At 70.9% G+C, this 54,679-nt stretch carries 58 protein-coding genes (1 of these 58 cut by a window edge); 21 read left to right on the top strand and 37 right to left on the bottom strand.

The features are described 5' to 3' along the window. Positions 1–227: the 3' end of a hypothetical protein gene (locus tag ACFXG1_RS06625; protein WP_384707085.1), read on the top strand. It extends 427 nt beyond the left edge of the window; 227 of the gene's 654 nt are visible here — the last part of the coding sequence; the start codon falls outside the window, past its left edge; it ends in the stop codon at positions 225–227. Between the two features lie 9 nt (positions 228–236). Here the strand turns inward: ACFXG1_RS06625 and ACFXG1_RS06620 are convergent, their stop codons facing one another. The 4 genes from ACFXG1_RS06620 to ACFXG1_RS06605 are packed head-to-tail and all read right to left on the bottom strand — an operon-like array spanning position 237 to position 2,203. After that, positions 237–422 carry a DUF397 domain-containing protein gene (locus ACFXG1_RS06620; protein ID WP_384707082.1) on the bottom strand — a complete coding sequence of 62 codons (186 nt, stop codon included), beginning with the start codon at positions 420–422 and terminating at the stop codon, positions 237–239. A gap of 24 nt (positions 423–446) precedes the next feature. Further along, positions 447–1,292, bottom strand: coding sequence for a helix-turn-helix domain-containing protein (locus ACFXG1_RS06615; RefSeq protein WP_384707079.1), 846 nt, complete (start codon positions 1,290–1,292; stop codon positions 447–449). A 7-nt stretch (positions 1,293–1,299) separates the two neighbouring features. Beyond that, complete coding sequence (locus ACFXG1_RS06610) at positions 1,300–1,824, bottom strand: DUF6879 family protein (protein ID WP_384707075.1); 525 nt, start codon at positions 1,822–1,824, stop codon at positions 1,300–1,302. Continuing rightward, positions 1,796–2,203 (bottom strand): hypothetical protein, encoded by a 408-nt coding sequence (locus tag ACFXG1_RS06605; RefSeq protein ID WP_384707072.1) that lies wholly within the window; start codon positions 2,201–2,203, stop codon positions 1,796–1,798. The genes ACFXG1_RS06610 and ACFXG1_RS06605 overlap by 29 nt, the downstream gene beginning before the upstream one ends. A gap of 276 nt (positions 2,204–2,479) precedes the next feature. On the opposite strand from ACFXG1_RS06605, the gene ACFXG1_RS06600 reads away from it, so the two are divergent. The 3 genes from ACFXG1_RS06600 (at position 2,480) to ACFXG1_RS06590 (ending at position 4,215) form a co-directional block, all read left to right on the top strand. Continuing rightward, on the top strand, positions 2,480–2,716 hold the full coding sequence (locus ACFXG1_RS06600; RefSeq protein WP_384707069.1) for a DUF397 domain-containing protein: 237 nt from the start codon (positions 2,480–2,482) through the stop codon (positions 2,714–2,716). 219 nt (positions 2,717–2,935) lie between these two features. Further along, positions 2,936–3,301, top strand: a complete 366-nt coding sequence (locus ACFXG1_RS06595) for a hypothetical protein (protein WP_384707066.1) — start codon at positions 2,936–2,938, stop codon at positions 3,299–3,301. Positions 3,302–3,312: 11 nt separating this feature from the next. Then, positions 3,313–4,215 carry a JmjC domain-containing protein gene (locus tag ACFXG1_RS06590; protein ID WP_384707063.1) on the top strand — a complete coding sequence of 301 codons (903 nt, stop codon included), beginning with the start codon at positions 3,313–3,315 and terminating at the stop codon, positions 4,213–4,215. 138 nt (positions 4,216–4,353) lie between these two features. Here the strand turns inward: ACFXG1_RS06590 and ACFXG1_RS06585 are convergent, their stop codons facing one another. From ACFXG1_RS06585 to ACFXG1_RS06575, 3 genes are all read right to left on the bottom strand, one after another. Continuing rightward, the gene (locus tag ACFXG1_RS06585) at positions 4,354–4,551 is read right to left on the bottom strand and encodes a DUF397 domain-containing protein (RefSeq protein ID WP_384707060.1); all 198 of its coding nucleotides are present in this window, start codon (positions 4,549–4,551) and stop codon (positions 4,354–4,356) included. 198 nt (positions 4,552–4,749) lie between these two features. After that, on the bottom strand, positions 4,750–4,950 hold the full coding sequence (locus ACFXG1_RS06580) for a DUF397 domain-containing protein (RefSeq protein WP_384707057.1): 201 nt from the start codon (positions 4,948–4,950) through the stop codon (positions 4,750–4,752). Beyond that, complete coding sequence (locus ACFXG1_RS06575; protein WP_384707054.1) at positions 4,947–5,792, bottom strand: helix-turn-helix domain-containing protein; 846 nt, start codon at positions 5,790–5,792, stop codon at positions 4,947–4,949. Before ACFXG1_RS06575 ends, ACFXG1_RS06580 begins: the two co-directional genes overlap by 4 nt. 246 nt (positions 5,793–6,038) lie before the next feature. Between ACFXG1_RS06575 and ACFXG1_RS06570 the strand changes: the two genes are divergently transcribed. Continuing rightward, positions 6,039–6,695 carry a hypothetical protein gene (locus tag ACFXG1_RS06570; RefSeq protein ID WP_384707051.1) on the top strand — a complete coding sequence of 219 codons (657 nt, stop codon included), beginning with the start codon at positions 6,039–6,041 and terminating at the stop codon, positions 6,693–6,695. A gap of 16 nt (positions 6,696–6,711) precedes the next feature. Further along, positions 6,712–6,966, top strand: coding sequence for a hypothetical protein (locus tag ACFXG1_RS06565; RefSeq protein ID WP_384707048.1), 255 nt, complete (start codon positions 6,712–6,714; stop codon positions 6,964–6,966). Positions 6,967–7,200: 234 nt separating this feature from the next. On the opposite strand, the gene ACFXG1_RS06560 is transcribed toward ACFXG1_RS06565, so the two are convergent. From ACFXG1_RS06560 to ACFXG1_RS06545, 4 genes are all read right to left on the bottom strand, one after another. Further along, positions 7,201–8,073, bottom strand: coding sequence for a GNAT family N-acetyltransferase (locus tag ACFXG1_RS06560; protein WP_384707045.1), 873 nt, complete (start codon positions 8,071–8,073; stop codon positions 7,201–7,203). A 59-nt stretch (positions 8,074–8,132) separates the two neighbouring features. Next, the gene (locus ACFXG1_RS06555) at positions 8,133–9,380 is read right to left on the bottom strand and encodes a helix-turn-helix transcriptional regulator (protein WP_384707183.1); all 1,248 of its coding nucleotides are present in this window, start codon (positions 9,378–9,380) and stop codon (positions 8,133–8,135) included. 361 nt (positions 9,381–9,741) lie between these two features. Next, positions 9,742–9,867 (bottom strand): hypothetical protein, encoded by a 126-nt coding sequence (locus ACFXG1_RS06550; RefSeq protein ID WP_384707042.1) that lies wholly within the window; start codon positions 9,865–9,867, stop codon positions 9,742–9,744. Between the two features lie 392 nt (positions 9,868–10,259). Continuing rightward, positions 10,260–10,997: a class I SAM-dependent methyltransferase gene (locus ACFXG1_RS06545; RefSeq protein ID WP_384741417.1), complete on the bottom strand. Its 738-nt coding sequence runs from the start codon at positions 10,995–10,997 to the stop codon at positions 10,260–10,262. A 128-nt stretch (positions 10,998–11,125) separates the two neighbouring features. On the opposite strand from ACFXG1_RS06545, the gene ACFXG1_RS06540 reads away from it, so the two are divergent. Further along, positions 11,126–11,737 carry a hypothetical protein gene (locus ACFXG1_RS06540; RefSeq protein ID WP_384707039.1) on the top strand — a complete coding sequence of 204 codons (612 nt, stop codon included), beginning with the start codon at positions 11,126–11,128 and terminating at the stop codon, positions 11,735–11,737. Between the two features lie 4 nt (positions 11,738–11,741). On the opposite strand, the gene ACFXG1_RS06535 is transcribed toward ACFXG1_RS06540, so the two are convergent. Together ACFXG1_RS06535 and ACFXG1_RS06530 are read right to left on the bottom strand one after the other, a co-directional pair. Beyond that, positions 11,742–12,416, bottom strand: coding sequence for a response regulator (locus ACFXG1_RS06535; RefSeq protein WP_384707036.1), 675 nt, complete (start codon positions 12,414–12,416; stop codon positions 11,742–11,744). 47 nt (positions 12,417–12,463) lie between these two features. Next, positions 12,464–13,816 (bottom strand): sensor histidine kinase, encoded by a 1,353-nt coding sequence (locus tag ACFXG1_RS06530; protein WP_384707034.1) that lies wholly within the window; start codon positions 13,814–13,816, stop codon positions 12,464–12,466. Positions 13,817–14,038: 222 nt separating this feature from the next. Here ACFXG1_RS06530 and ACFXG1_RS06525 point away from each other — a divergent pair, with 222 nt between their 5' ends. Then, a complete protein-coding gene (locus tag ACFXG1_RS06525; RefSeq protein ID WP_384707031.1) occupies positions 14,039–16,225 on the top strand; it encodes an MMPL family transporter in 2,187 nt (728 codons plus the stop codon). Between the two features lie 64 nt (positions 16,226–16,289). Here ACFXG1_RS06525 and ACFXG1_RS06520 read toward each other — a convergent pair whose 3' ends face one another. From ACFXG1_RS06520 to ACFXG1_RS06495, 6 genes are all read right to left on the bottom strand, one after another. Next, positions 16,290–17,855 carry a DUF6056 family protein gene (locus tag ACFXG1_RS06520; RefSeq protein ID WP_384707028.1) on the bottom strand — a complete coding sequence of 522 codons (1,566 nt, stop codon included), beginning with the start codon at positions 17,853–17,855 and terminating at the stop codon, positions 16,290–16,292. 15 nt (positions 17,856–17,870) lie between these two features. Then, on the bottom strand, positions 17,871–19,343 hold the full coding sequence (locus tag ACFXG1_RS06515) for a glycosyltransferase (protein WP_384707025.1): 1,473 nt from the start codon (positions 19,341–19,343) through the stop codon (positions 17,871–17,873). 183 nt (positions 19,344–19,526) lie between these two features. Continuing rightward, positions 19,527–21,173, bottom strand: coding sequence for an APC family permease (locus tag ACFXG1_RS06510; protein ID WP_384707022.1), 1,647 nt, complete (start codon positions 21,171–21,173; stop codon positions 19,527–19,529). Between the two features lie 213 nt (positions 21,174–21,386). Continuing rightward, positions 21,387–22,124 carry a hypothetical protein gene (locus ACFXG1_RS06505; RefSeq protein WP_384707019.1) on the bottom strand — a complete coding sequence of 246 codons (738 nt, stop codon included), beginning with the start codon at positions 22,122–22,124 and terminating at the stop codon, positions 21,387–21,389. After that, entirely contained in the window at positions 22,121–23,890 is a 1,770-nt protein-coding gene (locus tag ACFXG1_RS06500) for a phosphatidylglycerol lysyltransferase domain-containing protein (protein WP_384707015.1), read from the bottom strand. Before ACFXG1_RS06500 ends, ACFXG1_RS06505 begins: the two co-directional genes overlap by 4 nt. A gap of 100 nt (positions 23,891–23,990) precedes the next feature. Beyond that, entirely contained in the window at positions 23,991–24,998 is a 1,008-nt protein-coding gene (locus ACFXG1_RS06495; protein WP_384707011.1) for a GlxA family transcriptional regulator, read from the bottom strand. Between the two features lie 200 nt (positions 24,999–25,198). Between ACFXG1_RS06495 and ACFXG1_RS06490 the strand changes: the two genes are divergently transcribed. Then, positions 25,199–26,140: an amidohydrolase family protein gene (locus ACFXG1_RS06490; protein WP_384707008.1), complete on the top strand. Its 942-nt coding sequence runs from the start codon at positions 25,199–25,201 to the stop codon at positions 26,138–26,140. A 54-nt stretch (positions 26,141–26,194) separates the two neighbouring features. Here ACFXG1_RS06490 and ACFXG1_RS06485 read toward each other — a convergent pair whose 3' ends face one another. Together ACFXG1_RS06485 and rutA are read right to left on the bottom strand one after the other, a co-directional pair. Beyond that, positions 26,195–26,755: an RICIN domain-containing protein gene (locus ACFXG1_RS06485; RefSeq protein WP_384707005.1), complete on the bottom strand. Its 561-nt coding sequence runs from the start codon at positions 26,753–26,755 to the stop codon at positions 26,195–26,197. 181 nt (positions 26,756–26,936) lie between these two features. Beyond that, complete coding sequence (gene rutA / locus ACFXG1_RS06480) at positions 26,937–28,019, bottom strand: pyrimidine utilization protein A (protein WP_384707002.1); 1,083 nt, start codon at positions 28,017–28,019, stop codon at positions 26,937–26,939. 406 nt (positions 28,020–28,425) lie between these two features. Here rutA and ACFXG1_RS06475 point away from each other — a divergent pair, with 406 nt between their 5' ends. Further along, on the top strand, positions 28,426–29,844 hold the full coding sequence (locus ACFXG1_RS06475) for a hypothetical protein (protein WP_384741412.1): 1,419 nt from the start codon (positions 28,426–28,428) through the stop codon (positions 29,842–29,844). Positions 29,845–29,953: 109 nt separating this feature from the next. Here ACFXG1_RS06475 and ACFXG1_RS06470 read toward each other — a convergent pair whose 3' ends face one another. Continuing rightward, positions 29,954–31,372, bottom strand: a complete 1,419-nt coding sequence (locus tag ACFXG1_RS06470; protein ID WP_384710746.1) for an MFS transporter — start codon at positions 31,370–31,372, stop codon at positions 29,954–29,956. A gap of 151 nt (positions 31,373–31,523) precedes the next feature. Continuing rightward, a complete protein-coding gene (gene lhgO / locus ACFXG1_RS06465) occupies positions 31,524–32,771 on the bottom strand; it encodes an L-2-hydroxyglutarate oxidase (protein WP_384710743.1) in 1,248 nt (415 codons plus the stop codon). Between the two features lie 138 nt (positions 32,772–32,909). Here lhgO and ACFXG1_RS06460 point away from each other — a divergent pair, with 138 nt between their 5' ends. From ACFXG1_RS06460 to ACFXG1_RS06450, 3 genes are all read left to right on the top strand, one after another. Next, entirely contained in the window at positions 32,910–33,569 is a 660-nt protein-coding gene (locus tag ACFXG1_RS06460; protein WP_384710740.1) for a GntR family transcriptional regulator, read from the top strand. A 188-nt stretch (positions 33,570–33,757) separates the two neighbouring features. Continuing rightward, positions 33,758–35,188: an amino acid permease gene (locus ACFXG1_RS06455; protein ID WP_384710737.1), complete on the top strand. Its 1,431-nt coding sequence runs from the start codon at positions 33,758–33,760 to the stop codon at positions 35,186–35,188. Positions 35,189–35,296: 108 nt separating this feature from the next. Next, positions 35,297–36,295, top strand: a complete 999-nt coding sequence (locus ACFXG1_RS06450; protein WP_384710734.1) for a UbiA family prenyltransferase — start codon at positions 35,297–35,299, stop codon at positions 36,293–36,295. 10 nt (positions 36,296–36,305) lie between these two features. Here ACFXG1_RS06450 and ACFXG1_RS06445 read toward each other — a convergent pair whose 3' ends face one another. Both ACFXG1_RS06445 and ACFXG1_RS06440 read right to left on the bottom strand, forming a co-directional pair. Further along, positions 36,306–38,603 (bottom strand): tetratricopeptide repeat protein, encoded by a 2,298-nt coding sequence (locus ACFXG1_RS06445; protein WP_384741409.1) that lies wholly within the window; start codon positions 38,601–38,603, stop codon positions 36,306–36,308. A gap of 11 nt (positions 38,604–38,614) precedes the next feature. Beyond that, the gene (locus tag ACFXG1_RS06440) at positions 38,615–38,950 is read right to left on the bottom strand and encodes a hypothetical protein (protein WP_384710728.1); all 336 of its coding nucleotides are present in this window, start codon (positions 38,948–38,950) and stop codon (positions 38,615–38,617) included. Between the two features lie 166 nt (positions 38,951–39,116). On the opposite strand from ACFXG1_RS06440, the gene ACFXG1_RS06435 reads away from it, so the two are divergent. After that, the gene (locus tag ACFXG1_RS06435; RefSeq protein WP_384710725.1) at positions 39,117–39,731 is read left to right on the top strand and encodes a dihydrofolate reductase family protein; all 615 of its coding nucleotides are present in this window, start codon (positions 39,117–39,119) and stop codon (positions 39,729–39,731) included. Between the two features lie 52 nt (positions 39,732–39,783). On the opposite strand, the gene ACFXG1_RS06430 is transcribed toward ACFXG1_RS06435, so the two are convergent. From ACFXG1_RS06430 to ACFXG1_RS06410, 5 genes are all read right to left on the bottom strand, one after another. Further along, positions 39,784–39,999, bottom strand: coding sequence for a DUF397 domain-containing protein (locus ACFXG1_RS06430; RefSeq protein ID WP_384710722.1), 216 nt, complete (start codon positions 39,997–39,999; stop codon positions 39,784–39,786). A 99-nt stretch (positions 40,000–40,098) separates the two neighbouring features. Further along, a complete protein-coding gene (locus tag ACFXG1_RS06425) occupies positions 40,099–40,317 on the bottom strand; it encodes a DUF397 domain-containing protein (protein ID WP_384710719.1) in 219 nt (72 codons plus the stop codon). Positions 40,318–40,374: 57 nt separating this feature from the next. Continuing rightward, the gene (locus ACFXG1_RS06420; RefSeq protein ID WP_384710716.1) at positions 40,375–40,563 is read right to left on the bottom strand and encodes a DUF397 domain-containing protein; all 189 of its coding nucleotides are present in this window, start codon (positions 40,561–40,563) and stop codon (positions 40,375–40,377) included. A gap of 59 nt (positions 40,564–40,622) precedes the next feature. Then, positions 40,623–40,838 carry a DUF397 domain-containing protein gene (locus tag ACFXG1_RS06415; RefSeq protein ID WP_384710713.1) on the bottom strand — a complete coding sequence of 72 codons (216 nt, stop codon included), beginning with the start codon at positions 40,836–40,838 and terminating at the stop codon, positions 40,623–40,625. After that, positions 40,835–41,674, bottom strand: a complete 840-nt coding sequence (locus ACFXG1_RS06410) for a helix-turn-helix domain-containing protein (RefSeq protein WP_384710710.1) — start codon at positions 41,672–41,674, stop codon at positions 40,835–40,837. Before ACFXG1_RS06410 ends, ACFXG1_RS06415 begins: the two co-directional genes overlap by 4 nt. 391 nt (positions 41,675–42,065) lie before the next feature. Between ACFXG1_RS06410 and ACFXG1_RS06405 the strand changes: the two genes are divergently transcribed. From ACFXG1_RS06405 to ACFXG1_RS06390, 4 genes are all read left to right on the top strand, one after another. Continuing rightward, positions 42,066–42,224: a hypothetical protein gene (locus ACFXG1_RS06405; RefSeq protein ID WP_384710707.1), complete on the top strand. Its 159-nt coding sequence runs from the start codon at positions 42,066–42,068 to the stop codon at positions 42,222–42,224. Positions 42,225–42,304: 80 nt separating this feature from the next. Beyond that, a complete protein-coding gene (locus ACFXG1_RS06400; protein WP_384710704.1) occupies positions 42,305–42,583 on the top strand; it encodes a hypothetical protein in 279 nt (92 codons plus the stop codon). After that, positions 42,580–42,759: a hypothetical protein gene (locus ACFXG1_RS06395; RefSeq protein ID WP_384710701.1), complete on the top strand. Its 180-nt coding sequence runs from the start codon at positions 42,580–42,582 to the stop codon at positions 42,757–42,759. The genes ACFXG1_RS06400 and ACFXG1_RS06395 overlap by 4 nt, the downstream gene beginning before the upstream one ends. Before the next feature lie 155 nt (positions 42,760–42,914). After that, complete coding sequence (locus ACFXG1_RS06390) at positions 42,915–43,748, top strand: aminoglycoside phosphotransferase (RefSeq protein WP_384710698.1); 834 nt, start codon at positions 42,915–42,917, stop codon at positions 43,746–43,748. Positions 43,749–43,864: 116 nt separating this feature from the next. Here ACFXG1_RS06390 and ACFXG1_RS06385 read toward each other — a convergent pair whose 3' ends face one another. The 3 genes from ACFXG1_RS06385 to ACFXG1_RS06375 are packed head-to-tail and all read right to left on the bottom strand — an operon-like array spanning position 43,865 to position 48,161. After that, positions 43,865–44,467, bottom strand: a complete 603-nt coding sequence (locus ACFXG1_RS06385) for a GNAT family N-acetyltransferase (protein WP_384722971.1) — start codon at positions 44,465–44,467, stop codon at positions 43,865–43,867. After that, a complete protein-coding gene (locus tag ACFXG1_RS06380; protein WP_384741404.1) occupies positions 44,464–46,248 on the bottom strand; it encodes an IucA/IucC family protein in 1,785 nt (594 codons plus the stop codon). The genes ACFXG1_RS06385 and ACFXG1_RS06380 overlap by 4 nt, the downstream gene beginning before the upstream one ends. Further along, entirely contained in the window at positions 46,245–48,161 is a 1,917-nt protein-coding gene (locus ACFXG1_RS06375) for an IucA/IucC family protein (protein WP_384714624.1), read from the bottom strand. The genes ACFXG1_RS06380 and ACFXG1_RS06375 overlap by 4 nt, the downstream gene beginning before the upstream one ends. Positions 48,162–48,412: 251 nt before the next feature. Between ACFXG1_RS06375 and ACFXG1_RS06370 the strand changes: the two genes are divergently transcribed. Together ACFXG1_RS06370 and ACFXG1_RS06365 are read left to right on the top strand one after the other, a co-directional pair. Next, positions 48,413–50,002, top strand: a complete 1,590-nt coding sequence (locus tag ACFXG1_RS06370) for an MFS transporter (RefSeq protein ID WP_384714627.1) — start codon at positions 48,413–48,415, stop codon at positions 50,000–50,002. A gap of 123 nt (positions 50,003–50,125) precedes the next feature. Beyond that, the gene (locus ACFXG1_RS06365; RefSeq protein ID WP_384714630.1) at positions 50,126–51,724 is read left to right on the top strand and encodes an SMI1/KNR4 family protein; all 1,599 of its coding nucleotides are present in this window, start codon (positions 50,126–50,128) and stop codon (positions 51,722–51,724) included. A gap of 4 nt (positions 51,725–51,728) precedes the next feature. On the opposite strand, the gene ACFXG1_RS06360 is transcribed toward ACFXG1_RS06365, so the two are convergent. The 4 genes from ACFXG1_RS06360 to ACFXG1_RS06345 all read right to left on the bottom strand — a co-directional run bounded on the left by ACFXG1_RS06360 (position 51,729) and on the right by ACFXG1_RS06345 (position 53,670). Further along, positions 51,729–52,391 carry a hypothetical protein gene (locus ACFXG1_RS06360; protein ID WP_384714633.1) on the bottom strand — a complete coding sequence of 221 codons (663 nt, stop codon included), beginning with the start codon at positions 52,389–52,391 and terminating at the stop codon, positions 51,729–51,731. Between the two features lie 2 nt (positions 52,392–52,393). Next, positions 52,394–52,663 carry a hypothetical protein gene (locus tag ACFXG1_RS06355; RefSeq protein WP_384714635.1) on the bottom strand — a complete coding sequence of 90 codons (270 nt, stop codon included), beginning with the start codon at positions 52,661–52,663 and terminating at the stop codon, positions 52,394–52,396. Between the two features lie 188 nt (positions 52,664–52,851). After that, positions 52,852–53,448 (bottom strand): DUF4291 domain-containing protein, encoded by a 597-nt coding sequence (locus ACFXG1_RS06350; protein ID WP_384714638.1) that lies wholly within the window; start codon positions 53,446–53,448, stop codon positions 52,852–52,854. A gap of 111 nt (positions 53,449–53,559) precedes the next feature. Then, on the bottom strand, positions 53,560–53,670 hold the full coding sequence (locus ACFXG1_RS06345; RefSeq protein ID WP_384714640.1) for a lasso RiPP family leader peptide-containing protein: 111 nt from the start codon (positions 53,668–53,670) through the stop codon (positions 53,560–53,562). 399 nt (positions 53,671–54,069) lie between these two features. Between ACFXG1_RS06345 and ACFXG1_RS06340 the strand changes: the two genes are divergently transcribed. Beyond that, positions 54,070–54,639: a hypothetical protein gene (locus ACFXG1_RS06340; RefSeq protein WP_384741400.1), complete on the top strand. Its 570-nt coding sequence runs from the start codon at positions 54,070–54,072 to the stop codon at positions 54,637–54,639. Positions 54,640–54,679 lie beyond the last annotated feature (40 nt).

Genomic DNA, 54,679 nt, shown 5'->3' with positions numbered 1-54,679 from the left:
GAATCGTGGAGACCCTGGTCCACACCCACGACCTGGCCTCCGGCCTCGACCTCGACTGGACCCCACCGGCCGACCTGTGTACCCGGGTACTCACCCGCCTGTTCCCCGACGCACCGACGACCACGCCTCCGTGGCCCACCCTGCTCTGGGCCACGGGCCGCGCCGAACTGCCCGGCCATCCGCGTCTGACGAAGTGGCGCTGGTACGGGGCGCCTCGGGCGTCGTAGCCGGAAGTCTTACGGGCCTTCTTCCCGGGCGAGGGCGACGAGCCCGGCCCATGCCTGGGGGGTGAGCATGATGACGGGGCCGTGGGGGCGTTTGCTGTCGCGGACTCTGATGACGCCGGGGTCGTTGTCAGCGACTTCGACGCAGCTCTCGGTTCCTGTGTAGGAGCTTTTGTGCCAATTTGCTGTGTCCGCCATGCGTCGTGCCTCCCTGGTTGGTTGCTAACGCCGGTCGTGATGCCGCATTGCCTGGGTGATGAGCGCCCTGGCCCTGGCGCCGTGGACGGCCGACCTCTGCAGGAGCTTGAATGCCTTCGCGTACAGGGCGATCTCTCGCGGCTGCGTCACCGAGAGCTCGGCGGAGTAGGTCTCGACCAGAACGAGCTTGTCGTCGAACATGGAGAAGGAGTTGCCGGGCCAGATGTGCATCGGTGCCGACTTCGGGATCAGGCCGAGACTCATTCTTGGTAGACCCATGATCGCCTGGAGGCGGTCCAGCTGCCCGATCATCACATCCGGCCCGCCGAAGTTGCTGTAGAGGGCTTGCTCGGCGAGCAGCACATTGAAGATCCGGTTGCCCTGGTGGAGGTACTTCTGTCGCTCCAGTCGCTTGGCGACCGCCATTTCCATGTCGTCCGGGATGCCGTAGTACTCGATCACCTGCTTGAAGGTCTCCGCCGCGTACTCCGCCGTTTGGAGTGACCCCCAGATCAATGTCGGGTGCCAGATCCGGAACAACGTCGTCTTGGAGTAGACCGGCAACGCCTTCTGCTGCCTCGGCGCGGCTCCGTTGGCCAGCTGTCGGCGCCACTCGAGCCACAGTTCCTCGATATGCCGGGCCGTGGCGATGAGATCGCCGACGTGCTCCTGGGTGTCGGTCAGGGCACACCACAGGCGGATGTCACCCTCTCCGGCGTTCTGCCGGCCGTTCTCGATCCGGGAGACTTTGGACTCGGCCCATCCCGTCGCCCGCGCGAATGCCCGCCCACTTGAGAACCCCGCGTCCTTGCGGAACCCTCGCAGCCGGGCACCCAGCGCTTGTCGTTGCGACTGTGCTTCTGCGCTCACTGATCGATCAGGGCTTGTACTCGCGGTGGGGAGTGGCCATGGTCCAGAGGAGGTCTCGCACGCGGATGCATTCCGCGACGGTCTCCGGATTCTCGATCAGTTCGGATCCGAGGACACGGCCGTCCTGGTCGAAGTGGCCCACGGCGAGGAGGCGGTCGTCGAAGAGCCACCAGTCGTTGCCCGCCACCGGGAAGGCGATGGTTTCCGGCAACCGGTGTCGTGGCAACCACCGGATGTCCTCGCCGGCATCCTGGTTGAGCCGCGTCAAGGAATGCTCCCACCCCACGTACCGGGAGTGCGGCTCCGTGACGACGCGGATCCGGCGCACCGATTTACCTTCGCCGGTGACGCGCTTCATGAGCGCCATCCACGGATCCAGCCACACGTAGTCATCGGGCTCGCCCCTCTGCCACCGGGCATAGGGCGTGTCCTCGACGGGCGAGCCGTAGTCGTCCCGCAGCTCCAGGTGGAAGGCGTCTTGCCGGAACGTGTGGAACAGCTCGTCACGCTGGGCGCTGGTGATCAGGTCCACTGTTCTCCTTCAGCAGGGCCGTGATCGAGGACTTCGACACCTCGACGCAGGTCTCATAATCGGGCATGCGCATCTGACTCAGGGCTTCGGCGTCGTGCATCTGCGGGCCTTGGACGATGCACGTTCCCTGCTCGGTGAGAAACATGATCGGGGCCGCGAAGACCTTGATTTCTCCGGACGGCAGGCCGTCCTTCGTCAGGTGCTCGAAGAGCTCGGTGGGCACCTCGACGACCGTGTGTCCCTCGGGCACCTCAAGCCGCATCAGCAAGTCGTTCGCGTAGACCTTCCAGCCCTGGACGACGTAGCTGTCCTGGTCGCTGGCGTACAGGGTGGGGCTGTCTCCCGGGGTGGAGTTCTTACCAAGGAACCGTAGCTTCATGGCTGTTCTCCGTCCGCTGCCTTGCATGGGTTTGCGCGACATTTCGATGCTCGGCGAGGTGTTCGACCTAGTCAACGAACGTGCCGCAAACTCGCGCAAATTCCTTGGGAGTTGGCTGATCCCCGTCCTACGTTGTCGTGGACGTCGCACGGCGGAATCGGGAGGCACCACGGCGGTCGGCGTCGGCACGCGCGGGACGGGGCTTCAGGGTTCCTGCAGGCTCGGGCACCCGCACAGAACGATTCTCCGTACACCCGACACCAGGAGGACCATCCCATGAGTTCCCTCTACGACCTCCCTCTCCAGGGGGCGGAGTTCCACAGCTTCTGCGGCGGCAACCTCGGAGGCGAGCACGAATCGTGCGTCGAGATCGGCGTGATCCCCGGCGCGGTGTCCGCCTTCGTCCTCCGTGACAACAAACCCGAGGGTGCCGGAGTCGAGTTGCGCTTCACCGCGAAGGAGCTGAACGACTTCGTCCGCGGTTACGCCAGGATGCAGGGGCTGACGCTCTAACCTGAGCCCTCCCCACCATGCACCGCTCGGGCCGCCAGCTCGCAAGGGGCGGCTCGACACCCTCCCAGAAGGGCATAAATGAGCTGGTCAGGGCACTGGCACGGGTACGGGCCATGGATCGGCCCATCTGCTGTATACGGCAAGGAGGGGGGCCGCAGGCCCCCGCATACCAACGGTCCGCCGTCGGTACTGGATCCCGAGGACAAGAAGCAACGGGCGGTGCTCGACCGGTACCGCGAGGCTGCCGCCGAGTTCCAGACGAGTGATATGCCGCCCACCATGACCGGCCATTGGCTGATGAAGCGGAACCAGGCCGCTGCTGACCGAACCTGGGCCGACATGGGTATCGCACTGGCTTGGCTGACAAAGCAGTACGAGGCAAACCCACCGTTCGAACCTGTGGATGGATCCCAGACGTACCACGGCCTGGACATCAAGCTGGACTACACCACCGATGTACTGCCCCGTGGCGTCGATGTGAGCTGGGTGTACTACACACCGTCGAAGAACCTGATCTCGTTCTCCGTCGTGTGCTGTCCGAACCGCTTCCACCCGGAGATCCCCTGCCCGCTCCCGCCGTCGTAAGGAGTCGCCGCATGTCGCTGCGTGTCCTACTGCCCGAGGATGGTGTCACCGAACTGCTGACGTCGTGGCCGGATGAGCCCCGTGTTTACGTCCGTGACAGGGAGGCCCTCGATGAGAACGTCACTGCGGAGACCATCCGCGACTACGTCCGTACCGGGTGTGTCCCGGCCGGAGAGATCGCGGTCGTCAAGGCCCCCAACCCGTCGCTGAACCAGAACGCGTACATGACGAACGGCCGGACGGACCGCACCAAGCTTGCCCGGCTGTACGAGCAGGGTCACACCATCCGGCTCGGCAACCTTCAACGGGTCGTGCCGGCACTGTCGCGGATCTCCGCAGCGATTCAGTCGGAGACCGGATACTCGAACTACATCCATGCCTTTCTGACTCCCCCCGGCGGGCAGGGGCTCCGCCATCACTGGGATCAGCAGATGGCCTTGATCGTCCAGATCTCGGGCACGAAGCGATGGCAGCTTTGGCAGCCGCAGGTCTCGGCTCCCATGCGGGAGTACAACGAGAGCTTCCGGGTGTGGAAGGACCACTTCATCCCGGCATGGGAGGCGGCTGGGGCGGACATGGAGATCGACCTCAGGGCCGGCGAGTCACTCCTGCTCCCACGGGGCTGGGTCCATAACCCCCACGTCGTCGACTCCGACGAGGACAGTGTCCACCTGACCTTCGCCCTTCGGGAACGCACATCCGTGTGGCTGGCTGAGAAGCTGATCGCGGGAGCCATCGGGCACGAGGAGTTCCGTGGCGTAGTCCTGCCGGGTGCCCTCGGCGGTGCCGGGCTCGTCGGCAGGTTGGAAGAGACTCGTACGGCGCTTGTGAACTACCTGAACGGCCTCGATCTGGAGGAACTGGCTCTCGCCGTACGTGAGGCCGCAGTGACTGAGCTCGAGTACACATCCTGAACATCACCGCCCCGCCGGGATGTCTCTGAGATCGTCTACGAGGTCCCGGTTGCTGGGCGGCCGTATGGCCGGGCGTCGTCGGTGCGAGGGGCGTCCCGCTCAGCGGGAACCACGTGCGACGCCCGGCTCGTCGGCTGTCTACAGGTCGGCTTCCCGGGCGAGGGTGACGAGCCCGGCCCATGCCTGGGGGGTGAGCATGATGATGGGGCCTTGGGGGCGTTGGCTGTCGCGGAGGGGGACGACGCCCGGGAGCCCCTTACCAAATTCGATGCAATTGCCACCGTTTGTGCTGTGGGTGGATTTGTGCCAGGAGACGTGTAACTTGCTCGGATTCATCTCGCCTGCTCCAAGTGGCCTAGCACGTGGCTGAGTTACAGGGGCCCTGATGGCCGCGAAGGCGTCACCAGGCTAGATCGTCTACGAGATCACGGTTACTGGGCGGCTGTAGGGCCGGGCGTCGTCGGTGCGAGGGTATCCCGTTCGGCGGGAGCGACCTGTGACGCCCGGCCCGTGTTCCGTTCGCCGACCCTTCCGCTACAGGTCGGTTCCCCGGGCGAGGGCGACGAGCCCGGCCCATGCCTTCGGGGTGAGCATGATGACGGGGCCGTCGGGGCGCTTGCTGTCCCGGAGGGGGACGATGCCGGGGATTCCCTTGCCTACCTCAAGGCACTGCCCACCATTCGGGCTGCTATAGCTGGACTTGTGCCAGGAAATGCACAACTTGCTTGGATTCATCTCATCTTCTCCAAGTGTGCACTGACGCGTTCAGCCGATGCCTCCGGCGACAGCGCGTAGCTGATGAGCAGATCATATGCACGCGTCGCCGCTGTCACCTCTTCTCTTTCCAGTGCTGTCCTACCCTGGGAGAAGCCGTCCACGTAGAGGACATCATGAGGAGGCTTCCCGCTCCCCTGCTCTCGGCTTTGATCGAAGGACAAGAGTGTGAAGGGGCCCGCCAAGCCAGGGTGCGCGGCTACTTCTTCCGGAACGATCTGGATGACGATCCTGGGTTCACGGCCGAGCACCAGAAGGCGCTCAAGCTGTGCGGCCATGACGTCGAGTCCGCCGATGTTTCGCCTCAACGCTTGCTCATCGATGATGAACCAGCAGTACGGCGGATCATCTCGTTCGAAGAGCGTCTGTCGCGTCATACGTGCGGCCAGCAGGTCGTCCGGGCTATCGGGGCGCATGGCCGCCAGAGTCGCGCGGGCATAGCTTTCGGTCTGTAGCAGCCCGGGAACGACTTGGCTGTCGAACATTCGGATCCCGATCGCTTGTTCCTCCAGCTTTACATATGGCAGAAACCAGGAGGGATACGCGTACCGAACCACCAGCGGGTAGAACTCTGCGAAGAACTCGGTTCCGAACGCCCGATCGAGGTCTTGGGCCAAGTCCGCCGACGGTACGCGCTTGGCGTGTTCCACGTAGCTGATCATCGCGCCCGTGGTGTGGGCCTTCGTCGCTAATTCGTTCTGGGACCAGCCATGTTCGATTCGCAGCTTCAGCAGGCGGGAGCCGAAGAAGGCCAGCAGGCTGGACGTCGGCTCGGGCCGGCCGTGATCGTTCTCCATCGCCATGGAGCCCCCTAAGGCTCAAACCGCCTTAACTCTTTGCTTGTTAAGGCTCAGGACCTGTTGAGCGTACGCGCGGAGCGCGACCCTTGCCTTACTGATGGTGATGTTTCATCTGAATCGCCTGCGAAGGTAAGAGGTACCTACGTGTCTGCGTCCCCGATCCGTCCCGCCCCCGAAATCGCTCCGTCCCGACGGGTTCCGGAGTTCGAAGATGTGCGTCGTCTACTGGACGCTTTGGGGTGTTGGCGGTTGAAGGAGTGGCCGGTCGTCGCCGAGCTGGCGGGGGAGGTGGGGCCGCTGGTGCGGGGCGCCCTGGTCTCGTCCGGGGTGTGGGAGGGGCTTCCCGGGCATATCCGGGCGGCTGCCGACTGGTGTGCGGCGGACTCGCGGGAGATCGGCCGGGCCTGGCCCTTGGAGGTGTGCGTGGAGGCGTACGGGCCCAGGATTACGGCCCTGTGCATGGACGCCGCCCACTTCGCCGCCCTCTACGACCCACGCGGCGCCGGGCGGTGGCCCGAGGCCGACCCCGACCGCGCGCAGAACGCCCTGCTGGCCGTGGAGACGGCCCGCCAATGGGGCAACCTCCCAGCCGCCTGGCGAGCAGCCGTGCTCCGGGACCTCCACCACGGTGCCCGCACCCGCCACCCCGAACGCCCCACCCTCACCGAAACCCTCGCGGCGGCGACCACGTACGCCGAAAAGGGCGAACCACCACCCCCGCCCGACTACATCCACCTGCGCACCATCGACGCACCCGAACTCGCCCACCGCATCCGCCGACTCCCCCACCACTGGCAAGCCGAAGCCTTCCGCCGCATCGCCACCGGAACCGACCCGATGCCGGTCGAGACCGAGGCCCGAGCCGCGCTCCAACGGTCCCGCCGGGACTCGTCCTTCAGCTCGTAGAGGGAGCTGAACGACCATGCGCGACCTTATCGTCCGCCTGCTCGAACGCGCCCTGCGGTTTCTGGCGCCGCCTCGGACCGAGCCCGGACGCCACACCGCCGAACACCTCACCCGCCCCGACCCCTGGCGCACACCCTGGACCAGCCCCACCAAAGAACAGGCCCAGGCCATCCTCCACGCCCGCGAACAAGCCACCCGATCCCGCCGCAAGCTCTACGTCCTGCCCCCGGGCACCTACCTGCCCCTCCCACCCGGACTGCTCCGCCGATGAACCGCGACAGCCTGATCCAGGCAGTGCCACCCCCGACCAGCGCCCCCTGCATCGTCTGCGGACGGAAATCTCCGGCCGCTGTCGAGATCGACTCCCACGCCGGAGCCGTCCGATACGCCTGCCCACAGCACGCCGGTGCGGCATTCCCGGGTCCCGTGCCCGACGAGCTGAGCTATCTCGGGGTGGCTGCGGACGGCCGCGTATGACATCGCCCGCGACCTCGGCAGCCCCCTGTCACACGGGCCGGTAGTGGTCCCGGATCTCGGGGCGTTCCCGGTAGCCGGCCGACTTGTAGGTGGCGACCGCCGCGACGTTCGCGGTCGGGGTGCAGACCAGGGCGCTCGACGCGCCCAGGTCGCGGAGTGCCGCCGCCGCCGCGACGCTGATCGCCTCGCCGTAACCCCGGCGGCGGTGGGCGTGGTGGACTCCCATCGGTTCGAGCAGGCCGGGGCGGGACGGGCCCGCCGACCAGACCGTCACCACGGCGACCGGCTCGTCCCCGGTGTCGTACGCGAGGAGGCAGCGGGCCTCGGTGAACGGGGAGCCCGTCGCCATCGCGTGCCAGCGGTCGGTGGTGAACGGCGAGCCCCGGAAGGCCGCGCGGTGGGTGGTGGTGAACGCCTCCGCCAGGTCGGGGCCGACGGTCACGATCCGTAGCTCCGGGTCCGGGGCCGGGACCGGGGGTGTGAGGTCGCGGATCAGGGGGGTCCACGGGTCGTCCAGGGGCCAGCCCGCCTCGGACAGCGACTCGCGGACCAGCGTGCCCTCGGGGGTCTCGACGTTCACCCGGCCCGGGGGGAGTACTCCGCGCGCCGGGGTGGTGATGTCGTCCACCAAGCGGCGGGCCAGCTCCCCGTCCTGGTACGCGTCCGGGGCCGTCGTCAGGCGGAACAGGTCGGGGCCGTCCAGGAGACCGATGGCGAGGACGCGGCCGGAGCTGGTCCAGATTCTGACCGCCGCGGCCGTGGCCTCCGTGCCCGTACGCCAGTACCAGCCCAGGTCGCCGGGGTGGAGTTGGGTCGGGGACTCGTCGTGCTGCCACTCCCGGAGGGTGGTCACGGCACGGTGCAGGGCGTCGGGCGTCGGGGTGGTGAGCGTGATCGTCATGGTGGTGGTGTTCCCCGGGGTGGTCGGCGTGCGGTGACTCTACCGGCGCGGCCCGGTCGTCAATCGGGAGTTTCGGCGGCGTGGAGGTCGTCGCTGCCGAGGGACGACAGGGAGCGCTTGCCCACCATGAGGACGTAACGGTTGCTCAGGGGCACGGAGATGACTCCTTTGGTGCTCGTCGCCACCGCGCGGGCCGTCTCCAGCGCCGGCTGGGGTACGGCGAGACGTTCGGGGCGGCCGGGGAGGGTGAAGGTGTCCGGGCCGGGGACGGGGAGCTGGGCGGTGGAGCGGACTCCGGACCGCGACGGGCGGCGGACCCCCGGATAGAGGGCCGCGTACAGCCCGGCGAAGGCGCCCACGTGGTTCGCGCCCGACGACGACAACCGGCAGACGGGGATGTCGTCCACGGTGGACTGTTCGACGAGATGCGGCGGCAGTACCCGGGGATCCCGGTGCAGCAGCCCGGTGACGGCCCAGACGCCGGTCTCGGAGCGGACCGTGGCATCGGTGTTGACGAGGTCGACCAGGAGCTGCCAGACGTCCGACGGCTGGGCGGAGCGGTGGAACCGTTCGAGACGGCCCGGGATGCGGTACAGGCTGCGGTTGTACATCTCGTTCCACCGGTCGAGGGCGAGCTGGGCCCCGGCCTGGCGCTTCCGGTCCGTGTCGTAGTCGGCTATGACCCGCTCCCGCTGGGCGCGCACCAGTTTCTGCCGCAGCTCGCCCAACTCGTAGGTGAGGACGCGGCGTATGCGCTGCGGCGGCCGGCCGTAGGCGGTCGCCAGCTCGATCAGGTTGGGGTCCGTGAGGGCGGGGCCGCGCCACTGTCCCGGCAGGGGTACGTAGCGTTCCGCCATGGCGACGACCAGCTCGAAGGCCCGTGTCCGGCGGAGCTGTACGGCCGGTGTCCGGTCCATGGCGCGCTCGACCGCCCGCCGGGGCATCCCCATGGCGGTGGCGACGTCGTCCACGAACCGGGGGCGGCGGCTGGGCACGATGCCCTCCGTCTCGAACCTGCGGTAGTTCTTGGGCGACACCTCCAGGATGCCGACGACGTCCCGGGCGCGCAGTCCGGCGGCGCGGCGCAGATCGGCGAGGGTCCAGGCGTCCCTCGACCCGAAGTTCATCAACTGCCACGGATGGACCCGCAGGGCTTGGGCGAGCGCCCGCACCCGGGGCGGATCAGGCACTCGGTGCCCGTTCTCGTAGGCGAGGATCTGCGGTTTCGTCGCCCCGACCGCCCGGGCGAGCGCCTCCGCCGTCATCGGTCCACGCGCCGAATCCCGGTACAGGTTCGTTCGGTACATACGCAGTGCCGCCGGATTGAAATCGCTGAGGCCCCGTGCCATTTACCTGCTCTTTCTCGTCAGCAGGACCGTTTTAGGGGTACCATTCCGAGCAGGCGGGCCCGACTTCGGCGCATTTACCGGGAGCATGACCTGGTCTGTCGCTTCTTTTAGTGGCAGAACTGGTGGATGCGCTCGTTGAAACACGCGATGTTAGGAGCCGCCGACCGCACGGTTCAGGACTTACGGTCCACGTGTACAGGTGAAGAAAGAGGCCCTGCACCTCCACGGTTCGCGATTCCGTTGGCGGGGGCACAGGGCCTGCGTGTGGGAGTGACCTCCCGGAAAGGGCCCTCTGCGTCAACAGGGGGCCTTTTGCGCGTCAGAGATGGTTGTCGAAGAGCTGACGCCGCAGCCAGGCACCGAGTGCCTGAAGCGTCAGCCAGACGGCGACCTTCTTGACGAACTTCCGGTTGGTACGTTCTCCGCCCTTCGGCGGATCGCCCATAACGCAGCACCTTCCTCTCGGCCAGGGAGCCCGATCGGCCCCGATCGAGTGCGTCGACCGGCCTGTTGGCCTTGAAGAAGATGTTGGGAAGAGCTTACCGGCTTCCGAATCCGGAACCCGACCCCGAGCGGCGTCGGCGAACGCAAAGCGGGACGTCAATCCTTGGCCGGTTCGGCATTTGACGTGGGGTTAATTCCGGTGAATCCCGGACTTGACTGTTCTGAGCTGCGAACATGCTGTCGAGCAATGCGGGCAACTGGTCCATACCATACGGCGGGTCAGTAGACGGTATACGTCATTTGCGGCACACGGTGAGAGGCGAAGTCGGCAAGCGCTTCCGCGTTCTGTGGGCTATGTCACCCCGGACGTCGCTCCGGGCGTCACCCCGGGCGTCACCTCGGGCGCTCCGCGACCACGACGAACTCACGGCCCGGCCGGTCCGGGGCGTCCCGGATCTCGTGGCCGGGGAAGCCCGCCGCCGCGAGGTCCGCGGCCAGTTCGTCGCGCGAGCGGAAGCGGAGGGTGGAGTCCGAGGTCAGTACGTCGCCCGAGGCGCGGAAGATCAGGGTCTGACGGAACGTCACCAGCGGTTCGGTGACGTCCAGGACGTCGTACCAGCTCTCGATCTCCCCGACCCCGGGTACCGATACGACCTCGTACGACTCCGTACGGTTCCACGCCTCCCAGGCCCGGCGCGCCGGGTCGCGGGTCTCGAAGACGAAACGGCCGCCCGGGCGCAGGGCGGCTCGGGCGGCGCGGAGGGTGGCGGCCCAGCCGGGGTCGTCGGTGATCTGCTGGGCCGCGTTCGCCGTCATCGTCGCCAGGTCGAACCCCGGCGGCGGCGACACGGGGACGGCGGTCGCGTCGCCGTGGATCCAGCGCACCCGGTCCCCGCCCGGCTTCCCGCGCGCCACATCGATCGACGCGCCTGCCGGGTCGACCCCGGTGACGTCGATCCCGCGGTCCGCGAGCAGCAGGGCGAACACCCCCGTACCGCAGCCGATGTCCAGTACCCGGCGCGCCCCGAACTCGGCCACCATGGCGAGATAGGCGTCCAGGTCGTCCCGGTCGGAGTGGAGCGGGTCGTAGAGGGAGGCCAGTCGCGGGTCCTCGAAGATCTCGTCAGCCATGCGCCCGACCGTATAGAGGGGGCGGTGAGGGACGCGCCCCGTTTTTCAGGGGCGGGGCGTCATACGGACGGGGGAATCCCGGGTGTTACGGGCCCGCACGCCCGGCCTGCGGGCCCAGGATGCGGTCCATGATCAGTATCCGTAACCGACGTCATCGGCGTTCTCGCGGGCTCGCGCGGGGTGTCGCCGTCGCCGCCCTCCTCGCCGCGCAGGCCGTCCTCCTCCCCGGCGCGGGGGCCGCCCACGCCGCCGTCTGCGCGCCCTCCACCGGGGCCTGCGGGTCGGTCGTCGTCGCGCCCGTGTCGCAGGAGCCGCCGAGCACCGGGCCCTGCGACAGCCCGGAGCCGGTGGTCTGTCAGATCCGGGCGAAGACCCCGGAGGAGCGCGAGAAGTCCCGCGATATCCGGAGGGCGTACCACGGGCTGCTGATGGCGATGGACCGCGAGGAGTGCGAGCTGCGGGCCGCCGGGGCGTCGGAGGAGGAGATCGCCCGGCGGATGGTGCAGCTCCGCAACGACGCCAAGGAGATCACCCGGGCCGGGATGAGCCCCGAGGAGGTCCGGCGGCTGGAGGAGCGGAACATCGCGAAGTACGGCAACCCGCTGGGCCCGACCGCCGATCAGCTGTACGCCAAGTACGGCTCCTGGGAGGCGGTGACGGCCGCCGCGACCCGGACCAGCGTTCCCGTCGACCGGGAGCTGGGGCTCGAGTACCGCGAGTGCCCCTGCGCCGCCGTCTGACGATTCAGGGGGTGTGACGGGCCCGGACCAGGCCGGACTCGTAGGCCGCGATGACGGCCTGCGCCCGGTCCCGTACCCCCAGTTTGGCGAAGACGTTCGTAATGTGGTTCTTCACCGTCTGGACGCCGATCGCCAGGGACGCCGCGATCTCCGCGTTGTCGAGGCCCGACGCGATCAGCCGGAGGATCTCCAGCTCGCGCGGGGTGAGGCCGGTCAGGTCCGCCGTCAGGGGCGGGGCGGTGACGAAGGCGCCGATCAGCCGGGTGAGGAGGCGGGGCGCGACCACCGCGTCACCGGTGTGGACGGTACGCAGGGCGGCGGCCAGCTCCTCCGGTGAGACGTCCTTGGGGAGGAAGCCGGACGCCCCGGCGCGCAGGGCGCGGATCACGTACTCGTCCATGTCGAAGGTGCTCAGCGCCAGCACCCGGCAGCCCGGCACCTCGGCGACGACGCGTTCCGTGGCGCCGACGCCGTCGAGTACGGGCATCCGGATGTCCATCAGGACCACGTCCGGGCCCAGGCGGCGGGCCTCGGCGACGGCCTCCTCGCCGTTCCCGGCCTCCCCGATCACCTCGATGCCCGCCGCCGCCCGCAGGATCAGCGCCAGACCGGTACGTACCAGCGGCTGGTCGTCGGCGATCAGGACGGTCAGGGGGGCCAAGGGAGGCAGGGGGGTCATCGGGGAGTCGCTCCTCGGTAGGTGGGGGGCAGGGGCGGCGGGCCCGGTCACGACGGCGGCAGCGGTACCGTCGCCGCCACTCGGAAGCCGCCGGCCCGCCGCGCGCCCGCCTCGAAGGTCCCGCCGTGCACGGCGACGCGCTCCCGCATTCCCAGCAGACCGTACCCGCCGCCGGCCAGGGGCGACGCCGTCCGCCGGGGGCGCGGACCCCGGCCGTCGTCGGTGATCTCCACCGCCACCTCCCCGGGCCGGTACGCCAGCCTGACCTCGGCCCGCGCGCCGTCCCCCGCGTGCTTGCGCGCGTTGGTCAGCGCCTCCTGCACGATCCGGTACAGCGTCAGACCCGTCGTCGCCGGTACGGGGGCGGGCGGCGGGCCGCCGGTGACGGAGAGCCGGGCGGGGAGCCCGGCCGCCGCCGAGCCCGCGACGAGACCGGCGATGTCGGCGGCCCCCGGCTGCGGCTCCGACGGCGCGGCGCCACCCGGCTCGTCGGGGCCTTCGTCGCTGCGGAGCACGCCCAGCAGCTCCCGCATCTCCCCGAGCGCCGAACGCGCCGACGACTCCAGCGTCAGCAGCGCCTCCCGGGACGCCGCCACATCGTGGTCGAGCATCGTCCGCGCCCCGCCGGACAGCAGATAGACGGTGGTGATGTGGTGGGCCACCACATCGTGCAGCTCCCGCGCGATCCTGCGCCGCTCGTCGGCGACGGCGCGTTCGGCGAGCAGTCTGCGGGTGAGTTCGGTCTGCCGCCGCCAGCGCCGGACCCAGCCGGCCACGAGCACGACGAACGCGATGGCGACCACGTCGGAGAGGACGAGCTCGGCGGGCGAGTCGGAGGCGAGGGCGCGCAGCGCGTTCGTGCTCAGGGCGAGGGCGCAGGCCCAGACCAGGGTCGCCCGGTCCACGGTCCTGGCGACGCCGTAGAGCGCCAGCATCATGGCGGCGCCCAGGCCGTGGTACGTCGGGACGAAGAGGCCCGCCGCGGTCTGGGCGACGGCCAGGGCCGTGAAGGTGCGGAGCGGTGAGCCGCGGCGGGGGAGGAGCAGCAGGACCGTGAGGACGACGAGGGCGGCGCCGCCCGGGAGCATCCGGCGTCCCTCGTGCTCGGCGGATGCGAGGTAGTCGGTCAGGTCGAGCGCCGCGACGGCGAGGAGCAGGACGTCGTTGCGGAGCCAGGAGAGGGTGTCGGACGCCAGGCCCCGGCGGGCGCCGTGGCGGGCGTACCAGCTCCGCAGCCGGGACGCGCGGCCGGTCGTCCGCGTACTGGGGTCCCCGCCACCGGTCGTCCGCGTACCGGGGTCTGCGTCCCCGCGGCCGGTCGTCCGCGTACCCGGGTAACCGTTCCCGCCGCCGGTCCTACGCGTACCGGCGCCCGTGTTCCCGCCGCCGTCACCGGCCATCACCGCACCTCCCGCGCGTCCCCACCATCCGATCACGGCCGCCGTACGCGCCTCTCACCACCCCGGCGGATTCCCGGCCGGTACTCCGGTACTGCCCGCGCCCCGCCCCGTACCCCGGTCCCGAACGGTGTCCCTTCCCGCGCACGATGCCCGGCCGGGGCCCGGATTGATGTGCTGGAGACGTTCCCCCACCCCCGTCTCCGGAAGAGGCCGCAGAAGACCATGATCCGTAGTGTCACTTCATTCGCCACGCGTCACCGCTGGCTGACGATCGGCGTCTGGGTGCTCCTCGGCCTCGTCCTGAGCGTCGTCGGCCAGTCCCTGATGTACAAGGCCACCGACTCGCAGGCCGGTGACTTCCTGCCCAAGGGGTACGACTCCGCCGCGGCGCTGCGCGTCGCCGAGGAGGAGTTCGGCGCCAAGCCGGACGGCAACGCGGCGACCGTGCTCGTCTCCCGTACCGACGACAAGAAGCTGACCGCCGCCGACCGGGAGCGGATCGCCGAGGTCGTCCGGGTCGTCGCCGACCGGCGGATCGAGGCGGCGAAGCCCGAGATGCCGCTGATGGAGGACCACTCGCAGAAGCCGCGGCTGGCGGTCGGGACCACCGCGCCCGACGGGACGTTCCAGCTGCTGAGCCTCTCCCTCACCGGCAATATGAACGACCCCGGGCTCCAGGACGTCTACAAGGACCTTCGCGACGACACCCGCGCCGAGTTCGCCGAGGCGGGGATGCGGGCCGGGTTCACCGGCGGGATCGCCTCGTCCGTCGACTCCCTCGAAGCCGGCGCGGACCGCGAGAAGATCATCCACACGGCGACGATCGGTCTGATCGTGCTGCTGAACGTGCTCGTCTTCCGCAGTCCGCTCGCCGCCCTGCTGCCGCTGATCGCGTGCGTCCTCGTCGGCGGGGTCGCGTCGGGCGCGGTCGCCGGGTTCGCGGAGCTGTTCGACATCCGGCTCGACGCGTCCGTACCGTCCCTGATCACCGTCGTCCTGCTCGGTATCGGGATCGACTACTTCCTGTTCCTGCTGTTCCGGTTCCGGGAGGAGCTGCGGGCCCGGCCCGGGGTGAGCGCCCGGGAGGCGGCCGCGGCGACGGCGGCGAAGGTGGGCAGCGCCATCACATCGGCCGGGCTGACGATCGTCGCCGCGTTCGCGACGCTCGGTATCGCCAGCTTCGGACAGTTCCGGGTGCTGGGCCCGGCGATCGCGGTCTCCGTGCTGGTGATGCTGCTGGCCAGCCTGACGCTGATGCCCGCGATCCTCGCCGTCACCGGCCGGGCCATGTTCTGGCCGTCGCGGGCGTGGAAGCGGGAGCGGCGCGGCGGGTTCGCCGCCCGGCTCGGGGACGCGGTCGCGAACCGGCCCGTACGGTACGTCTTCGGGAGCCTGGCGCTGCTGGGGCTGCTCTCGGCGGGCGCGCTGGGTGTGAAGATGAGCTACGACCTGCCGGAGCAGGACCGTACCGACGCGGTCGCGGTGGCCGAGGAGATCGCGCGGAGCATGCCCGCAGGGGCGGTCGACCCGCACACCGTGTACGTACGCGGCGACAAGCTCCTCGACGAGCGGGCGGTGGTCGCGCTCGGCGACGCGCTGAAGCGGACCGATGGCGTGGGGCAGGTGCTGCCCGCGCGGTTCGACGCGGACCGCGACGCGGCGAGCATCGGAGTCGTACTGAAGGTGGGTTCGGACACCCCGGAGGCGCGTGAGCTGGTGTCGGGGCCGGTACGGGCCGCGATCGCCGAGCACCGGCCGGACGGTACGGACGCGCACATCACCGGCACGGCCGCGGTGTACGCCGATATCTCGAAGGCCGTGGAGAAGGATCTGCGGCTGGTGTTCCCGATCGCGGCCGGGCTGATCGCGCTGATCCTGCTGGTGCTGCTGCGGTCCGTGGTCGCGCCGATCGTGCTGCTGGTCGCGGTCGGGCTCGGGTTCGCGGCCACGCTGGGCGCGGCGACCCTGCTCTTCCAGAACGTGCTGGACCGGCCGGGGGTGATGTTCACCCTGCCGCTGGTGCTGTTCCTGTTCGTGGTGGCGCTCGGCACGGACTACAACATCCTGATCGGTGACCGGATCCGGGAGGAGATGGCGAAGCCGGTGCCGGTGCGCCGGGCCGTCGCGGACGCCGTACGCCACACCGCGCCCGCGATCACCACGGCGGGCCTGGTCCTCGCGGGCTCCTTCGGCAGCCTGGCGGCCAGCCCGGCGACGCAGGAGGTCGGGTTCTCCACGGCGTTCGGGATCCTGCTCTCCGCGCTCGTCCTGGCGCTCGTCCTCGTCCCGGCGCTGGCGGTGCTGCTGGGGCGCGCGATGTGGTGGCCCACGGGTCGCCGTCCGGCGCGGGTCGCCCCGGAGTACGCCCCGGAGCCCCCGGTCCCCGCGGGGAGCGGCTACCGGGGGTGACGGTGGGCCCTCGGGGCCCGGCTCCCCGGGGCCCGGACCGTTCGAGGTCCGGGCCCCGGGGTGGTTACTGCCAGGGGTACTTGTGGGCCTGGGTCACCCGGTCCACTCGGTAGTAGTCCGCGACGCAGACACTCGGCCAGGGCCGCCGCCCGCCGCCGCCGAAGGGCTCCGTCATCTTGCTGATGTACATGGGGCGGTAGGGCAGTACGCGGGCGCCGTTCTGTGCCTCGGTGCGGAGCCACCGGTCCTGCCGGTCCCAGTTCCCGGCCCTTACCTGCATGGTGTCTTCGAGCCGGCCGAGGGGGAGGGCGAGGGCGAGGCACACCAGGCCGCAGACGGCCGTACCGGCCACCAGGGTCGGCGCGGTGCGCCGTGTACGCCGTCGCAGCCGGTGTCCGACGAGTACGCCGGCGCCGAGGAGCAGCACGATGTAGAGGAAGAGGAAGTCGTTCCACAGCCGGGTGGAGAGGACCACGCCGGGGCCGAAGACGGGATAGGCGGCGAGCACGCAGAGGTAGCCGGCGGTGAGGAACGTCAGGACGCCGGCGCCCAGCAGGGATAGGTGTCCCGTCAGGGGCGCGGTGCGTCCGCCCGCCCCTGTGCCGCCCGCCGTCGTGCCGCCCGCCCCTGTGCCGCCCGCCGTCGTGGCGCCTGCCCTCGTGGCGAGCGCGCCCAGCAGGATTCCGGCCGCGACGGCTCCCGCGTAGGGCCAGGTGGTGAGGAGGGTCCCGAGGATCCGGGTGAAGCCCTTCGCGGCGCCGATCAGGGAATCCGGGGCGAACATGGACGCCAGTCCCGTGTCGCGGCTCTCCCGCCGGTTGCGTGAGCCCGGGGACGTGACGAGGACCAGGGTGCCGATCACCGTTCCGGCGATTCCCAGGAGGCACCAGAGCCTTACGTGGCCCCATCGCGATCCGGTGACGATCCGGCGGCCGAGCAGCAGTACGGCGGCCAGGACGACCAGGACGACGACGGAGGTCTCCTCCGAGAGGGTGCCGATGAAGACGCCGGTCAGGAAGGCGGTGACCAGGGCGGCGGTCTTCGCCGCCCGGGACCGCGCCCGGAGCAGCGGGATCACCGCCGCGGCGGCCAGCACGGGTGCCAGGGTGTGCGAGACGGAGGCCGCGGGCCAGTAGAACGTCTTGTACGTATTGGGGGAGGCGAAGAGGAAGAGGACCGTCACCATGGAGGCCACCAGGAGCGGCACGCCCCGTGGCACGGTCACCCCGGCCGCGCGTACCGCCGCCGCGGTCACGGCCCAGCAGGCGGTCAGGATCACCAGGCCGCTGACCAGCCCGAACCACTGGTGCCCCGGTACACCGAACGTCGCGTAGGACCAGACGAGCAGGGCGTTGGCGACCCGGCCGTTGTCCTGGACGTAGAACTGTTCGAGCATTCCGGTGAGGCCGCCGTCGCGGACCACGGGCAGAAAGCACCAGTCGTCGCCGCCGGGGCGGACCCAGCGCCCGAACCACATGGCCGCGGCGAGCAGACCGAGGGGCACCGATGAACAGATCAGGGCCCAGTGGTCCGTCCACGGCCGGCCGGAGCGCGCGAGGCGTTGTCGCGGTGGCTTCCCGGCCCGGTCCGTCCGCCGATGACCGGCTGTTCCGGAACTGTCGACGACCATGCGTGGTGCTGCCTTTCAACGATTCGCCGTGGCCCCGGAGGTGATGGCCCACCGGGCGACCAGGAAGGACAACGGGGTGACGAGGACTCCCGCGGCCAGGGCGGCGATGTCCTCCTCCATGCCCACATGGTCGACGGCGAGGTAGAGGAGTCCGCCCGCGGCCACGAGACCGACGGCGCCCGACAGGGGGTAGCGGACGAACGCGCGCCAGGTCGGTCTGGTCCGCAGGGTGATGTACGAGTTGAGGAGGAACGACCCCGACAGGCTCACCGCGTACCCCAGCACATGCGCCGCCAGATAGGGGATCCACCGGTTCAGTGACGTATACACGGCCAGATAGACGGCTGTGTTGACGAAGCCGATCGCGATGAAGAGGAGGAATTGGCGGGCCAGCCGCCGGGTGCGTTCCGAAATCCGGGGAACCCGGAGGATCCCGAGAGCCGGTTCGAGAGCCGGTCCGGGAGCCGGTTCGGGAAGCGGCCCGGGTGCTGGTTCGGATGCCGGTCCCGGTGTCCGTCCCGGTGTATCCGGTGGGTGCTTCTCGGGGGATGCCGTCCCCCGGAGGTCGTCCGTCTCGCGGATCACATAATGCGGACGGCTCTTTGTCTCGTGGTAGATACGCCCCACGTATTCGCCGATGATGCCGAGCGTCACCAGCTGGATGCCGCCGAGCGCGATGACGGCGGTCAGCAGTGTCGCGTAGCCGGGGACCGAGGCTCCGTACAGGGCGACTTTTCCCAGGGTCCACAGTGCGTAGACGACGGCGGAGAGGACGACCCAGAGACCGGTGTAGATGGCGAGGCGCAGCGGACGGCTGTTGAAGGAGATGAGTCCGTCGATGCCGTAGTTCAGCAGTCGTCTGCTGCCCCATTTCGACGCCCCGGCGGCCCGCCGGCAATTCCGGTAGGTGAAGCTGACGGTGTCGAAACCGATCCAGGAGAAGATCCCCTTGGAGAAACGGTTGCTCTCGGGCAGCGCCAGCACGCTCTCCACCGCCCGGCGCGACAGCAGCCTGAAGTCGCCTGCCCCGTCGACCACTTCGACGTCCATGCAGTGGCGTACGAGCCGGTAGTAGGCGCGGCTGAGGGCGGACCGGACGACGCCCTCACCAGCCCGGTCGCGCTGGGCGACCACCTGGTCGAAGCCCTGCCGGTGCAGTTCGAACATCCGGGGGAGGAGCGCCGGCGGATGCTGGAGGTCGGCGTCCATCATGACGACGGCGCTCCCCCGGGCCATCCGCAGACCGGCGAGCAGGGCGGCTTCCTTGCCGAAATTACGGCTGAAGGCGGTATAGCGGATACGCGGGTCGACGTCGGAGAGACCTCTGAGCAGGGAGCGGGTGCCGTCGCTGCTGCCGTCGTCCACGTAGCACACCTCGAACGTCTGCTGGGTGACCTCGATGGCGGAGAGCAGCGCGGCGTGAAAGGCTTCGATGACCTCGGATTCGTTGTAGCAGGGCACCACGACGGAGATGTGCAGAGTAGTCACCGGACACGATTCCTCTGGAGTAACCGATCGGCCGTCGATCATCAGGAAATTCCTTGCGACTGGTGCGCCGGATTCCCTTATGCGCGTGTATGCCTATCCGATACATATCACTCCGCGGTGCGTATGGCCGGGTCATCGGCGCGCATGGGTGAGTGACGGTGCGCGATACCGGCCGGTCCCGGGTCAGGAGCCGGTCGGTACGTCGACGTCGACCGAGCCGATGTATTCCCTGGCCTCCTCGGCGGGGAGGCGGACGGACTGCGCCCAGAAATAGACGAGCAGACTGAATGCGGCGATGACGGCCATGTCCCACCACAGGGGCAGGGCTCCGGTGGCGCCGCACGGCACCGACGAGGCGGGCCCGCCGCTGCAGTAGCCGCCCTGCCAGGAGATCAGGCCCATTCCGCCCAGATAGACCGGCAGCCACTGCGCGGACCGCCAGTCGGGGCGCAGGGCGTGCGGGTTCAGCCGGAGCAGCGCCGACGCGCCCAGCAGCAGATAGCCGAGCACGATCGCCAGACCGAGCCGCCACAGGGTGTCCCAGCCCGCCCAGTAGATGATCAGGTTGGAGACGACGAAGGCGACGGGGGCCCAGAACAGTCCGGCCGGGAGCCGGTACGGGCGGTGCCGCTCCGGGTCCTGTCTGCGCAGGCAGCCGAGCGCGAGCGGCGCGCCCGCGTACATCAGCACACTGGCGGAGGTGACGAAGCCGACCAGCTTCTGCCAGGTGGGGAACGGCAGGAAGAGGATCAGCCCGACCACGAAGGCGAAGAGCAGCCCGAACCAGGGGACCCCGCGCCGGGTGGTCCGTTCGAAGACCGCGGGGACGTAGCCGTTGCGGGAGAGGCCGTACGACACCCTGGACGCGGCGGTCGTGTAGATCAGTCCCGTGCCGGTCGGGGAGACGACCGCGTCGATGTAGATCAACGCGGCGAGCCAGCCGAGTCCGGCGGAGAGGGCGAGCCCGGCGAACGGCCCCGCCTTGTCGGTGAAGGACAGATCGGCCCAGCCGTGGGCGAAGGAGCCGGGTGGCAGGGCCCCGATGAAGACGACCTGGAGCGCCAGATAGAGGAGGGAGCCGCCGACGATCGAGCCGATCACCGCCCGGGGGATGTCCCGTGCCGGGTTGCGGCTCTCCCCCGCCAGCTGATCCGCCTGTTCGAAGCCGAGGAGCGCGAAGATGATTCCGCCGGTGCTGATGGCGGAGAGCACGCCCTCGACGCCGAACGGGGCGAAGCCCTGGTGGCCGAAGTTGTCTCCGTGGAACGTGGTCGCCGCCAGTACGGCGACGGTGAGTACGGGGATGGCGATCTTCCACCAGGTGGCCAGGCTGTTGGTGTGGGCCAGCCAGCGGATACCGAAGAAGTTCACGAGGACGAAAAAGGCCATGAAGGCGACGGCCAGCCCGTATCCGGCGGCGGTCAGCCGGTTCTCGCCGGTCTGTACCCAGTCGGCGTGGACACTGAGGTAGTTCAGCGACGCCATGACCTCGATCGGGGCCGTGGCGGCGGCCTGGAGCCAGGAGAACCAGCCGAAGGAGGCCCCGGCCACGGTACCGAAGGCGTAGTGCGGGAAACGCGCGGTGCCGCCCGCGACCGGATACATGGCGCCAAGCTCCGCGTGGACGAACGCCAGCACGGTGATCGCCAGGGCCCCGATCACCCAGGAGACGAGGGCTGCGGTCCCCGCGACCTGCGCGGCGAAGAGCGCTCCGAACAGCCAGCCGGAGCCGATGATGGATCCTACGGAGGTCCAGGTCAGGCCGATCAGGCCGATGTCCCGCCGAAGACCCGGCTTCGGCGGCGCCCCGGGTGCGGACGGCGTCGGCATGCGTACACACCCTTGCTCCGGTGGGATCAGGACGTGCCGTCACTCCACGGCGTCCCGCTGACTCCCCTCTCCCTCCTCTCCCTTTCCCGGTCCCCGCCCGGGGCACCCCGGCACTGCGGGAACTTGCTCCGAACGGGGCCCGGGCGGACTCCGGGCGGGTCCGAACAGGGTCCGGGCGGGGACCCGGCCCGTGGCCCCCGGCCCGGACGGGATTCAGTTCCCCGCCGGAGTCACTCCGGACCGGTCCGCACCACCGCCCCCGTCCCCATCCCCGCCCCCATCCCCGTCACCACCGGCGGACGGGCGTCGGCGCCACAGGGCCGCGAGCGCGCAGAGCGCCGCCGCCGTCACGATCGCCACGAGATGCTCCTTGCCCGCCAGATTGGCCTTGACGATCACTTCGGCGACGACCGCCGCCACCAGCAGCACCGCGGTGAACCACGCCCTCCGGCTCACACAGACACACAGCGCGAGCCCCACGACCGACGCCGAGGGACCGGTGTCGACGATCTGCTGGTACGAGGCCGGCAGCCCGAGCGCGCCACCGGGGCCGATGGCGATGCCGAGCCGCGCGTACAGCGTCCCCGCGAGGGTGCAGACATAGGCGGCGAGCACGGTGCGCGGCCTGCCCAGCACGATCTCCGCGACCCCGAACACCAGCAGCACCTGGGCCACCGAACCCCATGCCGGCAGGCTGAGCGCGGGCACGAAGAGGGACGCCGGGGTGCGGACCAGGGCGAGCCACAGCGGGTCCTCGGCCCGGACGAACCCGATGTCCTGGACGAAGCCCCGGCCCCAGCTCCGACTGTGGAGGGTCTGGAAGAGCACGATCAGGCCCGTCGAGACGAGCGTCAGCGGGATCGCCCGCCACCCCCGGGCCACGAGGGCGGCCCGTACGGGCCCGTACAGCGATGCCCACTCCCGCCGGACGACCGCGACCGCCCGGTTCAACGGGGGGTGTCCGGATATCCGCGGTGGAGCCGCCCACGCAGTCGGGGCGCCTCCAGGAAGCCTTCGGCGCGGGCGCTCGCCACGCCGATCCGCAGCAGGTCGGTGCTCTGGTCGTACAACAGGAAACGCGGTTCCCAGATGGGCCGGTACTTGGCGTTGGCGCGGTACAGCGACTCGATCTGCCACCAGCGGGAGCAGAAGGTCAGCAGGGCCCGCCACAGCCGCAGGACCGGCCCGGCGCCGAGCCGGGAGCCGCGTTCGAAGACCGCGCGGAACATCGCGAAGTTCAGCGACAGCCGGCGGATACCGAGGTCTCCGGCGCGCCCGATCAGCTCCAGCACCATGAACTCGAAGAGGCCGTTGTCGGCGTCACGGTCCCGCCGCATCAGATCCAGGGAGAGCCCGTCCGTGCCCCAGGGGACGAAGCTCAGCAGCGCGCGCGGCCGGCCGGCGGCGTCATGGCAGACCAGCATCGCGCAACGGCCGTCCGCGGGATCGCCGACCCGGCCGAGCGCCATGGAGAAGCCGCGTTCGGTGGTCTCGCCGCGCCAGTCGTCGGCCAGGTCGGTCAGCCGGGCGATCTCGTCCGGCGACAGATCCTCGTGACGGGTGACGTCGACGGTGTACCCGGCGCGTTCGACCCGGTGGTGTGCCTGGCGGACACTCCGTATGGCGCGCCCCTCAAGGGTGAACTCGCCGATGTCGACGATCGCCTCGTCGCCCAGTTCCAGGGCGTTGAGCCCGTGCCGGGCGTAGACGGTGCCGCCCTCCTCACTCGCCCCGATCACGGAGGGGATCCAGCCGTGCTCGCGCGCCTGGGCCAGCCAGCGGTCGATCGCCCCCGGCCAGGCCTCCGGGTCCCCGATCGGATCGCCGGACGCCAGGGACACCCCGCCGACCACGCGATAGGTGACGGCGGACTTCTCCGTCGGCGACCAGACGACGCTCTTGTCGCGGCGCAGCGCGAAGTAGCCGAGGGAGTCCCGTTGGCCGTGCCGCTCCAGCAGGCCGCGCAGCCGCTCCTCGTCGTCCTCGGTGAGCGGGTCGACGGCCCGGCGGGACCGGAACGCCGCGTACAGGACCAGCAGGATCAGCGCCGTACTCATCAGATTGATGAGCACCCCGGCCCAGCCCGGGGTGGCGATGCCCTCGAAGTGGATGTCGTCGTAGGCCAGCGACAGCATGCGGAGCGTTCCGTAGTGCCAGCGCTCCAGGAAGTCGGAGCGTCCGGCGTCGGGGTCGGTGTTGGTCGCCGTGACCATGGCGGCGGCGAGCAGCGATCCCACCACGAGCCCGCCCACGCCGATGGCCGCCGCCAGCCTCGGGTTGGCCCGGTCGCCCTTGGCGTAGAACTCGCGCCGTCCGATGAGCAGGGCCGCGACGAAGAGCGCCGTCACCAGGGCGGCCACCCAGGTCCTGGGGTGCTGGCGGTACGCGGGCACGGCCAGGGCCACGGCGCTCAGTACCAGCGCCAGGCCGCTCAGCGCGAGATTGAGCAGCCACGCGGCCCTTTTGCGCCGCCGCATGGTGACCGCGAGAAAGAGGGCGAACGCGCCGGTGAAGAACCCGGGGGTCACCAGATAGGGCGTGAAGAGTTCATCGTCGCCGTGGCGTCTGATGTCGTTCCCGAGGGAGATCCATACGGCGCTGAGGAGGTCGAGGAACGCGACGATACGGAGGTACCAGACCGCGAACACGTACGAACGCCGTCGCCACCGGCTGAGATCCGCCCCGGTTCGACGCGGACCCGGACGGACGCGCTCCATATCGGGCGAGCCTAGAAGCCGGGGGGCCCGGGGACGCGCTGCGGCGGCATGGTGAACGGGTGGAGTGCCGCAAGGCCCCGGGTCGGCGCCCCGGCCGCTGCTACTCCGCGCTCTTGGCCAGCGTCGCCGTCAGGACGCGGGACGCCGCGCGGTAGGCGCGCGGGCCGGTGCCCGTGAGGCGCAGGAAGTGGTGGCGGAGGTTGGCGCCGGAGCCGAAGCCCGTGCGGTGGGCGATGCTCTCGATCGGGGTCGCGGTGCTCTCCAGCAGGAGCCGGGCCTCGTGGAGCCGGGCCCGTAGCAGGTACTGGAGCGGGGAGAGACCCGTCTGGGCCCGGAAACGGCGGTTGAGGGTGCTGGGGCTGACCCGGGCGTGGGCGGCGATATCGGCGAGGGTCAGCGGGTGGTGGAGCCGGCCGGTCAGCCACTCCAGGGTGGGCGCGAGCGTCGTCGCCGCCGCGTGCTCGCGGTCGGGGTCGGCCGCGTCCGCCGTCGTCCGGTCGGCCGTCTCGTCGGTCGTCTGGTCGTACAACGGCATCACGATCCGCCGGGCGACGGCCGCCGCGACCCGCTCCCCGTGGTCCCGTTCCACCAGGTCGACGGCGAGGTCGACACCGCCGAAGATCCCGGCCGCCGTGTGGAAGGGGCCGTCGACGGTCGCCGGGTCGCCGGATGCCACGACGGTCACCCGCGGGTGGCGGCGGATGAGTTCACGGGTGTGCGGCCAGGACGTGGTGGCGCGGCGGCCGTCGAGCAGACCGAGGGCGGCGAGCGTGAACGTCCCCGTACCGATCGCGGCCATCCGGCAGCCGCGTTCGGTACAGCCGCGCAGCGCTTCGGCGGCGGCGGACGGCGGCGGCTCGCGGTAGCCGTCGTGGCCGGCGAGGAAGACGGTGTCGGCGGGCCCGAGGCCGTCGAGCGCGTCGAGCCGCCACGGTGTGGACAGGGCGAGCGCCGGATCGCCGGTGGTGACGGAACCGTCGGCCGACGCGATCCGTACCTCGTACGCCGCGGTGCGGACGGTGCGCCCGGCCGTGGTGAAGACCATCGGCGCCACCCCCAGGTGATGGCCCGGGACACCGTCCGCGAAGAGGAACGCGATCACTGCCATGCCGTCGAACGTACCGAGCGGGGACGTAAGAAGGCCGTTCGGCCGTTCATATGACAGGCGTTCGTAAGGCCCGTGTACGTCCGGGGGCGACCGGCGCCACCGTCACCCCGGGCCATCGTTCACCCGTTCGGACTAATGGGGCGGGTGGCGGGGCCGGGCCGCTCCCACACTGGGAGGCCGGGGAGCGTGAGGAGTCCGCGATGAGGATCGACGTACACGCGCATGTCTGGACCGACGAGTATCTCGATCTGCTCGACGGCTACGGGAAGACCGACACCGCGACCCAGCGCGGCACCGGCGCCGGGCTCGCCGACCACGAGATCGAGGCGCGGTTCGCGCTGATGGACTCCGCCGGGGTCGGCGCGCAGGTGCTCTCCGCCCCGCCCCAGTCGCCGCACTTCGCCGATCCGGAGCGGGCGCTGTACGCGGCGCGGTACGTCAACGACCAGTACGCGGAGGCGGTACGGCGGTGGCCCGACCGCTTTCTCGCCTTCGCGTCCCTGCCCCTGCCCCATACCGATCTCGCGCTCGCCGAACTCGCCCGCGCGCTGGATGAACTGGGCATGGTGGGTGCCTGCGTCACCACATCCGTACTCGGACAGCCGCTCACCGACCCCGCCTTCGCGCCGGTACTCGCCGAACTCGACCGCCGGGGAACGGTCCTCTACATCCACCCGGCGGGCCTCGGCGCCGGTACCCCGCTCATCTCCGAACACCGGCTGACCTGGTCGATCGGGGCGCCGATCGAGGACACCACGGCGATCATGCAGCTGATCCTGGCGGGCGTCCCGAGCCGCTACCCCCGGCTGCGGATCCTCGCGTCCCACCTGGGCGGCGCGCTGCCGATGCTGCTCCAGCGCGCCGACAACCAGGTCGGCTGGGAGTCGCCCGACACCCCCGAGAAGCCGTCCGCCGCCGCGCGCAGGCTCTGGTACGACAGTGTCGGGCACGGTCACGTACCGGCGCTGCGGGCGGCCGTGGAGTCGTTCGGCGCGGACCGGATCGTGCTGGGGACGGACTTCCCGTACGAGGCCGGTGACGTCTTCCGTACGGCGGTGGCGTACATCGAGCACGCCGGGCTGCCGCCCGACCAGTCGGCGGCGATCCTGGAGGGGAACGCGCGGACGCTGCTGGAGCTGTGACCGGCCGACGGATCAGAGCCGACGGATCAGAGCCGATGGATCAGAGGCGACGGCTCAGACGGTGGCCGGCTCCCAGGCCGGCAGCCAGAGGTCGTTGTCCCAGCCCTGGCTCGAACAGGGCCACTGGACCAGGCGGTTGCCCTCGCCCACACCGCTGCCGACATTGAGACACTTGCCGCTGTGCCGGGCCACCAGCTGATAGCCGATGCCCTTGGCGACGAACCGCCACTGCTGGTGGTTGCCGGTGTCACAGGTCCACTGGTCGACCTCGGCGTCGTCCGCGGTGTCCCCGAACTTCACCTCCAGGCACTTGCCGCTGTTCACATTGGCGAAGCGGACATAGCCGCCGCCCATGTCCTCGGCCGTCCAGCGGGCGCTGCCGCTGAAGGAGGCGGCCGCCTGGACGATCCCGGCACCGTTGTCGACGGATGCCCCCTGCACCTCGGCGAGCTGGCCGGCGTTGTGGGCCAGCCGGAGGGAGAGCTGGCGAAGCTGCGGGGGTGCCGCCTGCTCGCTCATCGCGGCCCCGGCGGGCGACGCGGCCGGAACGGCCACCAGGGCGGCCACCGCCGCGGACATTCCGAAACCGGCCAGCCAGGTGTTACGAACGGACATATCTGACTCCTCAAGGGTGAAAGAGCGCGTACGGCGTCGAGTTCTCACCGGCGAGTGGGACCCTAGGCCGACCCTTACGCCATCGGGATCCCCCGGCCGAGGGACCCGGTGCACGCACTGTTGACGCCCCCTGAAGGGCTCGTGTTCGGGTGATGGTCGCGCGCTACCTGTTGCTCGCCCGCTACCGGTTGCCCGTCACCGGGGCGCGGGACTTCATCAGGGGCTGGATGCGGGTGCCGAAGTTCTCGATGCCCTCGATGAACTCGTCGAATACCAGGATGATCCCCTTGACCCCGTCGACCTCGTCGAGTTGGTCGAGCAGTCCCGCCACGGTCTCGTAGGAGCCGACGAGCGTGCCCATATTGAAGTTCACGGCCCCTTCGGGCAGCACCACCGTCTTCGCGGTCGAGGTCGCGTCGGCGTCCTTGTCCCGCGCCGTCTGGTCCGTCAGATAGCCGAGGGCGGAGAGGTCGGCGTGGTCGTGGTAGTCCTGCCACTTGGCCCGCGCGGCGGCGTCGGTCTCGTCCGCGATGACCATGAAGAGGGCGTACGCGCCGACGTCGCGGCCGGCCGTCCGCGCCTCGTCGGCGAGCACGGTGGTGGATTCGGCGAGCGCGAGCGGGGTGTTGACCCCGCTGCCCAGGACGAAGTTCCCGTCGGCGTACTCGGCGGCGAATCTCATTCCCGTACGGCTCTGTCCCGCGGCGAGGACGTCGATATGCCCGTTCGCGGGGCGGGGCGACAGGACGCAGCCGTCCATGCGGTAGAAGTCGCCCTCGAAGTCGCTGACGCCGTCTTTCCACAACTGCCGTAGCACGGTGACGTATTCGGCGGACCGCCCGTAGCGGTTCGCGAAGTGCTCGTCCCCGGGCCACAAGCCCATCTGGGCGTATTCGGCGGGCGCCCAGCCGCTGACGATATTGACCCCCGCCCGGCCGGGGGCGATCGCGTCGACGGTCACCGCCATCCGGGCGGCGATCGCCGGGGGCAGCGCGAGGACGGGCACGGAGGCGTACAGCTTGATCCGTTCCGTGACGGCGGCCAGCGCCGCCGTCAGGGTGAACGATTCGAGGCAGTGGTCCCAGAACTCCGTCTCGCCGCCGAAGCCCTTGAGTTTGATCATCGACAGCGCGAAGTCCAGGCCGTGCTCCTCGGCCCGCCGGACGACGGTCCTGTTCAGTTCGAAGGTCGGCATGTACTGCGGAGAGCTCTTCGAGATGAGCCAGCCGTTGTTGCCGATGGGGAGGAACACTCCGATGTCCATACCGCTCCTCGGTCATCGGGGCGTGCGGCCCGCAGACCGTGCCCCGCCCGTACCGCCGTCCCTGTGGGGAGGATTCTGCCCGGGGGCGGGCGGAGGGGGGAACCGCCGTGCGGCTCAACGGGCGCGGGCGCGGCCCGGGTCGGGGTCCCTTTCGAGGTCCCTTTCGGGGTCACTTTCGGGGTGGGGCTTCGGGGTGGATCGTTTCCGGTCACCAGGTCTTATTTCTTGCCGTACGGATCCGATCACGCGGCGTCATGTCTCGTACGCGCTCTTTGTCCTGCGGTGATATCCGGGCGGTGATAGCTTCCCGGCGATCGCACGGGGATGGCGATATGTCGACCTTCAACAGGCCGTGGCCGTCGGCGGCCACGGCTTCCCCGTGCGCAGCGACGAGCCGGAGGCTTCCTTGAGACAGCAGGTTCAGCCGCAGGACAGCACCGCCACCGCCCCTTCCCGCGCGCTGCCGGCCCGGCGCCGGTGGACCGCCCGCGCCGGTCTCGTCGGGGCCGTCCTCGCCCCCACCCTCCTCGTCGGAGGACCGGCTTCCGCCGGGGTCACCGGACCCTGGTCGACGCCGGTCAGCCTCTCGGCGACCGCGACCGACGTCGTCAGCGTCGTGGACGTCCGGACCACCGGGACCGGTGACGTCGTCGCGGTCACCTACCGCGAGACCCCCGGGACGAACCGGATGGACCTCCAGGTCGCGATCCGGCCCGCGGGCAGCGCCGCCTGGGGCGCGCCGACGGTCGTCGACAACCTGCCGACCGGTCTGGAGAGTGTCGAGCTGGTGCCGGGTCCCGACGGGTCCCTCACTCTCACCTGGGTCAACCGGGCCGCGCTGAACACGATCCGTACGGCCACGCTCGCCCCCGGCGGGACGGCGTTCTCGGCGCCCGTCGACATCGCGTCCGGGGTGAACCACATCGACGCGTCGACGGCCGTGGGCGCGGGCGGCAGGGCCCTCACGGCCTGGTCCCGCTACGAGGACCGCGCCACCTATATCTACGTCGTCGAGCGCGCGAGCACCGGCGCCGCCTGGTCGGCGCCGACCAGGCTCGACAACACGCCCGCTGAGCTTCTGGAAGGCGGCCCGGAGGCGCTGCTCGCGCCCGACGGCACCGCCACGGTCGTCTGGGGGGAGAACCGGGCCGACGGCGCGTCGGCGATCGCGGTGGACCGTACCGCCGGGGCCGCTGCCTGGACCGCGCCGCGTGCCCTGTCCGCCCCGACGGTGGACGCCTGGGGTCCGGAGGCGACCCTCGCGCCCGACGGCTCGGCCGTCGTCTCCTGGAAGAGCAACCCCACGGGCACCTGGACGAACGACTCCCTGGACATCGCGATCCGTCCCGCGGGCAGCACCCAGTGGGGCGCGGCGGAGCAGGCGGTGGGTGTCGAGTACGCGGGCCTCAGCAAGCCGCTCGTCGGCCCGAACGGCGAGATCACCCTGGTCTGGCACGGCTACCGGGACAACGCCTTCGGCCTCCACACCGTGACCCGTTCCCCCGTCACCGGTGCCTGGTCGGCGCCGTACACCCTGTCCACCGGCTATCCCCGCGAGGAGTACGACGCGGAGATCGGCCCCGACGGCACCGCGCATGTGCTGTGGACGCAGCAGGCGCCGAACGGCTCCCCGCAGACCGTCCACTACGCCGGGCGGGCCCAGGGCGCGTGGACCACACCGTTCACCCTGACCCCGCAGCCCGCCGGGGTGGCTCAGGGCCATGTCGTCGGCGGGCCCGAGGGCCGGACGACCGCCGTCTGGCAGGAGACGGCGGGCAGCGGTGTCGGCCGGCTGTGGAGCGCGGGCACGGGCCTCACGCCCTGACCGAGTACGTATCGAGCCGTACGTATCGAGCCGTACGCAGCGGGCCCGCGTCCCCCTCGGGGGGCGCGGGCCCGTGCCGTTCAGCGGCTGCCTCTCCTCGGCCGGAGTGTCACCGGGCCCCGCCCACGGGGGCGTCCTCCCGGTCCGGCGCCTGGTCCGTTCCCGGTTCCTGTTCCGGTTCCTGTTCCTGTTGTACGGAGGGTGCGGCGGCGGCCGGGTGGGCGGCCCGGTCGAAGAAGGCGCCGACGACGACCACGACGCCCGCGGCGACGAGGATGAGGGAGACGCCCCAGGTGGCGTTGGTCGCGCTGGCGCCGACGATGGCCAGGGCCGCCAGCGGGGCGAGACCGCCCGAGAGGGCGGCGCCGATCTCCCGTCCCGTACCGACTCCGCTGACCCGGACGTCCGCCGGGAACTGGCGGGAGAGGAACGAGCCCTGCGGGGCGAACATGGCCGGGGCCAGGACACCCGTCGCGATGATCAGGCACAGCCAGATCACCAGGGAGTTCCCCGTGTCGAGCAGAAGGAAGAAGGGGAAGGCGAAGAGCGCCGACGCGATACCGCCCGCGGCGAGCACCTTCCGGCTGCCGAAGCGGTCGCTGGCCCAGCCGAAGCACGGCACGGCGACGATGGCGGTGGCACTGGCCAGGGTGACACCGAACGCGCCGACGCTCGCCGAGACGTCCTGGAAGTCCGAGAGATAGGCCAGGGAGAAGGTCTTGAAAATGTAGCTGAGGGCGTTGTATCCGAGCGAGACGGCCAGGACCACGAGGAGGGGGCGCCGATGCTCGCGCAACAGGGTGACCAGCGGCAACTGCGGGGCGGCCGTCTGCTCCTGCTTCTCCTTCGTCTTCTGGAAGTCGGACGACTCGGGGACGCGGCGCCGCACCCACAGGCCGACGCCCGCGAGGGCGAAACTCGCGATGAACGGGACCCGCCAGGCCCAGTTCAGAAGGGTCTCCTCGTCGAGAGTGGTCAGCAGCGTGACGGTCAGCGACGACAGCAACAACCCCAGGTTCAACCCCAGGGCGGGCCAGGCGCCCTGACGGCCGCGCCGGTTCTCGTCGGCGTGCTCGTAGGCGACCACCGCGGCGCTGGCGTACTCGGCGCCGGAGCCGAGGCCCTGGAAGATCCGGAGGATGACCAGGGCGATCGGCGCGGCGACGCCCATGCTGTCGTACGTGGGCAGCAGTCCGATCAGTCCGGTGGAGACGCCCATCAGGACGAAGGTGATGATCAGTACGTTCCGCCGGCCGATGCGGTCGGCGAGATGGCCGAACAGGATGCCGCCCAGCGGGCGGGCCAGGAATCCGGCCGCGAAGGTCGCGAAGGCGGCCATGGTGCCGGCCGCGTCGTCGGTCTGCGGGAAGAAGATCTTGCCGAAGACCAGTGCGGCCATGGAGGCGTAGAGGTAGAAGTCGTACCACTCCAGCGCGGAGCCCACGATGGTGGCGGTGGCGACGCGGCGGCGGGCGACGGCGGGGGGCGGTCCGGGGTCCTGCGCGGCTGTGTGCGGGGCATGCGCCATGTGCTGTCCTCGATCACCGTTGAAAGAGATGGGGAAGTGGGGGTGGCGGGTGCGGGGGGTGGGCCGGACTGGGTGTGCCGGGTGGGGCCGGGTGTGCCGGGTGGGGCCGGGCCGGGCCGTTTCTCGTGGATCGGGCCGCGGCTCTCGCGGATCAGGCCGCGGCGGACTCTTCGCGTACGGCCCGCGCGGTGTCGCCGTGGCCGAGCTGTTCGAAGACGTCGGCCGCGATCCGGCTGCCGATGTGGAGGCTCGACGTGGCCGCGGGTGACGGCGCGTTGAGTACGTGGACGGCGCGCGGGGTGCGGCTGATGACGAAGTCGTCGACGAGCCGGCCGTCCGGGGTGACCGCCTGCGCGCGGACGCCGCTGCCGTGCCGCCGCATGTCCCGGCTCTCGATCTCCGGGAGGAGCCTGCGGACGTCGCGGACGAACAGCGGCCAGATCAGCGACCGGCTGATCTCGGTGACCCCGTGCCGCCAGAAGCGCCGGGCGAGACCGCGCAGGGCCGGGTCGACCAGCAGTTCGCCCACCATGCGGGGGTCGACGTCGCGCCAGCGGTAGCCCTGGCGGGCCAGGGCGGGCACGGCGTTGGGTCCGACGTGGACCGTGCCGTCGAGCATGGGGGTGATGTGCACGCCGAGGAAGGGGAGTTCGGGGTCGGGCACGGGGTAGACGGGGTTGTTGACCAGTCCGCGGCGGCCGGGCCTGATCTCGGCGTACTCGCCGCGGAAGGGCATGATCCGTACCGTCGGGCGGTCGCCGGCCGCCGCCGCGATCTTGTCGCTGTGCAGGCCCGCGCAGTTCACGAGGGTCCGGGCCCGGATCTCCTCGCCGGGCGTACGGATCACGGTCCGGTCCGGGGTGGTGGCGAAGGAGAGGGCCGGTGATCCGGTGCGCAGCTCGGCGCCGAGTCCGGTCAGCTCGGCCGCCAGCGCGCGGCACACCGCGCCGAAGTCGGTCATCGCGGTGTCGGCGACCGACAGCGCGGCCACCCCGGCGATATGGGGTTCCCGCTCGGCGAACTCGGCGCGGTTCAGCCGCCGCACCGTGACCCCGTTCGCCAGGCCGCGCTCCGCGAGCGTGTCCAGACCGGGGAGCTGGGCCTCGGACGTGGCGACCACGAGCTTTCCGGTGCGCTTGACGGGCACCTCGTGCTGCTCGCAGTACCTGATCATCTCCTCGCCGCCGGCCCGGGCCAGCCGGGCCTTGAGGGAGCCGGGCGCGTAGTAGAGGCCACTGTGGATGACGTTGCTGTTGTGCCCGGACTGGTGGGCGCCCCAGTGCGTCTCCTTCTCCAGGACCGTGACGGACAGGCCGGGCCTGGCTCGTAGCAGGGCCCGGGCCGTGGCCAGCCCGAGCAGCCCTCCTCCGATGACGGCGACGTCGACGGCACGTGACATCCGGCAGCCCCTTCCGGTGGCTTCTGGTGGCTTCTGGTGGCGGGAAAGCGATGCCCGCAGCGACTGTATACATTCGCTGCGGGAGGAAAGTGAATGTATACAGCCGCTGCGTTGGTGCACAAGGGATAGAGTGTCGAGGTGACCCGAGCAGGCCGGACCCCCAGCACGAGCAACAGCGCCGGCCTCATCGCCGAACGGCTGCGTACCTCCATCCGCGACGGCGGACTGCTCCCCGGCACCCGTCTGGTGCAGGAGAAGCTCGCGACCGAGTTGAAGGTCAGCCGGATCCCCCTGCGCGAGGCCCTGCACACGCTGGCCGCCGAGGGCCTGATCGAGGTGCAGCCGCAGCGCGGCATGATCGTCGCCGAGCTGAGCCGCGGCGAGATCGCCGAACTCTTCGAACTGCGCCTCCAGATGGAGCCCCATCTGGCCGACGAGATCGTGCGCGGCTGCCGCGACCGGGACATCGACGCACTCCAGGACCTCGCCGACGAGATGCGACGTTTGGGCGCCGACGCCGCGGGCCGGGCCGTGCTCAACTACGAGTTCCACCGGCGCGTCTACGCGCTCTCCGAGCGGCGGCTCACGCTGCGATTCGTCGACCAGCTGCTGCACCTCGTGGAGCCGTACAGCAGGCGCTGGGCACGCTCCGGCCACGACCTCGAACGCATCGACGACGAGCACCAGGGGATGGTCGACGCGCTCCGCGACCGGGACGCCGCCGCGCTGCGCCGTGTGATCACCGCGCATGTCGAAGGCGCTCGCGATCATGTCCTGGCGGCTCAGCGGGAGCGGTGACGCCGGGCCGTCGCGGCCCGGCCGCCGGGCTCCGTGCGGAACGATGCGGAACCATCCGGTCCGGTTGTGACTGATGGAACGGTACGGTAGGGGACGGATCGGTCATCGGCCCCTCCCCTCCCGGGAGTGCGCGACCCCCTCGACCGCGCCGCCGCCGACCCCGTAGCGCCACCCCTGAGGACTCCGCCGTGACCACCGCTCCCCGCCGCCCCACGGCCCCGGCGGCTCCGGCGGCCACCGAGCCCGACGGCGGCGGCAACGAGCTGCGGCGCGGGCTCGGACGGCGCCAGATGGCCCTGCTCGGCCTCGGCTCCGCCCTCGGTACCGGACTCTTCCTCGGCGCCGGCGCCGCGATCTCCGTAGCCGGTCCCGCCGTACTGATCAGTTACGCCGCCGGAGCCCTGATCGCCCTCGTCGTCGCCTACGCGCTCGGCGAGATGGTCAGCGCCTACCCGGTACGGGGCTCCTTCGGCGCCATCGCCGGACGCTTCCTCGGCCCCTTCGCCGGATTCTCGGTCCGCTGGATCTACTGGGTCGCCCTGATCGTCGGCATCGGCTCCGAAGTCGTCGCCGCCGCGATCTATCTCCGCTTCTGGTGGCCCGACGTGCCCCTGTGGGCGGCCGTCCTCGTCTTCGCGGGCGCCGTGACCGCCGTCAACACGGCCGGGGTACGGAACTTCGGCACCACCGAGTCCGTCCTCAGCGCCGTCAAGGCGTTCGCCGTCGTCGCGTTCATCGTCATCGGCACCGTACTGATCGTCTTCGGCCTGCCGGAGCGGCCCGCGACCGGTATCGGCAACTGGACCGGGCACGGCGGCTTCGTCCCCGAGGGCCCGCTCGCGATCTGGCTGGTCATGGCGATCGTGCTGTTCAGCTTCGCGGGCATCGAACTCGTCGCCGTCTCCGCGCCCGAGGCGAAGGAGCCGGGCCCGGCGCTCCGTACGGCCCTGCGCACCCTCGTCCTGCGGCTCACCCTCTTCTACCTGGGCGCGATCGCCGTCATGCTCGCCGTCCTGCCGTGGACCGAGATCACCCCCGGACACGGCACCGAGGCCAGCCCCTTCGTGACCATGTTCGACGCCGCCGGGATCCCGGCCGCCGCGTCCGTCACCAACTTCGTCGTCCTGGTCACCGCCCTCTCCGCCGCGAACGCCAATCTGTACGCGGCCGGGCGCATGCTGCACTCCCTCGGCGACGACCGGCTCGCGCCGCGCGCCCTCGCCACCACCACCGCGCACGGCGTACCGCGCCGCGCCGTCCTCGTCACCGCCGCCGGCTTCCTCGTCGTCGCCGGGGTGACGGCGATCTTCGGGGACCGGGTCTTCGGGGTGCTGCTCGCCCTCGGCACCTTCGGGATCGTCGCCGTGTGGATCGTGATCCTGCTGACGCTGCTCGCCTTCCGGCGCGAGCCGGACCGCCCGCCGTCCACCCTCCGCCTGCGCGGCGGCCGCCTCACCCCGCTGCTGGGCGTCGCCGCACTGCTGTCGGTGTACGCGACCGGGTTCGCGGTCCCCGAGATGCGGCTGGCGTGCCTGGTCGGCGTACCGGCGCTGCTGGTGCTCGCGGGGGCGTACACCCTGCTGACCCGGCGACGGGGCCGCGTCCAGGACCCCGTCTAGGGCAGCCGGGTGACCCGGGGGCCGCGTCTAGGGCAGCCGGGTGACCCGGGGGCTCCGTGCCCCCGCGCCTCTTCGACACCCCGGGACAGTCGGCCCACCGTACGTGTCATGACCACCCCCCTGAGACTCATGGGGCGCATGCTCTACGCCCACCTCCAGACCTGGCGCCCCTACACCCTCTGCTATCCGGGTCTCGTCTCCCTCGCCGGAGCGCTGCTCCCGGGCGCCGACCGGCCGGGGTCGGGGGTCGGCGTCGGCGTCGTGGCCTTTGTGGCACCCACGGCCGCGTGGATCGGGGCGCACTACCTGTGCGACTGGTTCGACCGCGACCTCGACGCCACCGGCCGCCCCCAGCGCCCCATCCCGTCCGGGCGGCTCTCGCCCAGGATCGCCCTGGCGACGGGCCTCGCCGCGATCGCCGTCTCGCTGGGCGCGCTCGCGGCCGTCGACGGCGGCTCGGCCCTGCTGATGGTGTGGATCCTGGGCGGCGTCGTCACCTACGCGCTCGCGCTGAAGGGCCGGGGCCTGTACGGAAACGTCCTGCGCGGCGGCTGGATGGCGGCCGTCCTCCTGGCCGGCGTCCTGCTGACCCACGACCGCCCGCCGCTGGTCGTCCTCCCCCTGGCCCTGTCCTTCGCCGCCCACGACGCGGCCCACAACCTCCTGGGCACCCTCCGCGACATCGACGGCGACCGGGCGGGTGGCGTCGGTACGTACGCGGTACGGCACGGGCCACGGGCGGCGGTACGGATGTCGGCCTGGCTGTACGGCGCCGCGATGGCCTCGGCGGTGGTGGCGGCCGTGATGCTCCCGATCGCCGCGTTCCCCGGCTACCCGGTCCTGCTGGCGGCGGCGGTCGTCTGCGGCTCGATCGCCTACGCCCCGGCCCTCCGCGCCGGCTCGGCGGTGCCCCCGGAAACCGCCCTCGCGACGGTCCGCCCGATGGAACCGGGCCGCTTGCTGCTGGCGGGCGCGGTCCTGTCGGTGGGGGTGGGGTTCGGGCCGGCGGCGGTCGTGGTGGGGGCGGCGGCGGGGTTCAGCCTGGTGGTGCAGGGGGTGATGCGGGGGGAGTACGACTTGCCGCCGGGGGCGGTTTCGCGGGGGTGATCTTCGGGCTTCACGAATGGTCGGTGCCCGGATTCCCGGCGCTCAACTCGGCTCGCTCCCGCCAGTAGGCGAGGTTGTCGCGGGTGGCGAGGGTGAGGTGGTGGTCTGCGCCCAGTACACGCGTTCGGTCGGCCAAGAGGCCGACGAGGGCTTGTGCGGCTCCGGCCGGGTCCCCCGCCTCTCCCAGCCAGTGGGCGTGGTTGCCCCGGTTGGTGAGGGTGTCGGGGTGGTCTGAGCCCAGTACCCGTATCCGGTCGGTCAGAAGGTTGGCGAGGGCTTGTGCGGCCCCTGGAGCGTCCCCCGCCTGCCCTCGCATCAGGGCGTGGTTGCCCCGGTTGGTGAGGGTGTCGGGGTGGTCCGCGCCCAGTACCCGTATGCGGTCGGGGAGGAGTTCGGCGAGGGCCTGTACGGCTCCTGGGGCGTCCCCGGCCCGTCCCCGCATCAGGGCGAGGTTGTTGCGGGTGGTGAGGGTGCTGGGATGGTCTTCGCCCAGTACCCGCACTTGGTGGGGCAGGAGTTCGGCGAGGGCCTGCGCCGCTCCGGCCGCGTCTCCCAGCTCCCCCCACATGGAGGCGAGGTTGTTCCGGGTGACGAGGGAGTAGGGGTGGTCTTCGCCCAACGCTCGCACGATGGAGTCCAACACTTCGGCGAAGCCTCGCGCTGCTCCGGCCCGATCCCCTGCCAGCCTGCGCAACATGGCCAGGTCCCCCACGGCGGAGAGAGTGTCGAGATGGTCGGGGCCGAGGCGGCTGCGGGCGATGTCGGCAAGGCGGATGAGGTGGTCGACAGCGGCGGTGATCTGACCGGATTCGCCGAGGCTGCGGCCGAAGCGATGCAGCAGGAGGTGCACCTTCGGCTGGTACAGGGCGGCTTCGGCGTGGTGGGTGAGAGCCTCGGTATTGGCGCGCAGGGCTTGGGCGAGGTCGGTATCACGTTCGATCTCGGGCCATGCGGACATGAGGGCATAGGCGCTGACGCGCGCGACTTGGTCGTGGCGCTCGGGACTGAGGGTGTCGCGGGTAGCGCGCTGGATGAGCTGGTGGATTCGGACGGCCTGGTGCGGGCTGTCGGGTTGGTGGTCGATAAGGCTGAGCCGATCCAGGGCACGCAGGGCGCCGAATGCCTCCTCGGGGGTGACCGCTGCCAGAGAGAGCCGCCGTCTGAAGTGCCACCACTTCGGTCGTTGCGCCCGTCGGGGGTCGGACGCGGCAAGGTAGAGGCGGGCGATCCGGCTCGTCAGGACGTCCTGGGGGATGCCGTTGGCGTCGAGCAGGGCGGCCAGGTGGAGCATGGGTTGGGCCAGGCCGGCGGGGCGTAGGGTGTCGGCGCGTTCGACGGACAGGGACCAAGCGGCGGCGAGGGCGGCGGCCTGTTCATCGGGCAGGGCGTCGGGCGTGAGGTCGGCGAGTTTCGTCGCGCGATCGGCCAATAGAGCACGGTACGCGGCCGGGGTCTCTCCGGAGTCGACGAGATAGGCGGCGGCCTGGGCCAGAGCCAGCGGCAGATCCCCGAGGTCCTGAGCCAGAGCGGCAAGCTGATCGGCGGGCTCGCTACGGCCCTGGGCGGCCAGGGCCGCCGTGAGATAGGCGGCCGACTCGGCGGGGGTGAACAGGCCCACCTCGATCCGACGGCGGCCTTCTCCGAACAGGGCGGAGTCCCGGCGGCGAGTAGTGATGAGGGTCCGGCCGTAAGAGCTCGCGGGCGGCCACAGGCTGTACCGGTTGCCGGGGTCGTCGGGGTGGACGACCAGGTCGTTGGGGTCGGCGACGTCGTCCAGGACGATCAGCCAGCGGCACGGCCGCTGCCCCGCCTTCGGGGTCAGCCAGGCCAGGAACTTCTTCGCGGCCTGTTCGGGATCTGCGGGGTCGGCCCGACACAGTTCGGCACCGGCCTGTGCATAGGCGGCCACCACGGGCGACTGGGCGCTCGCGGTCACCCAGACCAGGACATCCAGCCCGCCGTCGTCCCAGGCCGCGCGGGCGTAGTCGGCGGCGAGCTGGGTCTTGCCGACGCCACCCATACCGGTGAGGACTTGGGAGAGGACGGCGGTGCCGCTGCCCTCGACGGCCGTCCGCAGCCGGTCCACCTCGGCGCGGTGCTGGAAGGACCGTGCCGGGGATGGGATCACCCCGACCTGATGTGGCCAGGGGGTCGGCTCCGGGAGGGCGCGCTGCTGCACGTTCAGCGTGTTGACGACACCGCTGATGGCGGTGCCGCCGTTACTGGCTGCGGCGTTGCCGCTGTCCGCCACGGTCACCGACGGCTCAGACTCCTCGCCCCGTGCCTTGCGTTTTGACGCCTTCGCCATGGGTGCGGAGCCTAGTTGGAGTAGTCGATGCCGGAGACGGAATTCGGCCCGCTGGCCTCTCCCGTCCGTTCGGCCGTCGCGGAGCCGTGCCCCTGGCCACCCGGCCGTTTGATGCCGGTGACGCCGCCGTTGGTGGCCTGCCCGGTCTGCACGGCCCGGTCCGTGGGACCGGTCGGGGTCGGCTGCTGGAAGAGGGCCCAGACCAGGGCAGCGACGGCGACGGCGGCCTGGACGGAGGCCCCGACGAGTTGCCCCGCCCCGGGGCCGTCCAGCAGCCAGATGAGCGGCGTGGAGACGATGGCCACCCCCGCCAGCGCGATGACCGTGATCTTCCAACCCGGTGACACAGTGGCTCTCCCTCCCCCGACCTGCCCGCCACCCCGTATTGTCCCGCCCGGTCTTCCTCGGAGCCAGGAAATGCGAGTTTTGGCATCGCGGCTCCAGCGCGCGCCGGGTTACGACATCCGCAAGGGCGGGGACGGATGTTTCCCCGAACCAGAGGAGTGGTGCGCGATGAAGTTGGTGTTGCAGGAGTTCCTGTCGCTGGACGGCGTCTCCCAAGGCCCCGGCTCGCCGGACGAGGACACCAGCGACGGGTTCACCGGGGGCGGCTGGCTGGTGCCGCACCTGGACGAGGAGTTCGAGAACGTGGTGGCCGGCTGGCTCGGCGAGGCGGACGCGTTCCTGTTCGGCCGCCGGACGTACGAGAACTTCGCCCGGGACTGGCCGCAGATGACCGACCACCCGAACGCCCGCATCCTGAACGGCCTGCCGAAGTACGTCGCCTCCCAGACCCTGACCCGGGCCGGATGGGAGCCGTCCACGATCCTGTCCGGCGACGTCCCGGCCCAGGTCGCCGAGGTGAAGCGACTCCCCGGCCGCGAGCTCCAGATCCACGGCAGCGCCCGGCTCGGCCATTCCCTGCTGACCGCCGGTCTGATCGACGAGGTGCGCCTCGCGATCGCCCCGGTGGTCGTGGGCAGCGGTCGTCGTCTCTTCCCGGACGGCGGCACCCCGGCGGGCCTGAGGCTGCTGCACCACGAGACGACACCGGGCGGAATCGCCATCCACGTCTACGCGCCGACGGGCCTGCCGGAGTACGGGACGTACGGCGGCGCCGACGCGTAGGGCGCCCGGGCGCCCCGCCCGATGTGTGCCGGGCGGGGCTGTCGGGACGCCTTCAGCCCGCGTCGGCGACGCGGGCAAGCGCCACGAGCCCGGCGAAGGCGGCGGGGCTCACCATCAGCACGGGCCCGTGCGGCAGCTTGCTGTCCCGTACGGGGACCGTGCCGGTCGCCGACGCGTACTGCGGTGCCCACTCGACGCACTCGCCGCCGTTCGGGGCGCTGTAGCTCGACTTCGCCCAGTTCACGGATGAAGAGTTGAATGCGGTCATCAGGGGATGCCCTTCGTGCCTCATTGGTCTCGGCTATGGACTCAGCTTCAGAGGCTGCCCCGCCCGGTGTGTGACCAGGCGGAGTGTGCCGGGACGGCTTCAGATCGCGTGGGTCGTGCGGGCGAGCGTGACGAGTCCGGCGAAGGCGGCGGGGGACACCATGAGTACCGGTCCGTTCGGGCGCTTGCTGTCTCGTACGGGGACCGTGCCGGTCGCCGATACGTGGTTCGGTGCCCACTCGACGCAGGACCCGCCGTTGTCAGTGCTGCGGGTGGACTTCACCCAGCGCATGGATGGGGAGTTGAATGTATTCGTCATGGGATGCCCCTTCGTGCCTTAATGATCACGGCCACGGCATCAGCCCCGAGGGACTGCTCAAGCACCGCATCTCTTGGCGAGTGTCACGAGTCCGGCGAAGGCTGTAGTGCTCACCATCAGCACCGGACCGTTCGGGAGTTTGCTGTCTCGTACGGGGACTGTGCCCGTCGCGGACGTGTAAGACGGCGCCCATTCGACGCACTCGCCGCCGTTGGGGCCGCTATGGCTGGACTTCACCCACGTCATCGTGCGTGTGGCAGGAAGAATCACTGGTCGCACTCCCCTACAGGGCTCTCGCGTCGGGCTCAGACGTCGGATGCCTTGGCGAAAGCCACGAGTCCCGCGAAGGCGGCGGTGCTCACCATCAGGATCGGGCCATTGGTGTGCTTGCTGTCCCGTATGGGGACTGTGCCGGTGGCGGACGCGTACGACGGCGCCCACTCGATGCAGGACCCACCGTTGCTCGTGCTGTAGGAGGACTTCACCCAGTACAGGGGGGAAGAGTTGGCCGTGGTCGTCACGTGATGCCCCTTCGTACCTCTTTGATCATGGCTACGGAGTCTGCCTGCGAGGCTGCTTCGGTCTGTAGTTGATGGTAGTTCTTCACCAGGGGCAGTACAGAGGTCAGTTCACGTTCCAGATAGCCCTGTGTTTGGGATTCGACGTAGGACATCAGCGACCTGTCGGGCAGTGTCAACAGATGTACGAGGCGGTCGAACGGCCTCCGAGCGCCCATGGAGAACGGTGCGATCTGTAGCGCCGTATTGGGCATCCGGGCGAATTCGATCAAGCGCGCCAACTGGCCGTCCATGATGCCGTCGTCGCCGATGGGGCGGCGGATGCAGTCCTCGTCCAGTACTGCGAAGATCAGCGGCGGTGGAGTCCGCAACAGGGCGGCCTGTCGGCTTATGAGGAACTCGACCCGCTCATCTGCTTGCTCAGGGGTGATGTCGCCGCGCTGCACGGCGCAGTTGGCGACCTCCTGCGCGTACTCCCGGGTCTGGAGCGGTCCAGGGATGAGTCCCGACTCGAACATCCGGATCTCCGCTGCCCGGGCCTCAAGGCCCAGATACTCGGGAAATCCCTCCAGCAAGGCACCGTTGCTGATCTCGCGGTACGCGCGTTCGAATGACTCCGTGGTCCCGGTGAATCCGAAGACGGTGTCCGCACTCTGCGCCGATGGAAGGGTTGGAGGTTTACGAGCTGTTTCCAGTGCGGAGATGTGCTGACTGGAGTAGCCCATCAAGTTGGCCAGGTCGTCCTGTGTCCAGCCGCGTGCCTCCCTTGCGCTGCGTAAACGTGCTCCGAACGCCTCCACGGGCCCCGCGCTGGGGTCGAGTTGCTTGCGGTTCACCACGGGGGATACCAACCCTTCCTTCGTTGCTGCCCAGTTGATTGGTATTTCGACTCTAAGCCACGCTGGCCCGTGCTTGGTAGTGAATCCGCTACGAAGAGGAGATTGGCATGGGCGCTGATTCAATTCGGAACAATCAGAAACCCGGTTCTGGCCCTCCTGCCGATAGGAAACCCCATCCTGAAGCGCTGCGCATGGCGCGCAAAGGTGGCTACGGCATGGAATTGAGTTCCCTCTCCGAGGCGGTGTTTCGGTGGCCGCCGTGTGAGTGCGGGCACCCGAAATGCCCCGACTCCAAGGTCCCTCCGGAGGACCTCGACCGCTCCGACAGCCCCACCATGGCGCGGCTCCGGCCTCGCGTGGACGAGGCGAATCAGCGTGCGGGAGGACGCCCGTGAACGAGCAGGGGGAGTGCGGCGAGTGCGCGCGGCTTCGCGTGCTCCTGGAGCGGGCGCGGGAGGCGCGTGACAAGACGCTCGTCACCGACTGTCGCGTACTGCTTCGGCGGCATCCGGCGCACGACGGCGTACCCGTCACGGCCAGGGACATCTGACAACGGCAACGCCCCGACAGCCTGCCTAGGAACGGACTGTCGGGGCTACGCCGAATCAGCTTTCGAGGAGCTGAACCGACATGCGAGACCTTATCGTCCAGGCGTTCTCATGGGCCCTGAACCTGTTATTTCCCGGCGGGGGCCGACACCGTGCCCTCTCGCCGGTCGTGGTCCCCGTTCCCGTCTCTCCTTGGGCCCGGCCGTGGACCGGGCCCAGTTCCGCCACCGCCCGCGCGATCTTCACCGCCGGGGAAGCACAACACCTCACCCCCGGCCAGCGCGAGCAGTTCTACGCCACGGCCTGGGCCGAGCTCGGACGGGAGTACCGCCTACCCTCCGACGAGGAGGGGATCTCATGACACGCGAGGCCCTCCTCCACACCCCCCGGCCGTTCACCCCGCCCTGCGCGCACTGCGGACGCGAAACCGCCGCGCCCGTCGTCGTCGGAGTCACCGGGATCGTGGTGCGGTACGCCTGCCCCGCGTGCGCGTCCGAGCACGGGGCAGGCCCGTCCCCGGACGACGAGGTCGGTTAGGGCCTTGCCCCAGTCCCCGTGGTGATGCCCAAGGACCGGATGAGCTGGGCCAGATGCGCAGGGCGAGGGCTGCTGCGCCCGGGGGCAGGCCGTGGGCTTCACGCATCACCTGTCGTGGGGCCCGCGCGGCTCATGGTGTGCAAGTGTGTGGAGCCGTGGCAACTACCCGAATCGCCTTTGAAGAACTCCCCCCGGCGGTGCTCGCCGAAGTCGAGGCGCGTACCGGACCGCTCCTGAAGGTCGAACCGGCGAAGGAGGGGTTCAACAGTGAGATTGCCGCCCGTGTCTTCTCGGAGACCGGGAGCGTGTACGTCAAGGGACTCCGTGCTGATCATCCACGGGCGTGGACCCAGCGGCGGGAAGCTGAAGTCAACCCCTTCCTTCGCGGAGTCGCCCCGATCCTCCGGTGGCGGATCGAAGAAGAGGAGTGGGACCTTCTGGGCTTCGAAGCCCTTGATGGGCATCACGCGGATTACTCGCCCGGATCGCCGGATCTGCCGAAGGTGGCCGACCTTCTCGTCCGCCTGGGCGAAGTGGTCTGCCCGGACATCGAGCTTCGACAGGCGGAGCAACGTCTTGAGCGCTACGCGGCGAAGCGGGCAGACTTGGGCCACTTCGCCGGGGACTCCCTCCTTCACACGGACCTGAACAACACCAACGTGCTCGTGGAGGAGACCGCGCTTCTCGTGGACTGGGCATGGGCCACCCGGGGCGCCGCATGGCTGGACGCCGGCTACTGGGTGATCTGGCTCATGGCCGTTGGGAACCACACGGTGGAGTCTGCGGAGCGCTGGGCGGGAGAAGTACCAGCCTGGCGGAGCGCCCCCTCAAAGGGCGTGGACGCGTTCGCCGTGGCCAACGCCAACCTGTGGGAGGAAATCGGAAGTGAGGACCCGGACCCGTGGACCGCTCGTCTGGTCACCGCGTCCGCCCGCTGGGCCGCCCATCGCATGGGGAGCCGAACGCGCCCCTTCCGGGACGCCGGTTAAGTGTGCGGCCGAGCACGGTGCCGGGCCGTCCCCCGACGACGAGGTCGGGTAGTCCGGACAGGTGGCAGCCCTGTCCGGACCGAGCCGGACAGGGCTGTGTCTGCTGTGGGGACCCGTTAGGGCAGGTCGGCCTCCGTTCTCGGGTGGATCATCAGCAGTGCCTCCTTGTCGGGGAGGGTGATCGGTCCCCGGTCGCGGAAGCCGGCCGCCGCGAAGGCCCGTAGCGACGGCTCGTTGCCGAGGTCCGGTTCGGCGACGACCCGGCGGCATGCGGGGTCCGCCGCCAGCAGGCCCTCCGCGAGGGCCCGCAGCAGCTCCCGGCCGAGGCCGCGGCCCGTGCGGGTGCGTTCCCCGATGGCGATATGGAGGCCGAGGTCCCGGGCGTCGTACGGGTAGAAACCGCAGAGCCGGTCGCGGACCACCCGGTACACCTCGATATAGGCGAACGGCTCACCGTCCAGCGCCACCAGCACCGGCAGGATGGCGTCCCCGGCCAGATGGCCGGAGATCTCCTCCTCCCAGCGCTCCTTCGGCCACGCCTGGTGCCAGAAGGCGTCGATGTGCGGGGACTGCATCCAGCCGTGCACCAGGTCGAGGTCGGCGCCGTTGGCTCGCGCCACCCGGGCCGTCCAGCGGCCGTCGAGCAGGGGGAGCGGGGGGCCCGGGACGGTCGCGGCCTCGGGTGCCGTTCCGGGTGCTTCCTGGTGTAACGACGTCATGCGGATGCCTCCAGCAGGGGGTTGGGGGCGTCGAGATAGACGGACTGCGCGTCCAGCGGCGCGAGTACCTCGTCGATCCCGTGGAGCCGGGTGAGCAGATTGCCCTTGCAGGGCAGCGTAGGCGCGGTGAGCCAGCGCCGCGCCAGCCGGTCGCCGCCGGGCGCGGCGTCGGCGAGCGCGGGGAGCGCGGCCCGCAACCGGGCCGCGAGGACGGCGAGCAGGTCGCGTTCGTCGGCCAGGCCGTCGACGGCGAGCGCGCCGACGACGGAGAGCGCCTGGTTGCGCAGCAGATAGTAGGAGAGCCGGTCGTCCACCAGGTCGTCGTCGACGACGGCGAGCGTGGAGGCGTCGACGCCGAGCCGCCCCAGCAGGGCGGGGAGGTGGGACGCGGCCAGGTAGTAGCCCTGGTTGTCGCGGAACGCGGAGCCGGTGACGCGCCCGTCGCCGTCCAGCCGTACGAGCGTGTTCTGCTGGTGCGCTTCGAGGCCGATGCCGGTGGTGGCGTACAGATGCAGCATCGGGATCAGGACCCGGTCGGTGTAGTCGGCGGTCCACCGCTCGGCGGCTCCCGGCCCGAGCGCGGCCACCGTCTCGCCGAGGAGGCTGCGGCCCATGCCCGGCCGGGGCGCGACCAGGCCGACGAGACAGCGGTACGTGCCGATCCCGGCGGGCACCTCCCGGACGGCGACGTCGAGCCCGGTGATCTCGGGGCCCTCGGCGCGGCCCGGTTCGTCCACGGCGAGCCACGCCGGGTCGCGGGTGATCGAGAAGCCGGGGTGGGCGGTGAACGTGGCGTCGGCGTGGCCCGCGTCGAGCAGCCGGTTGATCTCCAGGCCGCGCAGGAGTTCCGTACGGGTCGACTCACGGCGCGAGTTGGTGAGCCGCAGCCCGAGGGAGAGCTTCAGCATCACCTCCGTACCGGGCCGGTACAGCGTCCGCACACTGGACGTGGGCCACCACGGCTCGCCCAGCTCGCCGAGGGGTTCGAGGGCCCCGGAGGCGATGAGGGCGGCGATCCGGGGGCGGTGGACGGCGTCCCGGGCCTGCCACGGATGGGCGGGGACCAGGATCCGGCCGCCGGTGTCGGGCCGTCCCGCCAGATCCGCCAGCAGCTCGACGGTGTCCCGGCCGCGCAGCGACGGCGCGCCCGCGACGGCGTCGTGGGAGACGACGGCCGGATCGGCGGCGAACCAGTGCAGCCGGAACGAGCCGCGCAGCTCGGGCGAGTAGACACCGGTCTCGTGGTCGGAGAGCCCGTCACGGGATTTCGGCGCCGGGTGGTGGAGATGGCCCAGGAGCAGCGCCTGCTCGGAGTCGAGGAAGGCGTCGGTGCCGGGCGGTGCCTCGGGCCGCTCGCGCCGTTCGGCGATGAAGCGCGCGACCCTCCGTACGGACTCGGCGGTACGTTCCACCAGGTCCGCGACCTCGCCGGGGGGCACCGCGCCCCGGCCCCCGGACTGGGCGGCGGCGGCCTCGGTGGCGACGAGCGCGACGGCGGTCACCGGGTCGGCGGTCGGGCCGAGCGGCCCGCCGGGGCCCTCGATCCGGACCGGGCCGAAGCGGTGCCAGCCGGTGGGCGAGCGGTGGACGACCTCGGTGACGAGGGCGAGCCCGGCGGCCGGCAGCTCGATCCGCAGCGGTCCGGCGGCGGGCTCGACGCCGGTCTCCCGGAGCCAGCAGCGCAGCAACGCCTCCAGATGGGCGTGTTCGGCGGCGCCGCGCGGGTCGAGTCCGTGCAGAACGTCCGCGGGGGCGGGGACGACGACAGTGGTGGCGGTCATGCGCCGCCCTCCTCGGCCAGCGGGTTGGGGTGGGTGCCGTTGGGGTACAGGGCGTGCCGCAGGGCGCGGTCCCCGTACCGGGTGACGACGATCCGGTCGCGGTTGAGCCCGTACCGGGGGATCTGCTCGGTCAGGAGGTCGTACTCGGCGAACCGCTCCTCCAACTCCGGGAACCGCTTCCTGAAGTCCTTCTGGAAGTCGAGGATCGTGCGTCGCACCAGCCGCCAGAAGACCTTCTCGGGGACGCCGAGCTGCTCCTCGCACAGGGGCGCCAGATAGCGGAAGTGGCCCACGAAGACCTGGTCCACGACGTGCTGGCGGATGATCGAGGGGTGCTTGCGGGGCAGCACGTGGTGGTGGCCGTCGGGCTCCGGGCCGCGTTCGGGGACATCGGTGAAGGAGACGCAGACGTCGTCCACGAAGTCCTTCAGATAGAGCCGGACGGGGACGTCGTTCTCGTCGTACCCGATGAGGGTGTTCTGGCCGTGCGGGTTGAACGTGACGCCGTACCGGTAGAGGACGTGCAGCAGCGGCGGGAGGAGTGTGTCGAAGAGCTTCCGCAGCCATTTCTCCGGCTTGAGTCCCGAGGCGCGGACGAGTTCGGCGACGAAGGCGTCCCCGGCGGTGTCGGTGTGGAGGAGGGACGCGAAGGTACGGACCCGTTCGCCGGCGTCCTTGCGTGCCGACACCGACTCGCGCCAGATACAGCCCAGGGTCTCCAGATGCTGGTAGGGCGCCTGGTCGAGGTCGGAGAGATAGGGGTGGTGGACGGTGACGGACGCGACCTCGCCGAGGAAGACGGTGCGGCACTCGTCGGTGAGGAAGGGGTCGCGGTCGACCAGTCCGCGCAGCCACTGGGTGACGACGGGCGCGCCGGAGGTGCAGTGCGGCGGGATTCCGCGCCAGACCAGGGTGTTGAGGATCTTGAGGGGGAGTTTGACGTCGTACCGCTCGGGTGTGCCGATATTGGCCATGGTGCGGATCGACTGGCCGGGGAGGTAGAGGTCGGGGCTCTGGCCCAGGGGGATGATCCGGCGCTGGGCGACGTCGGCGGCGTGCAGGATCTGCACGGCGTGGTCCCACTGCCAGGGGTGGACCGGCATCCAGACATAGCCGTCGGGGTCGACGCCGGCGGCGGTGAGGACGGCGGTGAACCGGGCCCGGGTGTCGGGGTCCAGCTCCCGCTGGAGGATCGTGTGCTCGGAGAGTTCGGAGGTGCCGCGGAACTCGGCGAGCCCGCGGTGGACCGCGACCCACTGGAGGGTGAGCGGCTGCGCGGACTCGGGGGCGTACTTCCGTACGTCCTCGGCGGAGAAACCGATCCGGCCCTTGTTGGCGACGAGCAGGTTGTGCCCGGTCATCCGGCATTCCAGCTCGGTGTGCCCGAGGCCGCGCAGTTCGGCGACGGTCTCACCGCCGTGGGTGAGCCGGGCCGCGTCGACGGCGAGGGTCGCGGACAGCTCGGTGAGATACGTGGCGATGGTGGACGGGTCGCTGCCGATGGTGGTGGCGGCCTCGATCAGGAACCGCTGGGCGTCCCAGGCGGGCTGGGCGATGGAGTTGCCGAGCATGCTGGTCGCGGTGCGGGTGATCGAGCCGGGGTCGACGCGGAGCCAGTCGAAGGCGCCGGTGGTGGCGCGAAAGGCGTAGGTGGTGCCGGATTCGAGATCGACGCGGTACGCGGCGCTGCCGTCACCCGGGTCCGGGGCGTCGTCGGTCCCGACCGCCTTCAGCATGTCCTCGAAGCACCATTCGCCGAGTGCCTTGGCGAGCAGTCGGCGGTTGGCCTCGCGCCAGGCGGCGGGGTCGGTTTCGGCGAGGGTGGGGACGGGATGGGCGGGGACGGGCTGGTCGCGCGGATCGGTACGGACCGGCTGATCGAGCTGGGCCGACTGATCGGGCTGTTCGGGCATCGAACGACTCCGGGTTTCGGTGGTACGGGCGCTGAGCGGCACGGTGAACGGCGCTGACGGCACTGACGGGACTGACGGCGCTGACGGCACTGAGCGAATCAAGCCTTAGGTAAGGCTCACCTAAGACGCAAGCGCCATTTTCAGCCACCAAGATCGATCTGATGCTCCGTCATGGGCCAGGTAAGGTTACCCTTACCCGCCCGGTCGCCGATCTTTGGACGGCCGGATCCGTCCCGGTGTGAGGAGAGCCTGTGGAGGAGCGCCCGAAGGCGACGACGACAACGGCGGTGGCACCGGGTACGGAACCGGCGGGGACGGCGGCCGCGGCGGGGACGACGAGACCGGCGGCCCGGCGGCCCTCCCCCCGCTGGACCTTCGGACTCGTCAGCGCCGGCGGGGTGGTGATGACCCTCGACGTCACCGTCGTCAATGTCGCCCTCACGGACGTCGCCCGCGACCTCGACACCGGACTCGGCCAGGTCCAGTGGACGGTCTCCGCGTACTCCCTCGCCTTCGGCGCGCTCCTCCTCACCGCGGGCGCGCTCTCCGACCGCGTCGGCCGCCGGGCCGTCTTCATCGCCGGTACGGTCCTGTTCACCCTCGCCTCCGCCGCGTGCGGCATCGCGCCCGGCGCCGCGTCCCTCATCGCGGCCCGCGCCGCGCAAGGGCTCGGCGGGGCGCTGATGTTCGCCCCGGCGCTGGCCCTGCTCGCCGCCGCCTACGACGACGAGGGCCGCAGACGCTCCGCGATCGCCGCCTTCGCCGCGATCGCCTCCGCCGCCGGCGCCCTCGGCCCCGTCATCGGCGGGGTGTTCGTGGAGGCCGCAGGTTGGCGATGGATCTTCCTCGTCAATATCCCCATCGGCGTCCTGGTGATCGCCGGGGCGCTGGCCCGGATGCCGGAGTCCGCCGCGCCCGCAGGCACCGGCCGCCGACTCGACCCGCTGGGCGCGCTGCTCGCCGTCGGCGCCCTGCTGGCCCTGCACTATCCCCTGGTCGCGGGCCCCGAACACGGCTGGACCTCGGCCCGGGTGCTCGTACCGGCCGCCCTCGGCATCCCCCTCGCCGTCGCCCTGGTCCTCAGCCAGCGGCGCGGCGACGGGCTCCTCGACCTGTCGCTGATGCGGATCCGCGCCTTCGCGGGCGCCGCCGTCCTCGGCTTCCTCGCCCGCCTCGCGGGCCTGGGCACCCTCGCCCTCACGACCCTCTGGCTCGCGGGCACCTACGCGTACTCCCCGTTGGAGACCGGCCTCCATCTGCTGCCCCTCACCGGCAGCCTGCTGATCACCGGCGTTTTCGTCGCCCGCCTCCAGAGCGCCTTCCCCGCCTCGGCCCTGGTCGCCACCGGCTTCGCCCTCAAGGGCACCGGACTGCTCGCCCTGGCCTGGGCGGCGACGGACGCGCCACGCGCCGCGACCGTCACCGGACTCGTCCTCATCGGCGTCGGAAGCGCGCTCATCTTCCCGCCCCTGATGGGCATCGCGGTCGCCGCGGTCCCCCCGGACCGGGCGGGCATGGCCTCCGGCCTGACGAACGCGGCGTACCCGCTCGGCACGGCGGCGGGCGTCGCGGTTTTCGGCGCGGTCTTTGCCTCCGTCCTCACCACCCGCCTCGGCACCTCCGACGGCCTCCGCGCCGCCGTCGAGACGGCCCGCTTCGACCTGGTCCCCGGCGCGTCCCGGGCCGCCGCGGAGTCGGCGTTCTCCAGCGCTTTCAGCCTGGTCTGCCTGCTCGCGGCGGCGGTCTGCGCGACGGGAGTCGTGGTGGCGGCCCGCACCCTGCGCCCGCCGGACGAGGCGGTGGCGGCGGAGCCCGTACGGGAGAAGTCGACGGCGTCGTGACCCGGGCCGGAGGCGGGTGCGGGCGGCGAACCCCGTTGTCACTGCGGCTCATTAGGGTGCCGTTCACGCCGTCGCGCGGTGCGGATCCCGCGACGGCCCCCTCTCACGGCGAAGGACCCTTCCATGACATCTGAGCCCGTGTCCCGGCAGCCGCTGTCCCGGCAGCCTCTGGACGGCGAGCGGATCGACCGGCGGCTGGCCCGTATACGCGAGCTGTTCACGCGCTGGGCCGCCCTGCGCCCGGGCGGCGGGGAGGCGTGGCGGACCGGCTTCTTCCCGTTGACGGAGGCCGAGGTGGTGGAGACGGAGACCCGGCTGGGAGCGCGGCTGCCGGAGAACTACCGGCGGTATCTGCTGGAGTTCGGCGAGCCCGCGGACCTGCTGATGTCGTACGCCGGAAAGCGCGTCGGCGAGCAGACCGGCCCCCGGCCCGCCGAGCCGTTCCCCCTCGACCGGCCCTGGGCCGGCCCGCCGTGGCACATCACCGAATGGGAGGAGACGGAGGGGACCGACTTCTTCGAGGAGGGACCCGGCGAGTTCTACGCACAGTTCGACGATCCGGAGGACGCCTTCTACGACCTCCCGGAAGGGGCCGCGTACACGGACGGAGCCCTGCTCCTGGGCGCGACCCGCAGCCACTTCCTGGCCTGGCTGGTCCTCGACGGGCCCTGGGCGGGCACCGTGTGGTTCGACAGCTTCGGCAACGACGGCGAGCTGATCCACCTCGCCGACGAAACCGACGAGTTCTACGACGACTACACCCTCGGATCGTTCTGCGACGCCCAGGAATGGCTGCCGCTCGCCGGACTGCCGTGGTTCCCCGCCCCGGAGGAAGGCCCCGCGGACCCGGCCCCGGGGGACTTCCTCGATCTGACGATCGCCGTCCTGGGCCGTCGCGTCCGGCGGGCCGCCGCCGAACGGGCCTGCGACCGGCTCGACCTCGCGGGCTTCCTCGACGCCGACTCGCGGCTGCGCGGCCCCCGCGCGTACGGATTCCCCGCCGGGCACACCTACGGAAACCTCGCGCCCTACTTCTCCGGGCGGGTACGGGACCAGCTGCTGCGGGCCGCCCCCGACCCGGAGGCCGCCGGGTGGATCCTCGAACTCACTGTGGCACTGCCGGGCTCGGCCGCCCGGCCCGCGGCGCTGATCCTGGCGGGCCGCTGGGCGGAGCTGGCCGCCCTCGAAGCCGACGCCTTCCCGGACGGCGAGCGCAGCGCCGTCAATCTGGCGCTCGCCGCCGAGCTGCTCGGCGCCGAACCCGGACCCCTGCCCGTCGCCACCGCGCCGGGCATCCAGCGCCCGGAGAACGAGCGGTGGGCCGTACTGAGCGCCCTCGCCCGCCTCGACGCCGGACGGCGGCAGCGGTTCCTGGACCGGCTGCCCGCTCCGGACGCCGCCGAACTGGGCCCGCTGCTGGACATCGCCGTACTTCCCGCCACCGGCACGGAGGCGCTCGACGCGCTGCTCGCCCGCGACCTGTCCGCCCCGGAACGCGTCGCGGCCACCGTCGCCCTCGTACGGGCCCTCCACACGACGGCCGCCGCCGACGACCCGGACCCGGCGCTGGTCGACCGGTTGTGCGCCCTGGCCGTCGCGGTCGACCGGGTCGGCGAGGCCTTCGATCTGCTCGCCGCCGTATCGGGGGGCCGCTGGGCCGACTGGCGCGCCGCGGGCGCGGCCGGACGGCGCCGCCTCGACGCCCGCCGTACGCCTGCCTGAGGTCCTAGTCGCAGATCTCGACCACGCCGACGTAGTCGAGCTTCTTGCGCAGGACATAGCCGGTCGGGGTGCCGGAGACGACCTGGTCGACGGTGCCGTAGTGGCGGTCGTGGACGGGCCGGGGATAGCTCGCGGCCTCCTGCCGGAAGAACAGGGTTCCCGAGGCCACATCGCCGATTCTGTTCCCCCGGACGTCCCAGATCTGCGCGCTCTTGGTCACGCGGTACTGCTTTCTCGGTGAACAGGTCCGGTCCGGCGACGGCTCGGAAGGCCTGTGGCGTGTCGGCGCGGGGTCGGGCGCGGCGGCGGGCGGGCGCGGGGCGCGCGTCGTCGGCGCGGGCCCCGGTGGTGGTGGTGGTGGCTGCGGGGCCGGGGCCGGTACCTGGCTCCGTGGCGGTTCCGGCGTCGGACCGGGTGCCGGGCTCGGCGTCGGGGTCGGTGCCGGACTCGCGGTGGGGCCGGGCTCCGGGGCGGACCGGGGGTGATCCGGGTTGCCCCGGCCGCCGAGCAGGACGACGGCCAGGGCCAGCAGGACGACGACCGTCGCACGTCGTGGCCTGGGCGCGAAGTAGTTGTTCTGGGTGCCGTGCGGTCCGGCGAGGACGCCGTTCCCCTTGACCGCGCAGTGGTGGTGATCGCCCTCGCCCGAGCAGCCCTTCGCGGCCACCGTCAGTGGAAGTGGTTGTTCTGGGTGACGTTGTCGCCGCACGCGACACCGCTGCCGCCGTTCACGACGACGTGGTACGTCCCCGGCCCCGCGCCGCGCTCGGGTGCGTCGGCCGGGCCGCCGTCCTCGTCCGTACCGGGCGGGACGTCGTCGCGCCTCCGGGACATCAGGGACGTGAGCCGGTCCCAAGCGCCCCGCGCGGCCTGTCGGCCCGTCTCCGTCAACCCGCCCGCCAGCCCTGCGGCCAGGGCCCCGACCACCAGTTCTGTCATCGGCATTGTCCCGCCCTACGTCGATCCGACAGCTCATGGATGGAAATGACGCAACGGGGACCATCGTGGGGAGCAACCGGCCCCGGTCCGACGCACGGTCGCCCCCCGCACGGCATTGACCTCGAAGGACACCGGATCGATTTCGCCCGCACGAGTGACGAGTGACGAGTGACGAGTGACGCGCGGACTCAGCGCAGATGGTCGAGCAGCCCGGCGGGCTCGGGATACGGCTCCTCGCGGGGGAGCAGCGCACGGGCCGCGTCCACATCACCGGCGCGTACCAGGGCGTGGACATCGCGGGCGAGGCCGGTCACGTCCTCGATGCCGGTGATCCACTCGTCCGCGTACCGCCGCACGGCCTCGCCGGACAGGCCGAGTTGGAGCGACCGGTACGGCAGCGGCTGGAGGCGCATGCCCCGCTCGGGGTCCCACTGCACCCGTGTGGACGCCGTCCTCAACTGCCGTTTCCAGGTGTCGTGGTCGGTGTGGACGGCCGGGACGTAGTGCGAGAGACACGCGTGCCGGAGGGCCCATTCGAAGCCCTCGCGGGAGATCTCGACCGCGAGAACGGTCTCCTGACCTTCCTTGGTGCCCCAGCCGCAGCGGTACATCATCCACAGGAACGACGGCTTGATCCACGTCATCCGGTCCCGCTTCCACACGGTGGGGAACCGCCCGTCCCGGGCGGCGGGTTCGCCGATCGCGGGAGGGTACGCCTGGTAGACGGTGACGGTCGTGGCGGTGTGGCGGGCGCGGACGGCGCGTTGGGGCTGGTTCTCACTCACGTGACCAGGGTGGACGTGGGAGGGAGTCCAGGGCCACGGGTTTTCGTGGGGAGTGGGGGCGGGACGGTCCGGCCGCCGGGATGTGTGGGCGGCCGGACCGCTCGGTGGTGGTTAGAGCCACCACTGGAGGAAGTCGGACCAGTAACCATGCCTGACGAGGCGGGTCCTGTCGCTGAATGCGCCGAGGTCGACGAGCACGGGGCTCTCGTAACGTGCGGTCATGTTCTTCACCTCCTGTCTTGGGGCCTTCGCCCGCGCCAGGAGCGGCGCGGGCGACGGCCTTACTTCCGTACACCTTCAGCGTCCTGTCCGGCGGCTGTGCCGTCGTTGTCCATGCGCGCAGGCCCCTTGTCGAGGTGCGCAGCCGTTTTCGTCCGTACGCGCACCCTGCGTGTCCCCGCGCGCACGGAACGCCCGCGCGCTGGCGGGACTTCGCGCGGCGGGGCACCTTGGAGGGGAGGCCGGTCGTCGTGGTGGTCCGGGGCCGGAAGTAGCTGCTACATACACGGCAGCTGAGTACGGGCGCGGATGCCGGGGCGGTCCCGGCGCGGAAGGGTAGGGGTCTGCGGCGGGGCACCGGCCCCGCCGTGCACCGTGCGGGGACTAGTTCCGGAGGTATTCATGCGACGGTTAACGGCGATAGCCGCGGCGCTCGTGGTCGCGGGCGCCGGGCTCATGGGCTCGGCGGGCGCCGCGACCGCGGCCCAGGCAGCCGAGAAGACCGGCAAGGCGGCGGCGTGTGCCACGCCGTGGGGCAGCGGCGTCAAACAGGCGACCGAGTACTCGGGGACACCGCTGCGGAACATCAGGACGGGTCAGCACGCCTGTTTCGACCGGATGGTGTTCGACATCACCGGCGGTACCGGCAAGACCGGCTATTACGTGCAGTACGTCGACGAGTTCCGGCAGGACTTCACCGGCGACCCGATCCCCGTATCGGGCGGCGCCATCCTCTCGATCCACGTCAACGCGCCCAGCTACGACGTGAACATGAACCCGACGTACCACGCCACGCCCAAGGAGCGGCTGCCCGGCGTCAACGTCACCGGGTACCAGACCTTCCGTGACCACAAGTACGGCGTGAGCTGGGAGGGCCAGACCCAGGTGGGTGTCGGCGTCCGGGCCAAGCTGCCGTTCCGGGTCACCCAGACCAACAACCAGGTGATCGTGGACGTGGCCCACAGCTGGTAGGCCCGATCGCCGTCGGTGACTCGGTGCCCGGTGGCAGGGG

The sequence above is a fragment of the Streptomyces sp. NPDC059248 genome (genome assembly GCF_042753905.1).
Lineage (GTDB): Bacteria > Actinomycetota > Actinomycetes > Streptomycetales > Streptomycetaceae > Streptomyces.
This window is presented reverse-complemented; position numbering and strand designations above follow the sequence as displayed.

Coding starts and splice junctions, on each gene's coding strand:
- ACFXG1_RS06620 (WP_384707082.1), bottom strand. CDS start 422: ATGGCGGACACAGCAAATTGGCACAAAAGCTCCTACACAGGAACCGAG.
- ACFXG1_RS06605 (WP_384707072.1), bottom strand. CDS start 2,203: ATGAAGCTACGGTTCCTTGGTAAGAACTCCACCCCGGGAGACAGCCCC.
- ACFXG1_RS06600 (WP_384707069.1), top strand. CDS start 2,480: ATGAGTTCCCTCTACGACCTCCCTCTCCAGGGGGCGGAGTTCCACAGC.
- ACFXG1_RS06590 (WP_384707063.1), top strand. CDS start 3,313: ATGTCGCTGCGTGTCCTACTGCCCGAGGATGGTGTCACCGAACTGCTG.
- ACFXG1_RS06585 (WP_384707060.1), bottom strand. CDS start 4,551: ATGAATCCGAGCAAGTTACACGTCTCCTGGCACAAATCCACCCACAGC.
- ACFXG1_RS06580 (WP_384707057.1), bottom strand. CDS start 4,950: ATGAATCCAAGCAAGTTGTGCATTTCCTGGCACAAGTCCAGCTATAGC.
- ACFXG1_RS06575 (WP_384707054.1), bottom strand. CDS start 5,792: ATGGCGATGGAGAACGATCACGGCCGGCCCGAGCCGACGTCCAGCCTG.
- ACFXG1_RS06565 (WP_384707048.1), top strand. CDS start 6,712: ATGCGCGACCTTATCGTCCGCCTGCTCGAACGCGCCCTGCGGTTTCTG.
- ACFXG1_RS06560 (WP_384707045.1), bottom strand. CDS start 8,073: ATGACGATCACGCTCACCACCCCGACGCCCGACGCCCTGCACCGTGCC.
- ACFXG1_RS06555 (WP_384707183.1), bottom strand. CDS start 9,380: ATGTACCGAACGAACCTGTACCGGGATTCGGCGCGTGGACCGATGACG.
- ACFXG1_RS06550 (WP_384707042.1), bottom strand. CDS start 9,867: ATGGGCGATCCGCCGAAGGGCGGAGAACGTACCAACCGGAAGTTCGTC.
- ACFXG1_RS06545 (WP_384741417.1), bottom strand. CDS start 10,997: ATGGCTGACGAGATCTTCGAGGACCCGCGACTGGCCTCCCTCTACGAC.
- ACFXG1_RS06540 (WP_384707039.1), top strand. CDS start 11,126: ATGATCAGTATCCGTAACCGACGTCATCGGCGTTCTCGCGGGCTCGCG.
- ACFXG1_RS06535 (WP_384707036.1), bottom strand. CDS start 12,416: ATGACCCCCCTGCCTCCCTTGGCCCCCCTGACCGTCCTGATCGCCGAC.
- ACFXG1_RS06530 (WP_384707034.1), bottom strand. CDS start 13,816: ATGGCCGGTGACGGCGGCGGGAACACGGGCGCCGGTACGCGTAGGACC.
- ACFXG1_RS06525 (WP_384707031.1), top strand. CDS start 14,039: ATGATCCGTAGTGTCACTTCATTCGCCACGCGTCACCGCTGGCTGACG.
- ACFXG1_RS06520 (WP_384707028.1), bottom strand. CDS start 17,855: ATGGTCGTCGACAGTTCCGGAACAGCCGGTCATCGGCGGACGGACCGG.
- ACFXG1_RS06510 (WP_384707022.1), bottom strand. CDS start 21,173: ATGCCGACGCCGTCCGCACCCGGGGCGCCGCCGAAGCCGGGTCTTCGG.
- ACFXG1_RS06500 (WP_384707015.1), bottom strand. CDS start 23,890: ATGGAGCGCGTCCGTCCGGGTCCGCGTCGAACCGGGGCGGATCTCAGC.
- ACFXG1_RS06495 (WP_384707011.1), bottom strand. CDS start 24,998: ATGGCAGTGATCGCGTTCCTCTTCGCGGACGGTGTCCCGGGCCATCAC.
- ACFXG1_RS06490 (WP_384707008.1), top strand. CDS start 25,199: ATGAGGATCGACGTACACGCGCATGTCTGGACCGACGAGTATCTCGAT.
- ACFXG1_RS06485 (WP_384707005.1), bottom strand. CDS start 26,755: ATGTCCGTTCGTAACACCTGGCTGGCCGGTTTCGGAATGTCCGCGGCG.
- rutA (WP_384707002.1), bottom strand. CDS start 28,019: ATGGACATCGGAGTGTTCCTCCCCATCGGCAACAACGGCTGGCTCATC.
- ACFXG1_RS06470 (WP_384710746.1), bottom strand. CDS start 31,372: ATGGCGCATGCCCCGCACACAGCCGCGCAGGACCCCGGACCGCCCCCC.
- lhgO (WP_384710743.1), bottom strand. CDS start 32,771: ATGTCACGTGCCGTCGACGTCGCCGTCATCGGAGGAGGGCTGCTCGGG.
- ACFXG1_RS06450 (WP_384710734.1), top strand. CDS start 35,297: ATGACCACCCCCCTGAGACTCATGGGGCGCATGCTCTACGCCCACCTC.
- ACFXG1_RS06445 (WP_384741409.1), bottom strand. CDS start 38,603: ATGGCGAAGGCGTCAAAACGCAAGGCACGGGGCGAGGAGTCTGAGCCG.
- ACFXG1_RS06435 (WP_384710725.1), top strand. CDS start 39,117: ATGAAGTTGGTGTTGCAGGAGTTCCTGTCGCTGGACGGCGTCTCCCAA.
- ACFXG1_RS06430 (WP_384710722.1), bottom strand. CDS start 39,999: ATGACCGCATTCAACTCTTCATCCGTGAACTGGGCGAAGTCGAGCTAC.
- ACFXG1_RS06425 (WP_384710719.1), bottom strand. CDS start 40,317: ATGACGAATACATTCAACTCCCCATCCATGCGCTGGGTGAAGTCCACC.
- ACFXG1_RS06420 (WP_384710716.1), bottom strand. CDS start 40,563: ATGACGTGGGTGAAGTCCAGCCATAGCGGCCCCAACGGCGGCGAGTGC.
- ACFXG1_RS06400 (WP_384710704.1), top strand. CDS start 42,305: ATGCGAGACCTTATCGTCCAGGCGTTCTCATGGGCCCTGAACCTGTTA.
- ACFXG1_RS06395 (WP_384710701.1), top strand. CDS start 42,580: ATGACACGCGAGGCCCTCCTCCACACCCCCCGGCCGTTCACCCCGCCC.
- ACFXG1_RS06385 (WP_384722971.1), bottom strand. CDS start 44,467: ATGACGTCGTTACACCAGGAAGCACCCGGAACGGCACCCGAGGCCGCG.
- ACFXG1_RS06380 (WP_384741404.1), bottom strand. CDS start 46,248: ATGACCGCCACCACTGTCGTCGTCCCCGCCCCCGCGGACGTTCTGCAC.
- ACFXG1_RS06375 (WP_384714624.1), bottom strand. CDS start 48,161: ATGCCCGAACAGCCCGATCAGTCGGCCCAGCTCGATCAGCCGGTCCGT.
- ACFXG1_RS06365 (WP_384714630.1), top strand. CDS start 50,126: ATGACATCTGAGCCCGTGTCCCGGCAGCCGCTGTCCCGGCAGCCTCTG.
- ACFXG1_RS06355 (WP_384714635.1), bottom strand. CDS start 52,663: ATGACAGAACTGGTGGTCGGGGCCCTGGCCGCAGGGCTGGCGGGCGGG.
- ACFXG1_RS06345 (WP_384714640.1), bottom strand. CDS start 53,670: ATGACCGCACGTTACGAGAGCCCCGTGCTCGTCGACCTCGGCGCATTC.
- ACFXG1_RS06340 (WP_384741400.1), top strand. CDS start 54,070: ATGCGACGGTTAACGGCGATAGCCGCGGCGCTCGTGGTCGCGGGCGCC.